This is a genomic window from Streptomyces sp. NPDC111507, assembly GCF_055638955.1.
This window is the reverse complement of the sequence record NZ_JBVKBU010000012.1, coordinates 225242-276767: the sequence shown is the minus strand read 5'-3', so window position 1 is coordinate 276767 and position 51526 is coordinate 225242. Positions and strand designations below refer to the sequence as shown.

The window sequence follows — 51526 nt, the reverse complement described above, 5'->3', positions numbered from 1 at the left end:
ACGAACCACCACCACCCTGATGGAGCGTCAGCTCACTAGACTCACAAAAGACCCTGTGACCAGGACAAATGGAGAAGTGCAACTGGAGTACTAGGCTTCGAAAGCAGCAGCGTTGCGGGTCAGGCCGAAGTACTGCACGCAGTTGCGATCCCCGCCCAGGTCTCTGAATGCCTCCTACTCCTTGTCGGTGACGGTGTCACGCAGTCGTGTCACTGCCTCGCCGACAGTCCAGCTCTTGAAGTCGGCAGAGTGGAGAGCCCCTTCAGCAGGCCTTCGGTGCTGAGCTCCTCCAGCTCTTGGTCCTCCTGCGGGTAGCCGTGCACGCCAGCGCGCGCGATAGCGCAGGCGTCGGCGTCAACTGATCAGCGAAGCCAGCACCGGCACGCTGAGCATCCCGCTACCTAATTTACTCGGGGTCCAGAGGGCTGCCGAATCGTTCATAGAGTGCAGAGAGCGCAGGTCGGATGCACTCCGACCTGCGCTCTTCCGTGGGGTCTGTGAGACGAGTGTGAGACGTCTTCCGTCAGGACGCGTCCTCTGTCGAGGGCTCCTGAGCATATTGTGCCTTGCGTCTGGGCGAGTGTGGTTTGCCCTTGCCGCTCGTGGACACGTGGCTGCCGCAGTTCCCGGCAACGCCGGATCCGCTGCCCGTGGGCGTCTGTGTCGGTGCGCCGACGTGGCTGGCGACGTGGCCGGCGACCTGGTGAGCTTCGCCGCTCACCTGCGGCAGCTCGCCCGCACCGTCAACCACGCCGCTCCCGTGGAGCGTGCGGCATGACGGCCACCATCCCCTGCAGCACGGCCAGTGCAGCACCCACAACCCCGTCGGCGACAACGACGAACTCACCCACATCAGCGAGACACTCACTGTCACCCTCGTCTACGGGGAAGAGGCATGCTCGACGCTGCCAAGGCCCCTTTCAACCCCATGGCGACGACCCTCGACCCCGGAGCGGTCCTGGCGGGGCTGGGGGCTGGGGGTCTCAGCAAGCCGTTCTCGCAGGTATCCGGTTGTCTATTCGATTTCGAGGGGGCACCCGTCCAGCGTACTGCGGAGCGCGAGTGCCGCGTGCGTGGCCCGTTCGCTCAAGATCCGGTCGTGCGCCTCGCGGTCCCCTACAGTCGCAGGGTGGGGGATGTCGAGAGCTTCCAGAACAGCCCGCACCAAGTCACGCACGGCGCTTGAGGGAACAGCCTCTTCGGGGGTGTTGTAGGAACCCTCCATACTGATCCACTGGCCCTTGCGTCTCACTCATGACTCTCACCGAATCGGTGGCGGGATGCGGAGTTTGGGCCTCTGACCTGGTCTTCCATGCTCTCTGTGGACCCTACGTACTGGGATGGTCATGTTACATACCCCACACGTCGAACCGTCTCTGTTGTGCAAACTCTCCTTGGCCGCAGCGGCTCGCATACGTCAGGATCGGATCTCATGGACCTGCTGAACACGCTGGTGGACAAGGGGCTTCGGCGCGAGCTGCCGACCCGTGACGAGGCGCTGGCCGTGCTGGCCACGTCCGACGACGACGTGCTCGACGTGGTGGCCGCGGCCGGAAAAGTCCGCCGGCACTGGTTCGGCCGTCGAGTGAAACTCAACTATTTGGTCAATCTGAAGTCCGGTCTGTGCCCCGAGGACTGCTCGTACTGCTCGCAGCGCCTCGGCTCCAAGGCCGACATCCTCAAGTACACCTGGCTCAAGCCGGACCAGGCCTCGCAGGCCGCGGCGGCCGGGCTCGCCGGGGGCGCCAAGCGGGTCTGCCTGGTGGCCAGCGGCCGCGGTCCGACGGACCGTGACGTGGACCGGGTCTCCGACACCATCAAGGCGATCAAGGACCGACACGAGAACGTCGAGGTGTGCGCCTGCCTGGGTCTGCTCTCCGACGGCCAGGCCGAGCGGTTGCGCGAGGCGGGAGCGGACGCCTACAACCACAACCTGAACACGTCCGAGGGGACGTACGGGGACATCACGACCACGCACACGTACGCCGACCGGGTGGACACGGTCCAGAAGGCACACGCGGCCGGTCTGTCGGCCTGCTCGGGTCTGATCGCGGGCATGGGCGAGTCGGACGAGGACCTCGTCGACGTCGTCTACTCGCTGCGCGCGCTCGACCCGGACTCCGTTCCGGTGAACTTCCTGATCCCCTTCGAGGGCACCCCGCTCGCCAAGGAGTGGAACCTCACCCCGCAGCGGTGCCTGCGCATCCTGGCCATGGTCCGTTTCGTCTGCCCGGACGTGGAGGTCCGTATCGCGGGCGGCCGCGAGGTCCACCTCCGGACGATGCAGCCGCTCGCCCTGAACCTGGCCAACTCGATCTTCCTCGGCGACTACCTCACGAGCGAGGGCCAGGCGGGCAAGGCCGACCTGGAGATGATCGCGGACGCCGGATTCGAGGTGGAGGGCGCGGGCGAGGTGACCCTGCCGGAGCACCGCGTGACGGCGGGCGCGGGCTGCGGTGCGCACGCCGAAGCCGGGTGCGGCTCGCACGCGGACGCCGGGTGCGGTGCGCACGAGGGCGGCGGCGTCTGCGGTTCCGTGACGGTGCAGGCCGAGCAGGAGCAGCCCGCCGAAGCGCGTACGGATCTTGTCGCCGTACGCCGCCGGGGTGCCGGAACGGACCTCGCCCCCAATGCCTGACCGGTCCGAGCCGTCCACGCTGCCCGTGCGGGAACTGCTGGAGTTGGACCGGCGGCACGTCTGGCACCCGTACGGCCCCATGCCCGGCCGCCAGGAACCGCTCGTCGTGGAGTCGGCGAGCGGGGTACGCCTGCGGCTGGCGGACGGCTCGGGCGAGCTGGTCGACGGCATGTCGTCCTGGTGGTCGGCCATCCACGGCTACAACCACCCGGTCCTCAACGACGCGGCGCGCGACCAGCTGGAGCGCATGAGCCATGTGATGTTCGGTGGGCTCACGCACGAGCCCGCCGTGCGGCTGGCGAAGCGACTTGTCGACATCACGCCCGAGGGTCTCGAGCACGTCTTCCTCGCCGACTCCGGATCGGTGTCGGTCGAGGTCGCCGTCAAGATGTGCCTCCAGCACTGGCGCTCGCTCGGCCGCCCGGGCAAGCAGCGGCTGCTGACCTGGCGCGGCGGCTACCACGGGGACACCTGGCAGCCGATGTCGGTGTGCGACCCCGAGGGCGGGATGCACGATCTGTGGCAGGGCGTGCTCCAGCGCCAGGTGTTCGCCGACGCCCCGCCGGTCGCGTACGAGGAGTCGTACGCCGACCAGCTGCGCGAGCTGATCGGGCGGCACGCCGACGAGCTCGCCGCGGTGATCGTGGAGCCGGTGGTACAGGGCGCGGGCGGGATGCGGTTCCACTCCCCCGCGTATCTGCGGGTGCTGCGGGAGGCGTGCGACGCGCACGACGTGCTTCTCGTCCTCGACGAGATCGCGACCGGCTTCGGCCGGACGGGTGCTCTGTTCGCGGCGGAGCACGCCGGTATCACGCCGGACGTGATGTGCGTCGGCAAGGCGCTGACCGGCGGCTATATGACGATGGCGGCCACGCTCTGCACGGCGCGGGTGGCCGAGGGCATCTCACGCGGTGAGGTCCCGGTGCTGGCTCACGGCCCGACCTTCATGGGCAATCCGCTGGCCGCCGCGGTGGCCTGCGCCTCGATCGACCTGCTCCTCGGACAGGACTGGCAGACCGAGGTCAAGCGGATCGAGGCGGGTCTGCGGGACGGCCTTGCGCAGGCGTCCTCGCTGCCGGGTGTCCGGGACGTACGTGTCCTGGGCGCGATCGGCGTCGTCCAGCTCGACCACGAGGTCGACATGAAGGCGGCCACGGCGGCGGCCGTGCGCGAGGGCGTGTGGCTGCGCCCGTTCCGCGACCTCGTCTACACGATGCCGCCGTACGTCACGGGTGACGCGGACGTGGCACGGATCGCGCGCGCGGTGTGCGCGGCGGCACGGGAGGGATGACATGGCGGTTCTGGTGATCACGGGGACGGGCACGGAGGTCGGCAAGACGGTCACGACGGCCGCCGTCGCCGCCACGGCCGTCGCGGCCGGACGCTCCGTGGCCGTACTCAAGCCGGCGCAGACGGGGGTACGCCCGGACGAGCGTGGGGACGCCGACGAGGTGGCCCGGCTCGCGGGCGCCGTGACCACGCTCGAACTCGCCCGCTATCCGGAGCCGTTGGCTCCGGCGACGGCCGCGCGGCGGGCCTCGCTGCCCCCGGTGAGCCCGGTCGCGGTGGCGAAGGCGGCGGCCGAACTGGCCAGCGAGCACGACCTCGTGCTGGTCGAGGGAGCGGGCGGTCTCCTCGTCCGCTTCGACGACGAGGGCGGCACGCTGGCGGACGCGGCGAGCCTGCTGGACGCGCCGGTGCTGGTGGTGGCGTCAGCGGGCCTCGGCACCCTGAACACCACCGAGCTGACGGCTCGTGAACTACGGCGCCGTGGGCTGGACCTGGCGGGAATCGTCATCGGCAGCTGGCCCGACGCCCCCGACCTGGCGTCGCGTTGCAACCTCGCGGATCTGCCCCTCGTGGCCGAAGCCCCGCTCCTGGGTGCGCTACCCGCGGGGGCCGGGTCCCACGACGTCACCGCCTTCCGCGCAGACGCGCCGAGCTGGCTGGCGCCGCGGCTCGGGGGGAGCTGGGATACGCGCACTTTCCATGCGACGCGGGCAGCAGGCGCCCCCTAGGGACGCGGGGCTGTGACACTGTGCGGCTCCGCCGCGTGGGCGCGCCCAGCCGCCACCGCCCCGCAGCCGACCAACGACACCGACCGCCCCTCACCCCTCCCCCAACAACCGCACCAACTCGATCCGCGACCGGATCCCCAACCGCGTGAACACCCCCCGCAGATGATGATCAATGGTCCGCGGACTGAGCAACAACCGCGCCGCGATCTCCCGGTTGGTCGCCCCGTCGGCCGCCATGCGCGCGACCATCAACTGCTGCGCGGTGAGGCGGGCGACGAGATCGTCGGCGCCCCGCACCGGCGAGACGGGCTCCCCCAGGACACGAAGTTCGGTACGCGCCGCCGCCGCACACTGCGGCGAACCGAAGTGCTCGAACGCCTCGAGGGCGCTGTGCAGCCGGTCACGGGCCTCCGTCCGGTGCCGCAGTCGCCGTAGCGCACCGCCGAACAGCAGCTCCGTGCGGGCGCGTTCGAAGTCACGGGTGCCCGAGGCGTGCAGGTCGAGGGCGGTGCGGTAGTGCTCGACGGCCTCCGCGCCGGAGGCGAGCAGGGCGCGGCAGCGGGCGCTGAGCGCCAGGTCGTCGGGGCTGCGCACGGTACGCGCCCAGTGGTCGTAGTCGGCGTGGGCGGCCCGGGCGACCCGGGTGTCGCCGGTGCGGACGGCGGCCTCGACGTAGTGCGGGGTGGCGATGTGACGGATGGCGCGGTGCCCGTGCCCGGGGCCGAATCCGGCGAGGGCGCGCAGCCGGGCCGCCGAGGCGGCGAAGCGTCCGGTGCTCAGGTCGAGGAAGGCGAGCGCGAACAGGGCCAGCGCGGCGGGCAGGCCGAGCCCGCGGGCGAGGGCGTAGGAGCGGGCGGCCTCGGCGCGCTCCCGGCAGACGTCCTCGTCGCCGGTGACCGCGGCGAACATCGCGAGGGCCGCCTGCAGATGGCAGGCCCCGTTGTCCTGGCCGGTGGTGTACGCCTGGCGGAGGGCCTCCAGGGTGGCGGCCTCGGCGGCCCGTGGCCGACCGGTCCAGAAGTCGGCGTACGCCCGGAATTCCATGGCCTGGGGAACGGTGACCCCGTCTCCCCCGGCCCGCGCGGAGGCGGCGGCCCGGACGGTGGCGGTGGCGGCCGCGGTGTGGTCGCCGAGCATGAGTGCGGCGATCCCGGAGTGGATGAGCAGGGTGGGATCGCCCCCGGGACCGCAGCGCCCGGCCGCCGCCTTCAGCAGGTCCCGCGCGTCGTCGTACCGGCCCTCGAACGCGGCGGCCAGCCCGCCCAGCGTGCCGGGCGGCACGATCCCGAGCCGGTCGGCGACGGCCGCCGCCTCCCGGCACCGGCGCAGGTCGCCGGTGTAGATCGCGGCTTCGGTGGCGCGGGCGAGGAGGTGGACGGCGGCGTCCTGCGGGTGGTCCGTACGGGCCGGCTCCGGGCCGTCGTCGGCGTAGCGCACCGCGGCCGTCAGCAGCGCGTCGAACGCGTCCGTCGCGTTGCCCGCGCGCAGCGCGAGCAGACCGCCCAGGGCGTCGTCGTCGGTGGCGGCGACGAGCCGGCGGGCACGGTCGGCGTCGCCCGACCGCCAGGCGTCGGCGGCGGCGCGAGCGAGCAGCCGGGCCCGCTCGCCCGGCTCGGGGGACAGCGCGGCGGCGCGTTCGACGAGGGCGCAGGCCAGGGCGTGGTCGCCCGCGGAGCGCGCGGTGTGGGCCGCAGCTCTGAGTTCGGCGGCGAGGCGTCGGCTGGGTCCGAGAGCGGCGGCGCCCCGGTGCCAGGACCGCCGGGGTGACTCCCCCTCGCCGCGCAGGACCCGGGCGAGCAGGAGGTGGACGGCGCGCCGGTCCGTCACGGAGGCGATCTCGTAGGCCGCTATCCGGGTCCATGGATCGCGGAAGACGATCCCGCCCGCCGTGGCGTGGGCGACTCCGGCCACCTCGGCGGTGACGAGGGGCCTGGTGTCGAGCCGGGCCGCGGTGACGGCCCGCAGGAAGGCATGGGTGTCGACCGGATACTGGTCGGCCGCCGCGAGGAGCAGGAGGCGCCGGGTGGTGTCGGGCAGGGCGCGCACCTCCTGACGGTACGCGCGCAGGAGTACGGGAGGCTGGGCCGGCAGCGGGTCGAGGCCGGTCAGCTGACGCTCGGTCAGTGCGGAGGCGAGTTCCGCGGCGGCGCGGCGGTCGCCGTGCGCGGTGCGCAGGATCCGTACCCGTACGCCTTCGGGAAGCGAGGGGCCGAGCTCGGGTTGTGCGGGGCCGCGTACGGGGTTCACCGAAGTCACCACCCGAATGACGTTACTGGTGAGTTAACTGGCAAGTAAAGACCGGCGATTTCACCGATGCGGCGCGCGTAGACCCCGGTTGACACTCCAGGCACCCCACCCTTGTCTGGAGGCACCATGCAACGCCGCTCGCGTCGCATCGCCACGTTCTTCTCCGCCATGGTCGCGGCGCTCCTCGCGTCGCTCTCCCTGTCCGCCGCGCCCGCCCAGGCCGCGACCCACAACCCCGTCATCTTCGTGCACGGCCTCAGCAGTTCGGCGAGCAGTTGGGACGACTGGATCGCCGACTTCAAGGCCGACGGCTACAGCGGCTCCGAGCTGTTCGCGTGGTCGTACGACTGGGGACAGTCGAACGTGACCACGGCCCAGCAGCTCTCCACCGAGGTCAAGAACGTCCTCGCGCAGACCGGCGCGTCGAAGGTGGACCTGGTCGTCCACTCCATGGGTGCGCTGAGTGCCCGCTACTACCTCAAGAACCTCGGCGGGACCTCGTACGTCGACGACTTCGTGTCCACCGCCGGGGTGAACCACGGAACCACGGTCGCGAGCTGGTGCAAGTGGCTCTACACCTCGTGCGCCGAGATGTACACCGGCAGTTCCTTCCTGACCGCGCTGAACTCCGGTGACGAGACGCCGGGCAGTGTCTCGTACGCCAGCTACTGGTCGAACTGCGACGAGCTGATCAACCCGGACACCAGTGCGATCCTGAGCGGTGCCACCAATGTGGAGGCCGGCTGCATCTCGCACACCGACATGAACAACGACTACGGCGTCTACGAGCAGGTGCGCGACTTCATCGCCTGACGCGTGGGCCGGCCCGCGTATGACGCAGGTCGAGCGTCGTAAAGCGTGTGGCGGACGTCCCGGGGGGACAATCCCGGTAAGACCCCGTCCTCCCGGGAGGTCCGTCATGCCCTTCAGGTCAGCCGGCTCCGCCAAGCTGTCGCACGACGCCGTGCACCATCCGCTGTTCGCCCGCTACTACGCCCGCATCAGCGTGACGGCCGAGACCAGGATGGGCATCGGCGCGGTACGCGACCGGCTGCTCACCGGTCTTTCGGGGCGGGTCATCGAGATCGGCGCGGGCAACGGGCTGAACTTCGCGCACTACCCGAGCGCCGTCTCCGAGGTGGTGGCGATCGAACCCGAGCGGCTGCTGCGGCAGTTGGCCGTGGAGGCCGCGCTGCGCTCCGAGGTGCCCGTGGACGTGGTGCCGGGCGCGGCGGAGGCGCTGCCGGTCAAGAGCGAGGCGTTCGACGGGGCGGTGCTCTCGCTGGTGCTGTGCAGTGTGCGCGATGTGCCGCGGGCCCTCGGTGAGGTGCGGCGCGTGCTGCGGCCCGGTGGCACGGTGTGGTTCTTCGAGCACGGCAAGGGCGACGGACGTGTGATGGCGTCCGTCCAGCGCGGACTGGACCGGACGGTGTGGCCGAGGCTGAACGGCGGTTGCCATCTGGCCCGCGACCCGATCGCCGCGCTGCGTGAGGCCGGGTTCGAACTGGGCCCCTACCGGCGGCTGTTCATTCCCGAGAAGGGGCCGCGGCTGCCCACGTCGTACTGCGTGCTGGGCAGCGCGAGGCGCCCGCTGGTCGGGGAGTAGTCACAGACTCCACTGCCGCAGCTCCTGTGCGATCTCGTGCACGGTCGCGTCGCCGCCCTTCACCAGGCGGGCGAGTTCGCGCACCTGCTCGGGCGAGGTGACGACCTTGAGGCCGCTGGCGACGAGATAGGCGTACGCGACGGCCGAGGCGAACATCGCGTTGGACCGTTCGAGCGCCGGGACGTGCAGCAGCAACTGGAGCAGCGCGGCGGCGCGGGCGTGCGGGCTGTCGTAGACGGGAATGCCGAATATCTCCGCCTCGTGCCGGCTGACGGCGGCGACGAGGGCTCCCCAGTCGGTGACCTGGGGATCTCCGGGCGTCTTCTGTTCGGCGATCATGAGGAGCCAGGCGAGGTCGACTCTGAGACTGCTCAAGGGATCAACGACGACCTTCGCGCGAGCCGTCCCGGAACGTGTCCCGTGAGCCCTCCCGGTCCGCGCCGAACTCCTCGGCGAAGACGTCTCCGTACTGCTTCATGAAGTCGGAGGCTGCGTCGACGAAAGTGTGTCCGACCTCCCCGGTGTCCTGTCTGACCAGTTCTTCGATGTAGCGGTTCACGCTCATGCCGCGCTCCAGGGCCCGCTCCCGGGCCGCCCGGGCCGTGCCCTCGTCCACCCGCACGTTCAGCTGAGTCTTCGCCATACCTCGAAGCTAGCGCCGAAGTGCTAGCACCCGCAAGGGCGCGACTCGCCGGAGCCGGTACTTCGGGGGGATACCGGCTGTGGGCGGGGTCACACTACGCTCGGCCGGGACCGGGAAGTCAGGACGTCCATCACGGAGGAGGCGGCCTTGTCCACACCTGCTGCGGAGCACGCCGTCGGACGACGGGACGCCGACGCGGTCGCCGCCCGCGCCCGCGGCCTGACGAAGGCGTACGGATCCGGCGAGACGACCGTCCTCGCCCTCGACTCGGTCGACGTGGACATCGCGCGCGGCCGCTTCACCGCGGTCATGGGCCCCTCGGGTTCCGGGAAGTCGACGCTGATGCACTGCCTCGCGGGACTCGACACCGTCTCGGCCGGACAGGTGTGGCTCGGCGACACCGAGATCACGGGGCTCAAGGACCGTGAGCTGACCCGGCTGCGCCGGGACCGGATCGGGTTCATGTTCCAGTCCTTCAATCTGATCCCCACGCTGAACGCGGCCGAGAACATCACGCTGCCGATGGACATCGCGGGCCAGAAACCCGACCAGAAGTGGCTGGACCAGGTCATCGACACGCTCGGGCTGCGGGACCGGCTGAAGCACCGGCCCGCGCAGCTCTCCGGCGGACAGCAGCAGCGCGTCGCCTGTGCGCGGGCGCTCGCCTCCCGGCCCGAGCTGATCTTCGCGGACGAGCCGACCGGCAACCTCGACTCCCGTGCGGGGCTCGAGGTCCTCGGCTTCCTGCGCGAGGCGGTCGACGACCTCGGCCAGAGCGTCGTCATGGTCACGCACGATCCGGGCGCGGCGGCCCACTCCGACGTGGTGCTGTTCCTCGGCGACGGGCGGATCGTGGACGAGATGGAACGGCCGACGGCGGAGGCGGTGCTGGAGCGCATGCGCCACTTCTCCACAGGCCGCCCGGCCGCCGGGGGCGCCTCCGACGACGTGGACGTGGACGTGGTCCTGGCCGCCGACTCGGACGACGCGTCTCTCGACACCTTCGACAAGGACTGAGGCGGCGGCCGTGCTCAAGGCGACTCTGCGGAGCTTCCTCGCCCACAAGGGACGACTGCTGCTCTCGGCGCTGGCCGTCGTGCTGTCCGTGGCGTTCGTGGCGGGCAGCCTGATCTTCTCGGACACGGTCACCCGGACGTTCGACCGCCTCTTCGCCTCCACCGCGGCCGATGTGACCGTGTCGCCGAAGAACGACCTCAAGTCGCGGGTGGCGACCGGCGCCACGCCGACGCTGCCCGCCTCGCTCGCGGACCGGCTCGCGAAGGTCGACGGCGTGGCGGCCACCCATGTGGACGTGAGCGTCGAGAACCTCACCATCGTCGACCGCGAGAACAAGTCGATCGGACCCACCTCGGGCGCGCCGACCATCGCCACCAACTGGCAGGTCACCAAGCGCAGCCCGGTGAAGCTGACCTCCGGCCACGCCCCGCACGGCGCCGACGAGGCACTGCTCGACGCGGACACCGCCGAGCGCAAGCATGTGGCGATCGGCGACACCCTGACGGTGCAGGCAGAGCGCACCTTCCCGGTGAGGATCGTCGGCATCGCCACCTTCACCACCACCAACCCCGGTGCCGCGCTGCTGTTCCTGGACACCCCCACCGCGCAGACGAACCTGCTCGGCAGCCCGGACGCCGCCACGAGCATCGCGGTGGACGCGGCGCCCGGGGTCGCCGACGCTCCGCTCAAGCAGCGGGTCGCGGCGCAGGTGGGCACCAGGACATACGAGGTGAAGACCGCCGACGAGCAGGCCAAGGACGCCGCCGCGCAGCTCGGCGGATTCCTGGACGTCATCAAGTACGTGATGCTCGGCTTCGCCGGCATCGCCGTACTGGTCGGCGTCTTCCTGATCGTCAACACCTTCTCGATGCTCATCGCCCAACGCACGCGTGAGCTGGGCCTGTTGCGCGCGCTCGGCGCCGACCGGCGGCAGGTGCGGCGGTCCGTGCTCACCGAGGCGCTGCTGCTCGGTCTGGTGGGCTCGACGCTCGGACTCGCCGCGGGGATCGGTCTCGCCCTCGGGCTGATCCGGCTCATGAGCGCGTTCGGGATGAACCTCAAGTCCACCGAGATGGTGATCGGGTGGCCGACCCCCGTCACGTCGTACGTCGTCGGGGTCGGCGTCACCTTCGTGGCGGCGTATCTCCCCGCCCGGCGCGCGGCCGGTGTCTCCCCTATGGCGGCCCTCTCGGACGCCGAGGTCGCCGGGGTGGGACGGCCGCTGCGGACGCGCGCCCTGGTCGGCTCGGTCGTGGGCGTGGCCGGAGCCGCCGCGCTGGCCGGCTGTGCCACGGCGTCGAAGACCGCGACGTCCGCCTCCCTGCTGGGTCTCGGTGTCGTACTCACCCTCATCGCGACGGTGATCGCGGGTCCGCTCCTTGTGCGGCCGGTGATCCGGGTCCTGGGCGGTGCCTTCCCCGCCCTGTTCGGCCCGGTCGGCCGGATGAGCCAGCGCAACGCGCTGCGCAATCCGCGGCGCACCGGCGCCACGGCGGCCGCGCTCATGGTGGGCCTCGCGCTGGTCGGCGGGATGTCCGTGGCGAGCGCGTCCATGAGCAAGTCCTTCGATCACCAGATCGACAAGACGCTCGGCTCCGACTTCGTGATCCAGAACAGCAACTTCGTGCCGTTCACCAGGGAGATCACGGACAAGGTGCGCGCCACCCAGGGTGCTGGGCTCGTCGTCCGCCAGCGGTTCACGCCGGTCGCGGTGCGGCTGCCGGACGGCAAGCGGGTCGAGACGACCGCGGCGGGCTACGATCCGCGGCTCGACGACGTCGCCCACGTCACGTACACCCAGGGGGACACGGCGGCGGCGCTCGGTGCCGGGCACCTGTCGATGGACGCGCAGTTCGCGCGGGAGCACGGCGTGCGCGTCGGCAGTGTGATCCCCGTCGAGTTCCCCGCCGGGCGGAAGACCGAGCTGACGGTGGGGGCGCTCACCGACCAGGGCGGCTCCGGGGGGTTCGGAATGCAGGGCGGGCTGGTCTTCGGCTTCGGCACGGTCGAGAAGTACGTGCCCGGCGGGCAGGACTCGGCCCTGTACGTGAACGCGGCTCCCGGCACGAGCCCCGACCGGCTGCGCGCGCAACTGGAGCGGACGCTCAAGCCGTATCCGCAGGTGCAGGTCCGTGACCAGGCCGACTACAAGAAACTCGTGCACGACCAGATCGCCGTGCTGCTCTACCTCGTGTACGCGCTGCTCGGACTCGCGATCGTGATCGCGGTGCTCGGCGTGGTCAACACCCTCGCCCTGTCGGTCGTCGAACGCACCCGTGAGATCGGGCTGCTGCGCGCCATCGGGCTCGCCCGGCGCCAACTGCGCCGGATGATCAGGCTGGAGTCGGTGGTGATCGCCGTGTTCGGCGCCGTCCTCGGCCTCGCGCTCGGGCTGGTCTGGGGCGTCTGTGTGCAGCGGGTCCTCGCGCTCCAGGGCATGAAGTCGCTCGCCATCCCCTGGACCACCATCGTCGCCGTGGTCGTGGGTTCGGCGGTCGTGGGCATCGTGGCGGCGCTGCTGCCGGCGCTGCGTGCCTCGCGCATGAACGTCCTGGCGGCCATCGCGCACGAATGACGTACGCGTCCTGTGGTGTACGCATCCTGTCGATGTGCGTGCCCTGTCCACCGATGTCCTCGCGTCCGGCCCACCCCGTTCGCCACGTGCGCACAAGTGGCTTGTGAATGAGGAGAGTTCATGTCGCGGTCCTTGGGCTCCTCCCGCCCGTTCCGGTTCGGCGTCAATCTGCTCGCCCCCGCGCCCCTCGACGAGTGGCGCGCCAAGTGCCGACGCGCCGAGGGTCTCGGTTACGACGTGATCCTGGTCCCCGACCACCTGGGCATGCCCGCGCCCTTCCCCTCGCTGGTGGCCGCGGCGGAGGTGACCGAGCGGCCCCGCCTCGGCACCTTCGTGCTCAACGCGGGCTTCTGGAACCCCACGCTGCTGGCCCGCGAGGTCGCCACCACGGACACGCTGACGGGCGGTCGCCTCGAACTCGGGCTCGGCACCGGCTACATCCGGGCGGAGCACGACACGGCGGGCCTCCCCTGGGGCTCACCGCGCGAGCGGGTCGACCATCTCCGGCGCACCGTCGAGGAGTTGGAGCGCCTCCTCGGTTCGGACGAGCACCAGCCGGGAGCGTTGCAGCGACCCCGCGTGCCGCTGCTGATCGGCGCCAACGGCGACCGGATGCTGCGGCTCACCGCCGAGCGCGCGGACATCGCGGCGTTCACCGGGGCGCGCACCAGCCCGGGCGGCACGCTGGAGCCGATCACGGCCGCCGCACTGGACGAACGCGTCGCCCTGTACCGGGAGGCGGCCGAGGGACGCAAGGAGCCCGCCGAGCTCAATCTGCTGATCCAGGTCCTCGCCGTCACCGAGGACCGCGGCGCCGCGATCCGGCCCTGGCTGCCCCGTCTCCCGAACCTGACCGCGGACGAGGTCCTGGAGCTGCCGATCGTGCTGGTGGGAACCCTGGAGCAGATCGTCGCGCAGGTGCGGGCGCAGCGGGAGCGGTACGGATTCTCGTATCTGACGGTCCTGGAGCCGAACATGGAGGCGTTCGCCCCCGTCGTCGAGGCGCTGCGGGGCGAGTGACCGTCCGGATCGCGGGCTTCGCCGGCTCGACCTGACATCGAACCCTCCTGTCTCATCGCCATCCTCCGTGGTCGCGCCCGTTCGGCACGGGTCTCGTTCACGGCGTTGCCTTCCGAATATCCGATCGTTGATCTCGTTGTGCAGTGAGCGATGCCAAAGAGGCATGGAGGCGTGGATCGACAGCGGTGCCCGGTGGCGGCCTCCGACGGGCAGGTGAACGGAGAGCCCCGTGCGAATGACCGACATCCAGCGTTGCGAGATCCGCCCCGGACGTCTGGTGGAGTGGACGCTGCATCCGATGGTCGTCGAGGCGGCGACGGGTCTGCCGGACGACTCCCGCCCTCCCGCGTACGTACAGGAGTCCCACATCAGGACGTCGCGATCGGTGCGCGAGGACGGTCTGTTCGTACCCACCTGGCTCGGCGCGGCATTCGACATGCCGGGACGGATCGATCTCGACGTCCTCCAGGGTGCCCTGCGAGCCTGGACACTACGGCACGAGACACTGCGCAGTGGCTTCCGCTGGGTCGGTGACGAGATGCGCCGCTTCACACTGGACGCCGAAGCCGTCGCACTGCACCGCGAGGACATCGGCGACTTTCCCGACGCGGCGGTGCTGACCAGGTATCTGCAGGACCGTTTCGATGTCACGGCGGACGCGCTCACCTGGCCGAACTTCATCTTCACCGCGGTCGTCAGAGACGACGGCACCAGCGTCTACATGGCGTTCGACCACAGTAATGTCGACGCGGTCTCGATCCAGCGCATCCCCGGCGAGATCCACGAGCTCTACGCGGCCGGTCTTCTGGGGCGCGCCGTGGACACGGCACCCGTCGCCAGCTACGTCGACTTCTGCGCGACCGAGCGCACGGACGCGGACCGGATCAACGCCACGCACACGATCGTGGCCCGTTGGCGGGAGTTCATCGCCCGGTGCGGCGGGCGGCTCCCGAACTTCCCCGTCGACCTCGGTCTCGTCCCCGAGGGGCCGCTGCCCACCCAGAGATTCATGCACGAGATGCTCGTGGACGACGCGGACGCGATGGCCTTCGAGGCGTACTGCCGGCCGTACGGCGGAAGCCTGGTGGGCGTTCTCGCGGCCATCGGTCTCATCGTCCGGGAGATCAACGGGCTGCAGGTGTATCGCACCGTCGTGCCGTTCCACACCCGGGTGAAGTCCCGGTGGACGAACTCGGTGGGCTGGTACGTGGGTGCCGCGCCGATCGAGATTCCCGTGGCGCAGGCGCAGGACTTCGACAGCGCACTGGGGATGGTCCGTGCCGCGCTGCGGGAGAACCGCCCGCTGGCCCAGATGCCCGTCGCCCGCGTGCTCCGACTGCTGGGATCCGACTTCCGGCCCACGTCCCCGGACCTGTACTCGATCGTCTCGTTCGTCGACGCGCGCGGCATTCCGGGGTCGGAGCGCTGGCAGGAGTTGAAGGCGCGCGGGCTGATCCGCGTGTCGTACGGCGACCAGGTGTGCGTATGGCTCACCAGGCTCCACGAGGGCGTGCAATTCGCCTGCCGCTATCCGGACACCGACATCGCTTACAAGAACATGCGCCTGTGCACCGAAGGACTGCGGGAACTCATCATCTCCGTGGTGCGACAGCCCTTGGCCGTGCCGAAGACGTGACGGAAACCGTTCGTCGAACGGATCGGCCTTCTGCTTGGCTCGCCCCATGAGTGATCTCCACATCCGCCACGCCACCCTCTCGGACATCGACACCGTGCTGCGGTTCTGGCGCGAAGCCGCGGAAGGAACGAGCATCAGCGACGACCACGACGGGGTGGCCCGGCTCATCACCACGGACCCCGAAGCCCTGCTCCTCGCGGAGCGCGACGGTCTCCTCACCGGAACCGTGATAGCCGGCTTCGACGGATGGCGATGCTCCGCCTACCGACTGGCCGTACACCCCGGCCACCGTCGGCAGGGCATCGCCACCGCCCTGCTGGAAGCCGCGGAACGACGCTTCGCCGCCCTGGGCGGCCGACGCGTCGACGCCATGGTCCTGGAAGCCAACGAACGGGCTCACCACACCTGGGCCGCGGGTGGCTACCATCGCGAGGACCACTGGCGACGCTGGGTCAAGCCTCTGTAGGCACGCGGGCGGATGCGGGATCGGCGTCCAGGACCCAAGAAGGCACTTTGCAGATCCTTTACCATGGGAGGATCATCCGGTCCTCCCATGAAAGGTGTGAGCGTCCGCCGATGGGCGAGCCTCCCCGTACCCGACATCGCGCGATCCCCCCGCCCCTGGCCGATCCTGGGACGGAGGTGACCCGATGACCGAAGTACTCCTCCTCCTGGTGGCGGTGCTGCTCTCGCTGGCCTGTGGCGCCTTCGTCGCGGCGGAGTTCTCACTGACGACGGTCGAGCGCAGCGAGCTGGAGCGGGCCGTCGAGCGCGGCGAGCGCGGCGCGTCGGGCGCCCTCAAGGCCGTACGGAATCTGACATTCCAGCTGTCCGGCGCCCAGCTCGGCATCACCGTCACCAACCTGGTCGTCGGCATGCTCTCCGAGTCGTCGATCGCCAAGCTGATCGCGGGTCCGCTGGAGTCGATCGGCGTCTCGTCCTCCGCGTCCCGTTCGGTGGCGCTGGTCATCGGTACGGCCCTGTCGACGGTCTTCCTGATGGTCGTCGGCGAGCTGGTCCCCAAGAACTGGGCGATCTCCTCGCCGCTCGCCGTGGCCAAGCGGGTGGCGACGCCGCAGCGCTGGTTCAGCGCCGCGTTCCGCCCGTTCATCACGCATCTCAACAACACGGCCAACCGTGTCGTACGGGTCTTCGGGCTCGAACCGGCCGAGGAGCTGGCCTCCGCGCGCGGACCTCAGGAGCTGGTCGCCCTGGCCCGGCACTCCGCCAAGGAGGGCGCCCTGGAGGCGGACACCGCCGAGCTGTTCGTGCGCACCCTGAACCTCGCCGACCTGACCGCGGAGAACGTGATGACCCCGCGCGTCCAGGTCATCGCGCTGGACGTCCAGGCGACCTGCGAGGACGTGGCGAACGCGACCCGGGCGACGGGTCTGTCCCGCTTCCCCGTCTACCGCGGCAACCTCGACTCGGTCGTGGGCGTGGCACATATCAAGGACGTGGTGGCGATATCCGCCGAGTCGCGGCCCCGCACCCCCGTCTCCCGGATCATGCGCGAACCCCTGTTCGTACCGGAGTCACTGACCGTCGACCGGCTGCTCGACCGGCTGTCCGGCGGACGCACCATGGCCGCCGTCATCGACGAGTACGGCGGCACGGCGGGCGTCGCCACCCTGGAGGACATCGTCGAGGAGGTCGTCGGCGAGGTCCGTGACGAGCACGACCCGCACGAGACGCCGGACCTGGCCCCGGCCGGCACGGACGAGGAGGGGCGGGCGCTGTACTCGGCCGACGGGTCCGCCCGCACCGACCAGCTGGCCCGCGTCGGACTGCGGGTGCCCGAGGGGCCCTACGAGACCCTGGCCGGTTTCCTCGCGACCGGGCTCGGCCGCATCCCCGCCGTCGGCGACGCCGTGGAGGTCGCCGGGTGGCGGCTCGACGTGGTGGACGCCTCCGGGCGGCGGGCCGCGCGGGTGCTGCTGCACGCGCCGCGCGACGGGGTGCAGCGGTCCGACGAGGGGAGGAGGCCGCGATGACCGTCGTACAACTTCTGATCGGGCTGGCGACGCTGGTCGTGAACGCCTTCTTCGTGGGCGGCGAGTTCGCGCTGATCTCGGTGCGCCGCAGCCAGATCGAGCCGCATGCCGAAGAGGGCGACCGGCGGGCACGCAGCGTTCTGTGGGGCCTGGAGCACGTGTCCGCGCTGCTGGCGGCAGCCCAGCTGGGCATCACCCTGTGCACGCTGGTCCTCGGCATCGTGGCCGAGCCCGCGATCGCGCACCTGCTGGAACCGGCGTTCCACGCGACGGGCGTCTCGCAGAGCGCGGGCCACGCGATCTCGTTCGTGATCGCGCTCACCCTGGCGACCTATCTGCACATGCTGCTCGGCGAGATGGTGCCGAAGAACATCGCGCTCGCGGAACCGGTGCGCACCGCGCTGCTGCTCGGACCGCCGCTGGTGGCGCTCTCCCGGACGCTGCGCCCGGTGATCTTCACGGTCAACGCCTTCGCGAACGGCCTGCTGAAGCTGCTGCGGGTGGAGACGAGGAACGAGGTCGTCGCCACCTTCTCCGACGACGAGCTGGCCAGGCTGGTCAAGGACTCCGGCGAGGCGGGGCTCATCGACGACCGCGCTCTGGAGCGGTTGCACGACGCGCTGGAGCTCGGCCGCCGGCCCGTACGGGACGTGGTGCTGCCACTGGAAGGTGTCGTCTACGCGCGCGTGGGCGTCACTCCGGACGAGCTGGAGCGGCTGTCCGCCGAGTCCGGCTTCTCTCGTTTCCCGGTCGTGGACGAGGGGCGCCGCATCGTGGGCTATCTGCACGTCAAGGACGCGCTGGACGCGATACCGCGCGAGGCGCCGTTCCGGGTGGAGGACATGCGGCCCATCGCGCGGGTACGGGAGAGCACCCCGCTGGACGACGTGCTCACGGCGATGCGTCGCAGTCGTACGCATCTCGCGGCCGTCATGGGCAGCGACGGACGGATGACGGGGCTGGTGACGATGGAGGACGTACTGAGGGAGCTGTTCGGACAGACGGTGTGAGCGCGGCCGGGCCGGGCCCGGAGGAGGCCCGACCGACCGGCGAGTATGCGTGCGGGTTAGCATCTTGTCCGCCATGCAGACGAATGCCACGTACACCAGTCTTGTCGCGGTCGGCGACTCCTTCACCGAGGGCATGTCGGACCGGCTGCCCGACGGCTCCTACCGCGGCTGGGCCGACCTCCTCGCCGGCCGGATGGCCACGCGGACGCCCGGCTTCCAATACGCCAACCTCGCGGTGCGCGGCAAGCTGATCGGACAGATCGTCGAGGAACAGGTGGACGTGGCGGTCGCGATGCGGCCCGACGTGATCACCCTCGTCGGCGGACTCAACGACACACTGCGCCCCAAGGTCGACATGGGACGCGTCCGCGCTCTCCTGGAGGAGGCCGTGGAGCGGCTCGCCCCCGCCTGCGAGCGGCTCGTCCTGATGCGCAGCCCGGGCCGCAACGGTCCGGTGCTCGAACGGTTCCGGCCGCGTATGGAGGAACTCTTCTCCGTCGTCGACGAGCTCGCAGACCGGCACGGCGCGCTGGTGGTCGACCTCTACGGGGCGCCCTCACTCGCCGACCCCCGGATGTGGGACGTGGACCGGCTGCATCTGACGGCCGAGGGACACCGCCGGGTCGCGGAGGCCGTCTGGCAGACGCTCGGGTACGAACCCGAGGACAAGGAGTGGCGTACGCCGATGCCGCCGTCGGCGCCGCCCGGCTGGGTCGCCCGCCGCGCCGCCGACGCCAGCTTCGCGAGGCAGCACCTGCTGCCGTGGATAGGACGACGGCTGACGGGACGCTCATCGGGTGACGGCCGGACAGGCGCCCAGTTTAGCGCTGAGCTGGGCAAAGCCTTCTGGGTCACCCCTGCGGACCACACAAACCCCGGCCCTGTGACGGACTGGCGACGGGTGGAGCCCTAACCCGGAGCACCGCCCGCCTGTCATGCACCGATGGAACGCGGGGCGCCGCCTCCCTCCCTGCCCTCGCCCGCTGTTGTTTGCCGATCCGCGGCCGGCGTCGCAGTGGTGGGGTCGAGCTGCGGGGTTTGTCGCCCGGCGGCTGGGGGCCGTGCACGGCACGGGGCCGCTCTTGTGTGCTATGTCCCGGCCACCCGGGCGGTCTTGGACCTGTGGTGCGCGGACGGGAGTGCGGCCGGCGGACAGCAGGGCTTGCGGCGGGCCGCACCCCCTCAGCGGTTACAGGGCCTTTGTGAGGCGCTCGGTGAGGAGCCGGGTGAAGCGGGCGGGGTCGGGCAGATCTCCGCCTTCGGCGAGCAGCGCGCCGCCGTAGACAAGTTCGGCGATCTCCGCGAGGGCCGGATCGTCCGCGTTCGCCTCGTGGGCCTGGCGCAGGACGGTGATGAGGGGATGGGTGGGGTTGAGTTCGAGGATCCGCTTCACGGTGGGCAGATCCTGGCCCATGGCCCGGTACATCTTCTCCAGGGTGGGGGTCAGGTCGTGGGCGTCGCCGACGAGGCACGCGGCGGATGTGGTGAGCCTGGTGGAGAGGCGGACCTGCTTGACCTGCTCGTCAAGGGTGGTCTGCAGCCATGCAAGGAGGGCGGCGTAGCCCTGTTCGCGCTGGGCCTTCTCCGCCTTCGCCTCGTCGCTGCTGTCGTCGTCGGCGTCGTTGTCGAGGTCGACCTGGCCCTTGGCGATGGACTGGAAGCGGTGGCCGTCGAACGCGGGGACCTGGTCGGTCCAGACCTCGTCGACGGGGTCAGTGAGGATGAGGACCTCGTAGCCCTTGGCGGTGAAGGCCTCCATGTGCGGGGAGTTCTCCACCATGGCGCGGTTCTCGCCGGTCAGGTAGTAGATGGTGGTCTGGCCGTCCTTCATCCGCGTGACGTACTCGCGCAGCGTGGTCGTCTTCTCCGGATCGTTGGTCGAGGCGGTGGACACCAGCTCCAGGATCGCGTCGGTGTTGTCGCGGTCCTCGAGCAGGCCTTCCTTGACCACCCGCCCGAACTGCTCCCACAGCTTGGCGAAGGCCTCCGTCCTGGTGGCCCGCATGCCCTTGATCGCCGCGAGGACCTTCTTGACGAGGCGTCGGCGCACGGCGGTGATCTGGCGGTCGTGCTGGAGGATCTCGCGGGAGACGTTGAGGGACAGGTCGTGGGCGTCGACGACGCCCTTGACGAAGCGCAGGTAGTTCGGCATCAGCGCGTCGCAGTCGTCCATGATGAACACGCGCTTGACGTACAGCTGCACACCGCGCTTGGTGTCGCGGGAGAACAGGTCAAACGGGGCGTGGGCGGGGAGGAACAGCAGCGCCTCGTACTCGAAGGTGCCCTCGGCGCGCATGTGTATGGTCTCGGCCGGGGGCTGCCAGTCGTGGCTGATCTGCTGGTAGAACTCGCTGTACTCGGCCTCGGTCACCTCGCTGCGCGGACGGGCCCACAGCGCCTTCATCGAGTTCAGTGTCTCCAGCTCGCCCGCGGTCTCACCCTCGGCGCCGGTGTCCGCGTCGGCGGTGTTCGTGGGTTCGGTGGCCATGCGGATGGGCCAGCGGATGAAGTCCGAGTACTGCTTGACGATCTGGCGGATCTTCCACCCGGCCAGGTAGTCACCGAGACCGTCCTCGCTGTCCTCGGCCTTGACGTGCAGCGTGACCGAGGTGCCGACCGGCAGACCGTCGACTCCCTGGATGGTGTAAGTGCCCTCGCCGCCGGACTCCCACAGCGTGCCCTGCTCGGTGCCGGCGCGACGGGTGTGCAGGGTGACCTTGTCGGCGACCATGAACGCCGAGTAGAAGCCGACGCCGAACTGCCCGATCAGGTGCTGCGCCGCGTCGGCGTCCTTGGCTTCCTTGATCTTGGCGAGCAGGCTCGCGGTGCCGGACTTGGCGATGGTACCGATCAGGTCGACGACGTCGTCGCGGGTCATGCCGATGCCGTTGTCCCGCACGGTCAGGGTACGGGCGCCCTTGTCGGCTTCCAGGGTGATGTGCAGGTCGGAGGCATCGAGGTCGGTGTGGGTGAGAGATTCCAGGCGGAGCTTGTCGAGGGCGTCGGAGGCGTTGGAGATCAACTCGCGCAGGAAGATGTCCTTGTTCGAGTAGATCGAGTGGACCACCAGCTGCAGCAGCTGGCGGGTCTCCGCCTGGAACTCCAGCGTCTCGGTCGGGCTGGCCACGGGACGTGTCTCCTTCAGGTAGTGGAAAGGATGCGGTCGGATCAAGTTGCCGAGGCCGGGCGGCGTGCTGCATGGCGGCCCCGAGGTGTTCAGATGTGGCTGAGGGGCTGATACGGCGGGTCCGGCCGGGGCGGGCGGGACCGTAGCAGGACAGGAAGAGCTTCCAGCCGTCGCGGCATTCCAGCGTGACGCCGTAGCGGACCGCGGGCGGGGTGAACCGCCGCTGTGCCGCAGCAGCCGAAGGCGCTGCACCGCTGACGAGCACAGCGTGAACACCGGTGCGCCTGGGCCCCGTTGCCTTGTTACCGAATGCGGACAGACCCGACTGAACGACGCCCACCCGAGCGTCATCTCATGGGGTGCAGCGAAACAGCCGATGAGGCCGGTCGCCCCGCGGGAGCAGGGGGAGGTGCCGCGTCCTGGCAAACCATGGGGGAGCTTTCATCATGACCACACACCATGCCCGCCGTACCGCCCGTTCCGCCACCCTGGCCACCGTCACCGCCGCGCTGGCACTGGGCCTGACCGCCTGCGGCGGCACCGACGACGGCTCGAAGGCGGCGGGCGGCGACCACGCCGCCAGTACTGCGCAGAGCCGGTCCGCGTCCGACGGGGACGGCAAGGGCAGCCCGGGGCAGGCCAACAGCAGTGGTGACACCAAGGAGGGGGCGCGCCCGGCGACCGCCTCGGGCGGGACGGACAAGGTCGCGAGCAAGGGCACAACGGCCGGCGCGCAGCAGTGCCGGGGAGACGAGATGCTGGTCACCGCGGTGCACCGGTTCGCCGGTCAGCAGGGCGACCACCTGCTGGTCACCGCATCGAACGAGGGCACCAGGCCATGCTGGGTCACCTCGTACCCGGCCGTGAAGCTCGGCGGGGACGTCGACGGCGCCGCACTACCGCACTCGAAGAAGGACAACCCGGGCGGCGACGAGCACGTCACGCTCCTGCCCGGAGGCAAGGCATACAGCGCGGTGAACCTCTTCGACTACGGCTCGAAGAACCACACGGCGCACGCGTTCGCCATCGCGCTGCGCGGCGCGGACGGTCACAACGGCCCCTTCTACTCCGTCGACACCAAGGGCCAGAAGCCACAGTTCAGCTGGAACGAGGCCGACGTGCTGAACTGGAGCACCAAGAAGCCGTACGACTTCTGACGTGCCGTCAGCCAGTGACGCGTCACCGCCTTCCAGCACGTCTGCGATCAGCAACTCGCAAGGCTCCCCGACGACCGGCGACTCGGCGAGATCACCGGAGACCGCCCTTCGGACCCCGCTCGCCCTACCCTGCATGCGGATCTTGTTCGCCGACTGTGTTCCTGTGCTTTGAAGAAGGTCACCAAGCGGGGCGGAGAAGTAGTCCTGATCGTGGCACTACCGTCCCCTCGGACGCCGATGCCACCAGCCCGCCCCGAGCTCCGCCGACGCGGTCGGATCGGGCAGGGTCCGCCGCTCGAATTCGTCATCCAACCGCGCGACGATCTCTCTCAGCTCACGCCGAGCACGCAAAGGCAGAGCGCTCAGCATCGCCTCGACGGTTTCTCGACCATAGACCGGATCGTGGCACGGACAGTCCGCCAAGGGGACGTGGAGCAAACACCCTGGGTTTCGAAGGAACTGCTCGAACTCGTCGAGGCCAGCGCTCACGTATCCCGGATGGAACCGGTCGGCCTCCAGCCGCCGGACAGCAGCCTGAGCACTACGCCCAAGCCCCGAACCCTGACTGAACCGCCGGGAACCACCCCGGCTCAACCGCTTCTGGGCGCGCACCGCGCTGGGCGACCTACGCGGCATCACCCGCTGATGTCGTTGCGGGACGTCATGGTTGCGTCCAAGGAAGGGGCGTATGGGTTCAACCTGATCCGGGGGTTTGCTCCGGCGTCGAGGCGAGGACCGCATAGACGAACGGCCACCGGCTGATCTTCGGCCTGCGGGCCTGGTGAGCTCGCATGTTCAGGTGTCGCGTATTCGCGGCCGAGCCCAGATGGGGCTCGCGCTGAGTGATCTGCGCGAGCTCGGCGGCACCTGGCAGTCTGCTGGTCGGCGATTGACATGATGGGCGGCGGCAAGTCTCAGACGTCTCGAGAGGAGCGACTATGGCGTTCAAGACCGGAGTCGCCGAACGGGACGAGTGGTCCTATTCGCCGGCTGTCGGCGTTGGACCGCTCCGGTTCGGCATGACCGTCGACGAAGTGGTTGAGGCGGCTGGGATTCTCGGCCAGACGAAGGTCAGCGATTGTGCACGGGACCACGCGATCTTCTCGCCGACTTGGAAGGTCGAAGTCCACCGTCACGGGGTGGCTCTTTCACCGCCTGCCGTCACGGCCTATGTGAGCCAAGTCGTGGGGCTCTTCTGCATCGCTGCCGACGCCGGGCACGGTCCCCAGGTCGCGTACGACGGACTCCCGCTGGTCGGGAGGGACCTGTCGGAACTGGAGAGCGACGCAATCGCGTATGCCGAGGCAATGGACGCGCACTTTCGCTACACGCCCGAGGGCTACGCAGGACCGGATGATTCCGGGGTCGTGATCCGCGGGCAACTAGTCGGGCAGGTCCTCCTATCGCGTCCGTTGTTCATGGTGACGCGCGATGGCGCGAATACTGAATGGGACTCGATGCCCTCCGATGAGTACCGCGTCAACGGCCAGTCCACGGCCTGACGTGGTGTGACTCATGAGTTCCTTGATCACATCCGTTGCTGCGTCGTCCGCTACGTGGAGACGGGCGCAACCGGCAACCTGTAGTGATCACCGGCTGTGGTCGCCGGGGGCGTATCGGCTCCAGGTTCCGCCGGCCTCCGTGACGAGGTGGGTGGTGGTCTTGTCGTGGTAGCCGAGGGCCCGGGCGACCACAGGTGCGGGGGCCTGGAGGACCAGTTGGCGGATCCCTGAGGCCCGGCCGCGCTGGGCGGGAACTCCGGCGGCTCGGAGCTGGTCGAGCAAGCTGCTCGGGTCCATCGGATGCCCGGGCTGCCGGCCGGGGAACAGCCAGGCCGTGCTGCGGCTGCTGGCGCGGGCGAGCCGGGGCTGTTCCGCCAGGTAGGCGCGCACGAGACTGGCGACGGGGCCGGGCAGCGGCGACGGAGGGTCTCAGAGCCGGACCATGAGGGCAGCACCGTCGTCGATGACGTCCTCTGTGGTCAACCGGACGACGCGACTGATGGGTTGGGCATAGAGCAGGACGAGCGAGGCCGCGGTTCGGACTCGCAGCGGCAGGGTCTCGTCGTGCAGGACGCGACGGAGGACGGCGAGGCGGCGGTGCTGGCGCATCGGGGCCTGGTCCTGCTTGATCACGTGGGGCGGCGGGGCGAGTCGGGGCATGGCGCCGTTGCCCATGCACCAGCGCAGGAAGGGCTGGGCGGGTGGCGTAGTGGTCCGCGTGCCATGCGTCGAGGTCGGCCTGTCGGCACTGGTCGAGGGTCCGGTTGCGGGCTGCGAGCCAGGTGAGGAAGGCGTCGGCCTGGGTGATCTGCTGCCGGGCCTCGTGGGAGGGGAGCGTCCGAGCGGCCCTACGTTCCGGCTCACGCCAGTTGATTTCCTGTCCGATGACCAGGCCGTTTCCCGTTACGGCCGGTTCGCCTCCGAGCCCAGTCCTGGCGAACTGGAGCAGTTCTTCCGCCTCGACTCGCGTGCTCGGGAGCCCGCGTCGGCCAAGCGCCGGGACGTGACGAGGTTGGGCTGGGCGGTGCAGTGGGGGACGGTGCGGATGCTCGGCACGTTCCTGCTGGACGACCCGGCCGCGGTGCCGGCGTCGGTGGTGGCGTTCGTCGCCGAACAGCTCGCGGCCGACGGCTTCCCCATGACCGACGACCTGCTCGCACGCCTGTCGCCGCTCCAGTTCGACCACATCGTCCTGGGCCGCTACGCGTTCTTCCGCCCCCGCGCAGGCGGGGTACCGCCCGCTGCGCGAGCCGTCGGCGGACGGGGAGGACGGGAAGGCGTAGCGCCCGCCCGCCGCACGCGGTCACGACCTGCCATCGACACTCGCCGGCAGAGCTGCTCCATCCCAGGCTCAGGCCATCTGGCGCCCTCCCGCGCTCACGGGTATCCGAGCAAGCCCCTCGCACACCCGTCTGTGTGCGTTCCACCGTCCGACGCCGTCAGGCCTGGAGGATTTCATCGCGGAAAAGGGCCCGCTTGAGCAGACCCTGCAGGGCGTCCTGCTCGTCCTGCGTCAGGCCGGCGAACAGGGGTTCCTCGGTCAGGACCTTCAGCAGCCGTTCCCGCAACTCGGCGCCGTCCGGGGTCAGGACAAGCTGCTTGGCCCGGCGGTCGGTGGGGTGGGGACGGCGCTCTATCAGCCGCAGGTTCTCCAGCTTGTCGATCACAACGGTGGCATTGGACGGTTCGCAGCTCATCCGCCCGGCAAGCTCGCGCATGGTCATCGGACCGGTCATCTCGCGCAGGGCCGAGGCCTGCGCGACGGTCAGACCGAGCCCGGCCACCCATTCACGCATGCGCGCATTGCTCTGCATGTCCAGGTCGTGCACCAGCTTGCCCAGCTCCCACTGCGCTTCCGCCTGCGCCTCCGTCATCGCCATGGCTCCAGACTAGCAAACTACTTCAAGCCATGATAGATATGACTTGAAGCATTAAAGTCATATGCATCGGAGGAGCCTCATGAACCTCAACCTCGCGGGCAAGACCGCCGTCGTCACCGGCGCCAGCCGGGGCATCGGACTGGCCACCGTCCGGACACTGATCGACGAAGGCGTCCAGGTCATGGGCGCCGCGCGCACCGTCACGCCCGAGCTGAAGGAAACCGGCGCGCACGCCGTGTCGGCGGACCTGAGCACAGCGGAAGGCGTCACCGCCCTCATCGATGGCGCGCTGGCCGAACTGGGCGGCATCGACCTGCTGGTGAACAACGTGGGCGGCGGGGACGAGGCTGCCCTTGGCTTCCTCGACGCCGACGACACCCAGTGGACCCGCATGTTCGACATCAACGTCCTGGCCACCGTCCGCGCCACGCGCGCGGCCATGCCCAGCCTGATCGAGCGCAGCGGAGCGATCGTCAACATCTCCTCCACCGTCGCCCGGATGCCCCGAGGGGTCCCGGCCAGCTACAGCGCCGTCAAGGCGGCGGTCACCGCGCTCGGCAAGTCCCTGGCCGAGGAGTTCGGCCCCCAGGGCGTGCGCGTGAACACCGTTTCCCCCGGCCTGGTCCGCACCACCGTCTACGAGGACCCCAACGGCCCGGTCGCCCAGCTGGCCGCCGCAGCAGGTGCCACTCTCGCCGAATTCGTCCAGCAGATCGCGAAGTCCCAGAACATCACGACCGGCCGCATGAGCGAAGCCGAGGAGGTCGCGGCCCTGGTCGCATTCCTGCTGTCCGACGTGGCCGGCAACATCACCGGCGCCGACTACGTCATCGACGGCGGCACCATCAAGACGGTCTGAACCAGCCGTCAAACCCGCCGCGGCAGCGCGCGGAATCCAGCACTTCAACCCACAAACATGGAGCCCAGACCCATGGCTCACGTCGTCGTCGCGTCCGCCGAGCGCACCATTGACGCTCCTGCGGACGAGGTCTACCAGTACCTGGCAGACATGCAACTTCATTCTCGGTTCCTGCCGCCCCCCTTCTACGACTTCCAAGTCGAGGAGAGCGGCGTGGGCACGGGCAGCGTCGTCCGGTTCAAGATCAACTTCGCTGGGGGTGTCCGGGAACTGCGGATGCAGGTCACCGAGCCGGAGCCGGGCCGAACCCTGGTCCAGACCGACACCAACGGCTCCGGCCTCGTCACGACGTTCACCGTGACCCCGCAAGGCGAGCAGGCGCTGGTGAACATCACCTCCAGCTTCGATGGCGAGACCGGCGTCGCCGGCTTCGTCGAGCGGATCATCGCGCCGCGCAGGTTGCACCGCGTCTACGGCAAGGAACTCGCCCAACTCGACGCCTATGCCCGCGAGCAGCGCGTCGGTTAGCAGCGGCACGTCGGCTGGAACGGGGCCCGGGGCCTCACGGCTTGGGACGGTCTGCACCAGTCATCAGTTAACAAGGAACAGGAGTTCAACCATGAAAATTCTCACCTTCAAGACCACGACCCACAAGGCGACCCCTGCCCGTATCGGCGCGCCGATCAGCGCGGCGGCCATGGAGTCCGTGATCGACGAGCCAGGGCCGGTCGAGGTCAAGACGATCGGCGCGGACTGGGAGGCCCCCATCACGGGGCTGCTCAACATCAAGCACCCGAAGGCCGTAGCGGCGGGGATCACCGACCACAAGGAGCCGATCAAGATCTACGCCCACGTCGTGCGGCACCCCACACACGGCTTCTTCCTGGTCGACACCGGTGTTTCACGGCGACTGGTGGAGGACCCCGTCGGCGTGGGGGTCGGCATGATGCTGAGAAAATACGGGGGCATCGAGAAGATGCACCCTCAGCAGAGCACCGCGGAGATCATCGAAGCGGAGGGAGTCCCCCTGAACGGGGTCTTCATGACCCACCTCCACCTCGATCACGTCTCCGGACTCCCGGACGTTCCCAAGGACGTCCCCATCTACACCGGCGCCAATGAGGCGGAGGCGTCGCTCTTCCTGAACCTGTTCGCCCAGGGAACGAACAACCACCTCCTCGCCGGACGGCCGCCGCTCGAGGAACTCCAGTTCACGAAGGACCCGGGCGGAAGGCTCGAAGGCGTCAACGACGTGTTCGGCGACGGCTCGTTCTTCGCGATCCTCACCCCGGGGCACACCACCGGCCACGTCTCCTACCTCGCCCGCACCGCGGCGGGTCCGGTGCTCATGACCGGAGACGTCAGCCACACACGCTGGGGCTGGGACAACGGCGTCGAGCCCGGAACCTACATGCAGGAGCGCGAACCCAGCATCAAGAGCCTGCTCGCCCTGAAGGCGCTCAGCGAGCGCCACCCGAACATGATCGTGAGACTGGGTCACCAGGAGTAGACAGCGCGGCCCAGGCGGCCGACAGCAGCCGATGCCGAGCCCCCGACGAGCTGATCAGCAGGCCCGCCGCGACGTCCCGGTCACCGATGTTCGCGGCGGTGACGCAGGCGACGCGGCGCAGACGGAGGGTGTCGGTCACGATGTGCGTTTGCGGCCCGGCACCTTGGCCAGGCTGTAGTCGTCGATCGCCTGCGCGCGGCCGGGATGCCGGAGAACCTTCTACCAGACGACGACGCCCCGCTCCGCTCCGAAGCTCCTTGCCTTCGAGGGCTCCGGCTTGGTCGCGCCGCGGTCCGGTGACGGCCGGACAGGCGCCCAGTTTAGCGCTGAGCTGGGCAAAGCCTTCTGGGTCACCCCTGCGGACCACACAAACCCCGGCCCTGTGACGGACTGGCAACAGGTGGGGCCCTAACCCGGAGCCCCGGCCGGCTGCCAGGCGCCGATCAAACGCGGGGCTCAGGTGTCGCGGGACGTCATGCGTGAGCCCAGCCCACTGACACGAAACCCGTAACGGAACGGCCCCCGCCTCGCCAACGGTCGTTCTTTAACGCAGCGTTGCACGACACCTCGAAGCCTGAAGAACGGCCGTCCTGCTGTCTCGGGAACGAACCAAGATCAGCAGTTCAGGGAATCGGCGAGGTTCAACAACAAGCTGATGTCCGGCGCCTGTGCGCGGGCGAGGCCTGGGCCCGGTCGTTTGGGTGGTGTGATCGCCGTCGCTGTGCATATTCGTGTGGCCCTTTAGAGTCGGTTCGCCTTTCTTCGATGGCGCTGGCGCGCCCTTGACTGTGTGCGCCGTCGGGCGCCCGATGTGACACAAGCGGGCTCCGCCGCGTGGCGATGGAGCCGTGCCTCAAGGAGGAACGTTCATGCAGGCCCGGAGGATCGGCGCCGTCGCCGCAACAGCAGTGGCGCTGGTGGCAGCCCGCGACCTTGTCCAGAAGCGGCACGCGCTGCTGCGGAACTTCCCGGTGATCGGGCACGCCCGGTACCTGCTGGAGACGATCGGGCCGGAGCTGCGGCAGTACATCGTGACCTCCAACGAGGAGGAGCGCCCATTCAGCCGTGACCAGCGCACCTGGATCTACGCGTCGGCGAAGGAGGAGAACAACTACTTCGGGTTCGGCACCGAGGTCGACGTCGAGCACGTCCAGGGCCACGCCTACCTGAAGCAGCGCACCTTCGCCGACGCTCTGCCCGACGCGCACGACCCGCAGGCCCCGCTGCCCTCGGCCAAGGTGCTGGGCGGTCCGCGCGGGCGCGCCAAGGCCTTCCGGCCGGCGAGCGTCGTGAACATCTCGGCGATGAGCTTCGGCTCGCTCTCCGGCGCGGCCATCACGGCGCTCAACAAGGGAGCGGCGCTGGCGGGCACGATGCACAACACCGGCGAGGGCGGCCTGTCGCCGTACCACCGCAACGGCGGCGACCTGGTGCTGCAGATCGGCACCTCGTACTTCGGCTGCCGCAACGAGGACGGCAGCTTCAACCTCGACAAGCTCAAGGACGTGGTCGCGAGGGCCCCCGTCAAAGCAATCGAGATCAAGCTCTCCCAGGGTGCCAAGCCGGGGCTGGGCGGGATGCTGCCGGGCGCCAAGGTGACCCCGGAGATCGCCGAAATCCGCGGCATCCCCGTCGGCAATGACTGCGCCTCCCCGTCGCGGCACACCGCGTTCAACGACGTCGACTCGATGCTCGACTTCGTCGAGCTGCTCGCCACCGAGACCGGTCTGCCGGTCGGGGTCAAGAGCGCGGTGGGCGAGCTGAGCTTCTGGCAGGAGCTGGCCGCGCTGATGGCACGTGGTGACCGTGGTGTCGACTTCGTGACCGTCGACGGCAGCGAGGGCGGCACCGGGGCGGCGCCGCGGATCTTCGCCGACTCGGTGTCGTTGCCGTTCCGGATGGGCTTCTCCCGGGTCTACGGCACTTTCGCCGAGCTCGGGCTCACCGACGAACTGACCTTCATCGGCTCCGGCAAGCTCGGCCTGCCCGAGAACGCCACGGTCGCCTTCGCCCTGGGCGCCGACATGATCAACGTGGCCCGTGAGGCGATGCTGTCGATCGGCTGCATCCAGTCGCAGAAGTGCCACACCGACAAGTGCCCCACCGGCATCGCCACCCAGAACCAGTGGCTGGCCCGCGGCCTGGACCCGGCCTCGAAGGCCACCCGGGCCGCTGTCTACCTGCGCACCCTGCGCAGGGAGCTGATGAAGGTCTCGTCAGCTGTCGGCGTCGCCCACCCGGGACTCATCACTGCCGACGACATCGAGATCATGAACGGCGACTACGAGGCCCGCACCCTGGCCGGCGTCTACGGCTACAAGGACGGCTGGGGCGAGCTCGGCCCGCACCTTGCCAAGGAGATCACCGAGCTGCTCGTCGGCACGCCGACCTCCACGAACAGCCGGTCGGAGTGATCGCAGCGTGTCCGAAGAAGTGAGATTCAAGAGCGTCGTCGGCCCCGAGCTGGCCGGGTCGATCGACCTGCCGGAGGGCGAGGTCCGGGCTGGGGGATCTTCGTCCACGGATTCACGCTCGGCAAGGACTCGCCGGCCGCGTCGCGGGTCAGCAAGCAGTTGGCCCGCGAGGGGATCGGCATGCTGGGCTACGACAACCTCGGGATCGGCGATTCCGACGGCGACTGGGGTGACGGTTCCTTCACCGTCAAGGTCCAGGACAGCGTCCGCGCGGCAAACCTGATGGCAGAGCGGGGGACTCCGGCGGATCTGCTGGTGGGTCACTCGTGGGGAGGCGCCGCCGCCATCGCCGCGGCGGCCGAGGCGACCGGCGTCCGCGCGGTCGCCACGATCGGGGCGCCCGCCGACCCCAGCCACGTGGAGCACCGGTACGACGCGGTCGTGGATCGCGTGCTCAGTGAGGGGCAGCACGCGTGGTTCGTCGGCGGGCGGGTCCAGGTCCTCAAGCGCGCCTTCGTCGAGGACGTCCGCCGTGCCCGTCTGCACGACCGGGTCCGCGAGTTGGACTGCCGCTGCTTGTGATGCACTCGCCCACCGACGACATCGTCGACATCGCCAACGCCGGGGAGACCTTCCGCAAGGCGCGGCACCCGCGAAGCTTCATCTCACTCGAAGGAGCAGACCACCTCATGACCGCACGCCGATGCCCACCATCAGCAGGGGGACGAGCGCGGCTGTGCGGGCGAGCCGCCGCACCACGTGCGGGGGCCAGGCCACGTTCTTCCGGGACCCGGGCGCCATCAGCGGCCCTCGAACTGGCGCAGCCCGACCCGCCGGGACAGCCAGACCAGCAGCTCGAAGAGCACCAGTACCACCGGCAGGGCCCACGCGGCGATGTCGATCCCGCTGTAGTCCGTCTCGGCCAGTTCCGGCGCCGTCCAGCCGTGCGGGTCGACGAGCACGTCCTCGGTCTGCCCGACTTCCATCGGCCCGTCGCAGGAGTCGTTGCCCAGCTCGGCGTGCTTGAGCGGCTTGCCGTCCACCCGCCCCAGAAGACAGGTGTACTCCGGCCCGTTCCTGCCCTGGTACGTCTTCACCGAGGTGACCCGCACTTCCACCCGCTGCCCTTGGTACGCCATCACCTCCGCCTGCAGCACCGGCCCCGCCCCGGACAGCGCCGCGATCCCCACGATCACCCCGCCGACGATCAACCACCCGTTCGGCGCTGCGATGATCATCAGCGAGAGAGTCGCGATCAGCGCGAAGGTCCCGAGCACCAGTCCGAGCCCGCTCCAGTCCGGATTGGCGGCCAGCAATGACAGCCCGACGATCACCGGCGGACCGAAAAACGCCATCGTGGTGAGGCGGCGGACCTGCCGGGACGAGGTGACGGTGGCTGTTCGAGGCACGGCGTCAGTGTGACGAGCGGGGTCGTCAGGCTGAAGAGCGGGGTCCGTTACTACAGGCGCGCTCTCGATGAGTGGCCCGGCGAGCGTGCGACGGTCTACTTCTGCTCCTGCGGTGAGCGGTTCTGGCCCCTCACGAAGGAGGCGCCGTACCCCGACTGGCGCGACAACCCGGTCCGCAGGGGGCGAGCCGAATGACCAGAACCGGTGGAGCGCCCGTATTCGGAGGTGACGTATTCCTCTGGGGCGGTGGAGCTTTACTCGCACTGGAGTGCTTGAGCGCGTGCTTCGAGGTAGGCGCTCAAGTTGCGGCCGGCCAGGTGTGTCCAGCACTCGGCGATGTTGATGTGGACGCCGAGGATCGCCGCGGACGTCGATGCCGTGGGCGACCAGGCGGCTGGAGAGGTGGTGGCCTGCGTAGTGGCGGCCGGGCAGGTGGCTGGGGAACAGCCAGCGGTGCCGAGCTTGGCCGGGTTGGCTCTCCTGGAGGCGTTGCACGGCTTCGGCTTGTTGCTCGACCAGCCGGTCCATCGCTGGGGGTAGGAGGGTGCGGTGGCGTCCGAGGGCGATAGTGCTGCTGCCCTTCGCGGTGCGGTGGACGTCGTCCGTCTTGAGGGTGGAGATGCAGGTGATCCTGGCGCCGTAGAGCAGGACGAGAACTCCGACTGCCCGGACGTCGACGAGCAGGTCGGTGTCGCTGACGCATCGGGTGAGCACGGCGACCTGCTCGTCCTGGTCGACGAAGTTCGCCGGTTCGCTGTCGCGCCATCGGGTGACGGACGCCCGGCCAAGCGGCCGGAGCTGCTGCCGTACGAGGGGTCCATGGGGTAGACACCGGTGGGTAGGCGGACGGCCGAAGGGAATCCTATGCCCACCACCGTGATCAACCTCAAGGGTCATATCCACGAGTTCGGCCCCCGGCTCGAACACGCCCCCGCGGATCTCGTCTACATCGGCCGCCGCTGGACCATGGGCCACTGGGACCTCCCGCAGCACCCGCTCTACAACCCCTTCGCCTTCGACACCCCCACCAAGAAGCGCGACGGCACCCGCGCCGAGATCATGGAGAAGTACCGGGCGTATCTCCTCGAACGCCCCGACCTTCTCGACCAGGTGCCCGCCCTGCGGGGCAAGACGCTGGCCTGCTGGTGCGTGCCCGAGCTGTGCCACGGCGAGATCCTGGCGGAGCTGGCCGACGCCTCGTAGCGCGGTCGACTCCCTCAACCGGCCTCCGACTGAGCGGGGCATCACCCCCACGGGTGTCCCCGGTGGCGTGGGCGCACCGGTGCCTGCTTGCTGGACCGAGAGGGGAACGGGGGGCTTCGGGTAGGGAGCGAGCGCCGATGGAGCCGAGGGAAGCGCGGCTGCGGACGCCGCGCGCCGCCGGGCTGGCGGGGACGGTGTTCGCTCTCCTGCTGGCGGCGGCGATCGTGCTGGTGCGGATCGCGATCCCGGCGGGGAACGCCGCCGACGCGACCGTCGCGCCGAACGAACGGTGGGCGGTGCGTACGGCTTTGGAGATCCTCCCGTTCGCGGGGATCTTCTTCCTGTGGTTCATGGGCGCGGTGCGCGCACGGGTCGGCGATGCCGAGGACAGATTCATCGCCACCGTCTTCATGGGCAGCGGACTGGTCTACGTGGCCACCATGTTCGCGGCCGGCGCCGCGGCGGGCAGTGTACTGAGCCAACCCTCCGGCTTCGGCCGCCACTTCGCCTACACCCTGATGACGACGTACGCGCTCCGGATGGCCGCCGTGTTCGTCTTCACGACCTCGACCATCGGTCACCGTCTCGGCGTCCTCCCCCGTCCGCTCGCTCTCCTCGGCTATCTCGCGGGGCTTGTCCTGCTCGTCGCGGGATCCTCGCTGCCCTGGTCGGAGCTGGTCTTCCCGGCCTGGGCGCTGGTCGTCAGCCTGCACATCCTCCGTGTCGGCCTGCGCGCCCCGGCGAGCGGCTGAGCACCCTCTCGCGCATGCTGTGGAGGAGGGGGCGAGCACGGGCCACGGAAAGGCTGATCCTCGGTGAGGCTTGTCGTCGATCTCAACCGCTGCCAGGGATACGCGCAGTGTGCGTTCCTGGCTCCCGATGTTTTCGCCATGCACGGGGACGAGTCGCTGCTCTACAACCCCGAGGTCGAGGAGGACCGGCGCGAGGACATGGCGCGAGCCGTGGCCGCGTGTCCCGTCCAGGCCATCATGGTGGACGCGAACTCCCCCGGCGGGAACGCCGGAACCGACCGGGAGGCCGGCCGGTGAGCGCCGACGGATCGCTGGACCGGCTCATGCGTGACGGCCGCATCGTCGTCGTCGGCGCCTCGCTGGCGGGACTTCGGGCCGCGGAGACCCTGCGGGAGAAGGGGTTCGCCGGTTCCCTCACGATGATCGGGGACGAGCCCTACGAGCCGTACGACCGACCGCCGTTGTCCAAGCAGGTCCTGCTGGGCAGGGCGACGGCGGACCGCACCGGCCTTCCCCGGCACCGCGCCATCGACGCGCGGTGGCGCCTCGGGGTTGCGGCCACCGGCCTCGACATCGCGGCCCGGCGGGTACGGCTGGCCGACGGCGACGAGGTGGAGTACGACCGGCTGCTCATCGCCACCGGTGTACGCGCCAGACCCTGGCCCCAGGAGGACGAGGCGGAGCTCGACGGGGTGTTCGTGCTGCGGACCCGCGACGACGCCGAAGCGCTGGAGCGCTCGCTCGCGCAGGGCCCCCGCCGCGTGCTCGTCATCGGCGCCGGGTTCACCGGCTCCGAGATCGCCTCCGCCTGCCGGGAACGCGGGATCGCGGTCACCGTGGCCGAGCGGGCCGACGCGCCGCTGGTCGGAGCGCTCGGCGGAGTCGTCGGCGAGGTCGCGGCCGAACTGCACCGCGAACACGGCGTCGACCTGCGCTGCGGCGTCATGGTGACCCGCCTGGAAGGCGACTCCGCGGGACACGTCCGCGCCGCGCACTTCTCCGACGGGAACGCCGTCCAGGCCGACGTGGTGGTCGTCTCCCTCGGCGCCCAGCGCAACACCGAATGGCTCGCCGGGTCCGGACTCGGCGCGGGTCCCCGGGGCATCGCCTGTGACGCCGGGTGCCGGGCCTTCGACATCCGGGGCATCGTCACCGACGACATCTATGTGGCCGGTGACGTCGCACGGTCCCCGCACCCACTGTTCGGATACCAGTTCCTGTCCCTGGAACACTGGGGCAACGCCGTCGCCCAGGCCGAGACCGCCGCACACAACATGCTGAGCGAGAGCGCGGACCGCCGCCCCCACATCTGGGTGCCCGCCTTCTGGTCCTCCCAGTTCGGCGTGAACATCAAGTCCGTCGGGGTGCCGTCGATGGGGACGGAGATCCTCATCGCCCAGGGCTCCCGCAGCGAGCACCGGTTCACCGGCGTCTACGGGTACCAGGGGCGCGTCATCGGCGCCGTCACCTTCGACCAGACGAAGTGGCTGCAGTTCTACGAGCAGCTCATCGAGACCACGGCGCCCTTCCCGCCGGCCTTCCCCACGGTGGACCGCCGCCCCGAGGGGCAGCAGCCGATGCCCGCCGACTTCCCCGACCCGTCCGTGCCCACCCACGGCCCGACCGTCACCCTCAGCGGATACGCGCCGGACGACCGACGGCTGACGTTCACCCCCGCTCGGCACTGATCCGACGTTCCCTAGGACGCACCCATGACCGAAGCCATCCTGCGGCAGATCATCGACTACGCCCACCGCGCCGATCCGTATCCGCTGTACGAGGAGCTGCGCAAGACGCCGGTGTACCACGACGCGGACGGACCGTTCGTCCTCAGCAGGTACTACGACATCCAGAGCCTGCTCCACGATCCGCGCATCAGCTCCGACGCCCGCAATCTGAAGACGCCGGCGACCGCGAACCCGCTGGCCGCCGAAGCGGACGACGAGACGGCTCTTCCGCCGAGCTTCCTGCGCCTCGACCCGCCGGAGCACGACCGGCTGCGGCGCATGACGAACCGGCCGTTCGGGCCGCCGCACTCCCCGCGGCGTGTCCACGAGATGCACGGCGAGCTGAAGGACATCGTCTCCGGGCTCATCGACGGCATCGACAACCCGGACCGGATCGATCTGGTCGACCAGTTCTCCTATCCCTTCCCCGTGACCGTGATCTGCCGGCTGCTGGGGGTACCGCGCGAGGACGAGGCGCGCTTCCACTCCTGGGCGGAGACGATCGCCGCCAGTCTGGACCCCGACCCGGGCGCCGACACCGACGAGCGCGCCAAGGTCTCCCACAACGCCCGCACCGAGCTGGGCATGTATCTGGCCGGGCTCATCGAAGAACGCCGCAAGAAGCCCGGTGACGACATGCTGTCCCAGCTGTCCACGGCGGGAGGGCCGGACGGTGTCATGACGACGATGGAGGTCCTGAGCACCGCGGCGCTCCTGCTGATCGCCGGCCACGAGACGACGGTCAACCTCATCACCAACGGCATGCTGACCCTGCTGCGCAACCCCGACGTGCTCGAGCGGCTGCGCAAGGACCCGAACCTGGCCGTCCCCGTCGTCGAGGAGCTGCTGCGGTTCGAGCCACCGGTGCAGCTGGTGCCGCAGCGCACCACCCTCACCGACATCGAGGTCCGCGGGGTCACCATCCCCAAGGGCGCGTCGGTGTGGCTGGTGCTGGCGGCGGGCAACCGCGACCCCGACCGCTTCAAGGATCCGGACCGCTTCGACCCGGACCGCGGGGACATCCAGCACCTCGGCTTCGGCAGCGGCATCCACAGCTGCTTCGGCGCCCCGCTCGCCCGTCTGGAGGCACAGCTCGCGCTGAGCGAGCTGGCCCGCAGACTGGAGAACCCCAGGCTGCTGGAGGACCCGCCGCCCTACCGGCAGAACGCGGTCCTGCGCGGCCCGCGCCATCTGCCGATCGCCTGCGACGGCATCCGCCCCTAGGGGCCTGGCCACGGGCACTACCGCTGACCTGGGCTCCGGAGCGTGCGGACGTTCCGGAGCGCCTCCGGACGGCGGGTAAACTCCGTCCACGTGACTGCCGCGCCTGCAAAGCCCCGTATCCCCAACGTCCTCGCCGGACGCTACGCCTCCGCCGAGCTCGCCACGCTCTGGTCCCCCGAGCAGAAGGTGAAGTTGGAGCGTCAGCTCTGGCTCGCCGTGCTGCGGGCGCAGAAGGACCTCGGGATCGAGGTCCCGGACGCCGCGATCGCCGACTACGAGCGCGTCCTCGACCAGGTCGACCTGGCCTCGATCGCCGAGCGCGAGAAGGTCACGCGGCACGACGTGAAGGCGCGGATCGAGGAGTTCAACCACCTCGCCGGGCATGAGCACGTGCACAAGGGCATGACGTCCCGGGACCTCACCGAGAACGTCGAGCAGCTGCAGATCCGGCTCTCGCTGGAGCTGATGCGCGACCGCACGGTGGCCGTCCTGGCGCGGCTCGGCAAGCTGGCGGGCGAGTACGCCGAGCTGGTCATCGCGGGCCGCTCGCACAACGTGGCCGCCCAGGCCACCACCCTCGGCAAGCGCTTCGCGACCGCGGCCGACGAGCTGCTCGTCGCGTACGGCCGCGTCGAGGAGCTGCTCGGCCGCTACCCGCTGCGCGGCATCAAGGGCCCGGTCGGCACCGCGCAGGACATGCTCGACCTGCTGGGCGGGGACGCGGCGAAGCTCGCCGAGCTGGAGCAGCGGATCGCCGGGCACCTCGGCTTCTCGCAGGCCTTCACCTCCGTCGGCCAGGTCTACCCGCGCTCGCTGGACTACGAGGTCGTGACCGCGTTGGTGCAGCTGGCGGCCGCGCCGTCCTCGACGGCCAAGACGATCCGGCTGATGGCCGGGCACGAGCTGGTGACCGAGGGCTTCAAGCCGGGCCAGGTCGGCTCCTCGGCGATGCCGCACAAGATGAACACCCGCTCCTGCGAGCGTGTCAACGGCCTCATGGTCATCCTGCGCGGCTACGCCTCGATGACCGGCGAGCTGGCGGGCGACCAGTGGAACGAGGGCGACGTGTCCTGCTCGGTGGTCCGCCGGGTCGCACTGCCCGACGCGTTCTTCGCGCTGGACGGCCTGCTGGAGACCTTCCTGACCGTCCTCGACGAGTTCGGCGCCTTCCCGGCCGTCGTCGCGCGCGAGCTGGACCGCTACCTGCCGTTCCTCGCGACGACCAAGGTCCTGATGGGCGCGGTGCGCGCGGGCGTCGGCCGTGAGGTCGCGCACGAGGCGATCAAGGAGAACGCCGTCGCCTCCGCGCTCGCCATGCGCGAACAGGGCGCCGAGCGCAACGAACTCCTCGACAAGCTCGCCGCCGACGAGCGCATTCCGCTCGACCGCGCGCAGTTGGACGAGCTGATGGCCGACAAGCTGTCGTTCACCGGTGCCGCCGCCGACCAGGTCGCCGCCGTCGTCGGCCGCATCGAGGAGATCGTGAAGCAGCACCCGGAGGCCGCGGGCTACACGCCGGGGGCGATCCTCTGACGCGGCTGACTCCCGCGGACCTCGAGGCCGCCCGCGACCGGCTGGTGCCGGATGTCGTCGGGGACGGCCTCAAGGTGCTTTTCTGCGGCATCAATCCGGGGTTGACGACCGCCGCCACGGGCCACCACTTCGCCCGTCCCGGCAACCGCTTCTGGCCCGTGCTGCATCTGTCGGGGTTCACGCCCCGGCTGATGAAGCCGTCGGAGCAGGGCGAGTTGCCGTCGTACGGGCTCGGCATCACGAACGTGGTGGCGCGCGCGACCGCCCGGGCCGACGAGCTGTCCGCGCAGGAGTACCGCGAGGGCGGACGGCTGCTGAGCGCCAAGGTGGAGCGACTGCGGCCGAGGTGGCTGGCGGTGGTGGGGGTGACCGCCTACCGGGCGGCCTTCGAAGACCGGAAGGCCGCGATCGGCCCGCAGGAGCGGACGATCGGGGACACCCGGGTCTGGGTGCTGCCCAATCCGAGTGGGCTCAACGCGCACTGGACGGCGGCGACGATGGCCGAGGAGTTCGGACGGCTGCGGGTGGCCGCCGCCGAGGGGTAGCGGATCAGGTCACGGCGGGTCGATCTCGGTGACCAGGGCGAGCAGGCTGAACTCCGGGTCGGCGCCCAGCCGGGAGATGCCGAGGGCGACCCAGCGGCCATGACCGCGCGCCTGCCACACGTACACGTTCCGCACGTGCGCACCGAGGGAGGCCCACGGCTCCGGTATGTGCTCGTCGCCCTGCTGAGCGCGCAGGAAGACGCCGTCCAGGCTCATGTGCCCCCGCTCCCCCCACCGGTCGGCGAGCCGCTGTGCGAGGCCCTCCCGCCACGCCTCGATCTGCTCCTCTCGCTCCCCGTCGTCGCCCTCCCCGGAGCCGGCGCTCCGCTCTAACTCGACGAGGTGGAAACCGGGCCCCCCGGGACTGCCGGTCGGCCCGCCGTGCTCCAGGGGGAAGTCCTGGGAGCACAGCCGGTCGATCGTGGCCAGATGCCGTGCGATGGTCATGAGATCCAGTAAAGCCGCTGCCACTGACAATTGGTGTGCCGTCAGGCGTCCCTGCGCCGTACGCTCCACGCGCCCGCCGCGAGGGCCGCCGCCGTCCAGGCCGCGGTCACCATGAGCCCGCTCCAGGGGCCGAGGGCGCCGTCCCACGTCTCGTGGAGCACCACCTGGCCCGCCCGGTCGGGCAGGAAGTCGGCCGCGCCGCCCGACATTCCGCCGATCACGAAGGAGACGATCAGGAGGAACGGGACCAGGATGCCCAACGTGGCGACCGCGCTGCGCAGTACGGCCGTGAGCCCGGCGGCGAACAGGGCCATGAGCGCCAGGTAGAGGGCGCAGCCCACGGCCCCGCGTACCCCTTCGCCCCACGTCAGCCCGCTCGCCCTGGTTCCGAGGACCGCCTTGCCCACGAGCAGGCTCACGAGCCCTGTCAGCAGGCCGACGGCCAGCGCGGGAACCCCGATCGCCACCACCTTGGCCGCGAACCACCGTCCCCGCCGGGGCACCGCGGCCAGCGACACCCGCAGCGCGCCGTCCCGGAACTCGGCCGCGACGGCCTGCGCGCCGAAGGTGATCGCCGCGATCTGCCCGAAGCTCACGCCGAAGAACACCGAGAACAGCGGGTCGAAGTCCTGGCCACCGGAGTTGTCGAGGCCGGCGAGCGCGGAGAACGCCGCCGTCGCCAGGAGCACGGCGAGCAGTCCCGCGACGAGGGACCGCAGGGTACGGATTTTGATCCACTCCGCGTGGAGTACGGGTGCGAAGGTCATGATCGGGCCTCCTGGGGCCGGGTGGGCGTCGGTGCGGCGGTGAACTCGGCCTCGGCGGCCGTCAGGTCGAGGTACGCCTGCTCCAACGTGCCCTCCTCCGCCGCGAGTTCGAGGATCGGCAGGCCCGCGCCGGAGGCGAGGAGCCCGATGTCCTCCACACGTGCGTGCGGGACGGTCCACCGTCCGTCCGCACCCTCGACGGCCTCGTGACCGTGGCGCGCGAGCAGCGCGCCGAGAGCGGCGCCGTCCGTGGTGCGCACCCGTACCCGGGGCCGCACGCGCGCGTGGATGAACTCCCGCAAGGGGGTGTCGGCGAGGAGCCTGCCCCGGCCGAGGACGACGAGGTGGTCGGCGAAGGACGCGGTCTCGTTCATGAGATGGCTGGAGACGAGCACCGTGCGGCCTTCACGGGCCAGTCGGCGCAGCACCTCGCGGATCCAGATGATCCCTTCGGGGTCGAGCCCGTTCGACGGTTCGTCGAGCAGCACCACGGGCGGGTCGCCGAGGAGCGCGGCCGCGATGCCCAGGCGCTGTCGCATGCCCAGGGAGTACGTCTTCACCCTGCGCCGCGCCACGGACGCGAGCCCCGACTCCTCCAGCACGGCGTCCACCCGGCGTTCGGAGATGCGGTTGCTCGCGGCGAGGGCCCGCAGATGGTCGCGCGCGGTGCGCGAGCCGTGCGCGGCCCCCGCGTCGAGCAGTGCTCCGACCCGGCGCAGGGGTTCGTCGAACGAGGCGTAGGGCCGGCCGCCGACGGTGGCGGTGCCGGACGTGGGCCGGTCCAGGCCCAGGACGAGCCGCATGGTGGTGGACTTTCCGGCGCCGTTGGGTCCGAGGAAGCCGGTGACGCGGCCGGGAAGCACGCTGAAGGTGAGGTCGTCCACGGCGTGCAGACTGCCGTACTCCTTGGTCAGGTTCTGGACGTCGATGCTGGTCATGGCCCCAGCCTGGCGGCCTTTGCGCGGTCGGTACTCCCCCGCCGGTGGAGATCGTCTCCCCCGCTCGGGGGAAGCCGGTTGCCGGGGCCGGCTGGGACGATGGCGCGATGGCCCGCTTTCTGCGCCCGTTGTTCCTGGGGACCACCTACACGCGCCTGCTGCATCTGTGGGTGCCGATGCTGTTCGTCAGTGTGTGGCTGTTCATCGACATGTCGAGACCGTGGGTGCCCGCGGTGCTGTCGATCCCGCTGGGGCTGGTCCCGGCCGTGCGGCGGGGCGAGGGCGTGCAGGCGCGGTACATGCTGGCGCCGGACGAGCCGCGGGAGCGGGGCGACCGGGACGCGGTGATCTCGGTCGCGCCGTCGGCGACCTGGCGGGACCGGCTGCGGACCGTGCTGTGGCTCGAAGTGCGGATGGGTCTCGGGGCGGTGACGACAGGGGTCACCGTCTGGATGCCGGTGACCGCCATCGAACTGGCCGGGGCCGCCTGGGGCCGCCCCGTCGACATCACGCTGCTGCCCCTGTCGCCCCCGCCGTGGGCCTGCGCCCTGCTCGTACCCGTGCCGCTGCTCGCTCTGTACGGCGCGGTCGTCGGCCTCGGCGAGCTGGTCACGGTCATCGCACGTCGGCTGCTGGGCCCCTCCCCCGCCGAGCGCCTCGCCGCTCTGGAGGAACGCACCGAACAGCTCCTGGAACGCACGCGCATCGCCCGTGAGCTGCACGACTCGATCGGGCACGCGCTGACCGTGGCGGTGGTGCAGGCGGGCGCGGCACGGGCGGCCGGCGACCCCGCGTTCACCGATCGGGCGCTGCTCGCGATCGAGGACACCGGCCGGGCCGCCCTGGAGGACCTGGAGCGCGTGCTCGGCGTGCTGCGCGAGGCGGGGCGCCCCGCGAGCGGCCGACCCACGCTGAGCGAGGCCGACCGGCTCCTGGAGTCGGCGCGCGGCTCGGGTGCGAAGGTCGACGCCGAGGTGACGGGTGCGTTGGAGACCGTGCCGGGACCGGTCTCCCGCGAGGGCTATCGCATCCTCCAGGAGTCCTTGACCAACGTGCTGCGGCACGCGGGGGGCGTGCCGGTGCGGGTCCGTATCGCGGTCGACGACGGCACTCTGGGCCTGGAGGTCCGCAATCCGCTGACGGCCGGGATGCCGGGGCCGGGCCGCGGCAGTGGCCTGCGGGGCATACGGGAGCGGGCGGCGCTGCTCGGCGGGCGGGCGCGGACCGGGCCGGACAGGGGTGACTGGCAGGTGCGGGTCGAGCTGCCGTTGCGCTGATCTACGCTGGCCGGATGCCGGTCACCGTTCTCCTCGTCGACGACGAACCGCTCGTCCGCGCGGGTCTGCGGGCCGTCCTGGAGGCGCAGCCCGACATCGAGGTCGTCGGAGAGGCGGCCGACGGCGCCGCGGTGATCCCGCTCGTGCGGCGGCTGCGGCCGGACGTCGTCGCCATGGACGTCCGCATGCCGCTCATGGACGGCATCGAGGCCACGCGCGCGGTCCTGCGGACCGTGAGCGATCCCCCGAAGATCCTCGTCGTCACCACGTTCGAGAACGACGAGTACGTCTACGAGGCGCTGCGCGCGGGTGCCGACGGTTTTCTGCTGAAGCGGGCCAGGCCCGCCGAGATCGTGCACGCCGTGCGGCTCGTCGCGGAGGGCGAGTCGCTGCTGTTCCCGGCGTCCGTACGGCAGTTGGCGGCCGAGTACGGGGACGGCGGCGGGAATCCGGCGGCGCGGGCGGCCATGGAGCGGGCAGCGCTGACCGAGCGGGAGGCGGAGGTGCTGCGGCTGATGGCCCGGGGGCTGTCGAACGCGGAGATCGCCGGGCGGCTGATCGTCGGGACCGAGACGGTCAAGTCGCACGTCAGCGCCGTACTGGCGAAGCTGGGAGCCCGGGACCGTACGCAGGCGGTCATCGCGGCGTACGAGTCGGGGTTCGTGGCTCCCGGCTGAAACGGCGGTCCGCCGGTGGCCGAAGCGACCGGTCGGTAGCAAAGGAGGTCCCCGGCTCTCGCCGGGGCGCGCCGCGCCGAGTACGATCCGGCCAACACGCGCACGAGCTGGGAGGACGGACGTTGGGGCGGTTGACCGGCGGGGACCCCTCTCTGCTGCGAAGGATCAATTCCGCGGTGGTGCTGCACGCGTTGCGTGCCACGGACTGCGCGACGCTGACCGAGATCACCCGGGTGACCGGATTGTCCCGGCCCACCGTCGAAGGTGTCGTGGAAGGGCTGATCGAGGCCGGGCTCGTGGTCGAGAAGGCGGCCGAGGAGGGCGCGGCACGGCGTCAGGGCCGTCCCGCGCGGAGGTTTCGGTTCCGGGCCGAGGCGGGCCATCTGCTGGGCCTGGAGATCGGTCCCCATCGCGTCGCCGGGCTCCTCGCCGATCTGGACGGCCGGGTGCTGGGCGCCATGTCCAAAGAAGTGGACGAGACCGCGTCGGCGGACGAGCGGCTGGAACGGCTGCGCACGGCGGTCGCCGACCTGCTGCGCCGCGCGGGTGTCGCGCGTAGTTCCCTGCGTGCGGTGGGCGTGGGCAGCCCGGGGATCGTCGAGGCGGACGGCACCGTGCGCCTGGGCACGGCGCTGCCCGAGTGGACGGGGCTACGCCTGGGCGACCGGCTGAACCGTTCCTTCAAGTGCCCGGTGCTCGTCGAGAACGACGCCAACGCGGCGGCGGTCGCCGAGCACTGGAAGGGCTCGGCGACGGAGTCGGACGATGTGGTGTTCGTGCTGGCCGGGCTGAGTCCGGGGGCCGGTTCGCTGATCGGCGGGCGGCTGCACCGGGGATACGGCGGCGCCGCCGGGGAGATCGGGGCGCTCCACCTGCTCGGCCGCGGAGCCACTCCCGAGACGCTGCTGTCGACCACGGACGAGCCACTGCACCCGCTCGACGAGCAGGCCGTCGCCGAGGTCTTCGCGCTGGCCAAGGGCGGTGACCAGCGGGCTCGCGCGGCGGTCGACCGCTTCATCCAGCGCCTCGTGCACGACGTGGCGGCCCTCGTCCTCGCCCTCGACCCGGAGCTGGTCGTCATCGGCGGCTGGGCGGCCGGTCTGGACGGCGTACTGGAACCGCTGCGGCGCGAGCTGGCGCGCTACTGTCTGCGCCCGCCGAAGGTGGCGCTCTCCCTGCTGGGCGAGGCGGCCATCGCGACGGGCGCACTGCGGCTGGCCCTCGATCACGTGGAAGAGCAGTTGTTCGCGGTGGAGGGGACCGTGACCGCACGCCGCTGACCAGCGGTCTCACGGGTACGGGAAAGCCGTCACACCCCGGAGTGTCGCGGGGCGTGACGGCTTGAGACCTCGGCCGCGGCTCAGGAGGCCCGGCGCTCGGGGTCGTGGTGGATCTCCACGCCGCCGGAGTCGCCGAAGGTCAGCCGGCAGGTGTCGGCGCGGTACGTGGCCACGGAGACCGCGGCGGTGCGCCCCTCGGCGAAGTAGCGGGTCGTGACGACGAGAACGGGCGCCCCGGGCAGCCGGTCCAGCTCCTTGGCGTCGTCCGCGCGGGCCGAGCCGAGCTCCACGGCGCGGTCCTGGCCCTCCAGGTCGAGGTGCTGCAGTTCGCGCAGCACGGCACGGGCGAGGGTCGCCCCCGACGGGGCGTCGATCGCGGAGAGGCCGGGCACCGAGGACGCCGGGATGTAGAGCAGCTCGGCGGCGACCGGCTGGCCGTGCGTCACACGGGAGCGGCGGATCGTGTGCACCTGGTCGTCGGGGCCCGTCTCCAGGACCTCGGCCACCGCGGCGGGCGGGATCGCCACCGCGCAGTCCACGGGCCGCCAGGCGTCGCCGACCGCGCCCGGCCACACATGCTGCTCGGTTCCGACGGCCACGCCCACGCGCGGCGGCGCGACGGTCGTGCCCACCCCACGGCGGCGCTGCAGTCGCCCTTCGAGTTCCAGCTGCTCCAGCGCCTGGCGCAGCGTGGCGCGAGCGACGCCGAACCTGGCCGCGAGGTCACGTTCGTTGGGCAGGACCTCGCCCACGGAGAACTCCGAGTCCAATGCCTCGGTGAGCACCGTCTTGAGATGCCAGTACTTCGGCTCCGGCACCGTTTCCAGCTGCGTGGTCCCCACCCTGTCCTCCGCAATCGCCGTGGCCCGGCGGCGTTTTAGCGCCCTTGTTTATTAAAGGTTCTTGCACTATCTCTGCGACCATAGGGCCGCCCCCACCCTTGGTCAAGACCAATCCTCGATCCCTTACGGATTGCGGAGGCACCTGGCCGCGCAGCGTTCACAGGGCGTTCGCGCGGGGTGATGTCCGTGACACGACGTCGAAAGCCCCCGTCCAGAAAACGGGGGCTTTCGAGGGGCAAGAGGGGACCGCAGGGGCTACTGGTTGCCCAGGGACACCAGCTTTTCGGGGTTGCGCACGATGTAGACGCACTGGATCCGGCCGTCCACGACATCCAGCTGGACGGTGCTGTCGGGTTTGCCGCCGGAGAGGACGAGGAGCGCGGCGCCTGCGTTGAGCTCCAGGGAGCGGTACGACGGATCGGGAACACCCTGCTGGGCGACGGCGTACAGGAAACGGCCCACCTTGTCGGCGGTCTCGATGACCCGCAGCGGCGCCTTGGACAGCCCGCCGCTGTCGCCGATCAGACGGACGTCCGGGGCCAGCAGGGACATGAGCCCCTCCAGGTCTCCTCCGGCCGCCGCCGCGAGGAACCGCTCGGTCAGGTCGCGGCGTTCGGCCGGGTCGACCTCGTAGCGCGGGCGTCGTTCCTCGACGTGCTTGCGCGCCCGTCCGGCGAGTTGGCGCACGGCGGGCTCGCCCCGGTCGAGGACGGCGGCGATGTCCGCGTACGGGTAACCGAACGCCTCTCTGAGGACGAACACCGCGCGTTCCAGGGGCGAGAGGGATTCCAGGACGACGAGGACGGCGAGCGAGACGGAGTCGGCGAGCACGGCCCGCTCGGCGGTGTCGGGGGCGGTGTCCCCGAAGTCGGTGAGGTACGGCTCGGGAAGCCACGGTCCCACGTACGCCTCGTTGCGCGACTGCACCTGGCGCAGCCGGTCGACGGCGAGCCGGGTGGCGATGCGCACCAGGTAGGCGCGTGGTTCGCGCACCTCGGCGCGGTCGGCGCCTGACCAGCGCAGCCAGGCTTCCTGGACGACGTCCTCGGCGTCGGCCACCCGCCCCAGCATGCGGTAGGCGACGCCCATCAGGACGGGGCGGTGCTCTTCGAAGACCTCGGTCGCGGTGTCGATGGTCACGGCTCCATCCCATCCCGGCACATCCCGCTGTGTCCAGACGGCGCCGGTGAACGCGTCGGTCTCGTGGCGACCGGGGGCTACCCGTCGGTAGCAGTTGCTGACAAGCTGTCTACGAAGACGGTTCGTCAACGTGCCTCAACGTGCCACCAGAAGAGGAGCAGCATCATGTCCGCCACGGTCTCCTTCAGCCTTCCCTCCGCGCACGGTCCGCGGACCGTGACCATGTCCTACGCGCGCGTGGGCACCGGCGAACCGTTGCTCCTGCTGCACGGCATCGGCCACCACCGGCAGGCCTGGGACCCGGTCGTGCACATCCTGGCCGCCGAACGCGAGGTGATAGCCGTCGACCTGCCCGGGTTCGGCGAGTCCCCGGCGCTGCCCGACGGGCTCAGGCACGACCTCGGGACGGTGGTGCCCACGCTCGGCGCGCTGTGCGAGGCGCTGGAGATCGAGCGTCCGCACGTGGCGGGCAACTCCCTGGGCGGCCTGCTGGCCCTGGAGTTGGCCCGCGAGAAGCTCGTACGGTCCGTCACCGCGATCTCGCCCGCCGGGTTCTGGTCGCCGGTCGAGCGGCGCTACGCGTTCGGTGTGCTGCTCGCGATGCGGCAGGGCGCGCGGCGCCTGCCGCTCCCGGTGATCGAGCGGCTCTCCCGCTCGGCGGCCGGGCGGGCCGCCCTGACCAGCACCATCTACGCCCGGCCCGGCCGCCGTTCACCTGAGGCCGTGGTCGCCGAGACCCTCGCGCTGGCCCGCGCCGAGGGCTTCGCTGACACCCTCCGGGCCGGCACCACCGTCCAGTTCACGGACGACATCCCGGGGCTGCCCGTCACCGTGGCCTGGGGCACCCGGGACCGGCTGCTGGTGCGCCGCCAGGGGATCCGGGCCAAGCACATCATTCCCCGGGCCCGGCTGGTGCGGCTGCCGGGCTGCGGTCACGTCCCGATGAACGACGACCCGGCGCTCGTCGCCCGTGTGATCCTCGACGGCAGCCGCTGACCGACGCCGGGTGAGGCGCCACGCGCCGGAGCCCAGGACGACGCCCGCGCCGACCAGGGCGCTGCCCGCGGCCTGCGCGGCGCCGTACGCGCCCGTGCCGACCAGCGGCGCCGTGCCGGCCGCGGCGACGGGGATGAGCCCGGAGAAGAGCGTGGCGCGCTCCGCGCCGATGCGCTGCATGCCCATGTACCAGCACACGAAGCCGACGACCGTGACGACCGCCGCCTGCCACAACAGCGCGGCGGCCTCGGTGGTGTCCGGCATCCGCAGCCACGCGCCGCCGGTGAGGCGCGCGGTGAGGATCCCGGCCACCGCCGACTCGACCGCGGCGATCCCGCAGACGGTGGCCGACAGCAGCCGGGGCCCGAGCGGGCGCAGCACCGGTACGGCGAGCACCGCGAAGCCCACCTCGCCCGCGAGCGCGCACACGGAGTACGCGATCCCCGTGCCGTCGGTGCGCCCCCAGCCCTGGACGGTGAAGGCGCCCACCGCGACGAGCGACGCCCCGTACAGGACCGGACGTTGGGGCCGACGGCCCTCAAGAAGGGGGACGACCACGGCCACGACCACCGGGGCGCAGCCCACGAAAACGCCCGGAACGGCTGGTTCCGCGGTGCGTTCGGCGGCGATCACGGCGAGGTTGAAGCCGACCATGCCGACGGCCGCGAGCAGCACGAGGCGCCCCCACCGGCGTACCGCCAGCCGCCGCAGCGGTGCCGTGCCACCCCGTCCGACCAGCGGCAGGAGCAGCACGCAGGCGAGACCGTAGCGAAGGAACTGACCCCCCGCGTACGGGTAGTGGCCCAGGACGCTGTTGGCGGTGAAGGAGCCTCCGACGAGGACGCAGGCGAGGGCGGCGAGCAGCGACCCGCGGAGGGTGGTGATGTTCATGACGGTGACGCTACGAAGGGCGGCGGTCCGGTTTAAGGTCCACTTTCATGACGCCATCGGGGACCACATGACGCCGTCGGGGGCCGCCGGGGAGTTGACGCCGTCGGGGGCCGCATGGGAGCTGCTCGTGCCGGCCGCCGCGGCACCGGCACGCGCGCGTGGGCGCGCTTTGCAGGCCGCGCTGCGCGAGGCGGTCCGCACGGGGCGGCTCGCGCCGGGTACCCGGCTGCCGTCCAGCCGCGAGCTCGCCGCCGACCTCGGGGTGTCGCGGGGGCTGGTCACCGAGGCGTACGAGCAGTTGACCGCGGAGGGGTACCTGCGCAGCGACCGGGGCGCGGGGACCTGGGTCGGCGGCGCCGCCCGGGCAGCCCACCCGCGCGCGCGTGACCTCGCACCGCGCCCCGCCGGGGCCCGCGCCGACTTCCTTCCCGGGACACCGGATCTGTCCCTGTTCCCGCGCGCCGCCTGGGCGGCGGCCCAGCGCGGGGTCCTCGCCGAACTGCCCCACCAAGCGCTCGGCTACCCGGATCCGCGCGGTCTGCCCCGGCTGCGCACCGCCCTCGCCGAACTGCTCGCACGGCGCCGCGGCGTGGTCGCGGACCCCGAGCGCGTCATCGTGGTCTCCGGGGTCGCGCAGGCGACGACCCTGCTCGGATTCGTGCTCCACGCGCGCGGGGTGCGCGCGATCGGCGTCGAGGACCCCGGAAGCCCGGAGCACGGCACCCTCTACGCCTCGGCCGGCCTCGACGCCGTACCGCTGCCGCTGGACGACGAAGGGCTGGCCACCGGGCCGCTGAAGGAGTCGGGCGTACGGGCGGTGGTGACCACGCCCGCCCACCAGTTCCCGTCGGGGATCGCCTACTCGGCGCGGCGCCGCACGGAACTCCTCGACTGGGCGCGCTCGGTGGACGGTCTGGTGGTCGAGGACGACTACGACGGGGACTTCCGCTACGACCGTGCTCCCGTGGGGGCGCTTCAAGGGCTCGATCCCGAGCACGTCGCCTACACGGGGTCGGTCAGCAAGTCGCTCGCGCCCGGGCTGCGGCTCGGCTGGCTGCTCGTACCGGCGGCGCTCGCCGAGGAGGTCGTCGAGCGCAAGCGCACCATGGATCTGGGGAACCCCGTCGTGGACCAGGCGCTCCTGGCCCGGTTCGTGGAACGGGGCGACTACGACCGGCAGCTGCGCCGCTGCCAGCGCGCCTACCGGGAACGGCGCGACGCCCTCGTATCCGCACTGGAGGAGCACTTTCCCGGTACCGAGGTGTCCGGGATCGCGGCGGGTCTGCATGTCATCGCCGCGCTGCCCGGGCGGTACGGGCCGCCGGAGTACTTCCTGGAGCGCACCGCGGCGGCGGGGGTGGCCGTGCGTCCGCTGGCCCACTACGGGCGGGCGGTCGAGCGCGCCGACGTACGGCTGGTGCTCGGTTACGCCCACCAGTCCCCCGCGCGGATCCGCGCCGGCGTACGTCTGATGGCGCAGGCGCTGCGCGCCTGACCGCTGAGGGGGCGTCCGTGTGCGTGGCAAGGCCGGCGCATCCGTGGGAGTGCGCGGTCGGAGGCGGACGTCGGTGCCCTTGCCTGCGGGGCCAGTTGTTCACTTGTGGTTTCCGTGCGCGCTGCGGCGCACCCGTAGTTGTGGCTAGGCACATCGGCCGACTCCGTCCCTGGAGGCGCATTCATGTCACACCGCCCGCAAAGCCCTCTTCCCCTCCCCGGTCGCCGCGGCGTCCTGCGCGGATCCCTCGCCGCTTCCGCGGCCCTGGCCCTGCCCACCGCACTGGGCTCGGCCCCGGCGTTCGCGCTGTCCGGGCGGCCCGAGGCGGGGTGGGGCGTCCAGGCCGGAGACGTGAGCGCGCACTCCGGCCTGGTGTGGGTCCGCTCGGACCGCCCGGCCCGGATGATCGTCGAGACGTCCGCGACCGAGTCGTTCCGCAACCCCCGCAGATGGCACGGTCCGCTGCTCGGTGCGGACTCCGACTTCACCGGTACGACACGGCTGCGCGAACTGCCCTCCGGCGAGCAGATCCACTACCGCGTACTGCTGGCCGACCCCGACGACCCGCGCCGTACGGGCGAGCCGGTGACCGGCACCTTCCGCACCGCGCCCGCGAAGCGGCGGCAGGACGTCCGGTTCGTCTGGTCCGGCGACCTGGCCGGACAGGGCTGGGGCATCAACGAGTCCATCGGCGGTTACCGGATCTTCGACGCCATGGCGAAGCTGGACCCGGACTTCTTCCTGTGCAGCGGCGACAACATCTACGCGGACGGCCCGATCTCCGCCACGGCGCCGCTTCCGGACGGCAGCCTGTACCGGAGCATCACCACCGAGGAGAAGTCGCACGTCGCGGTCACCCTGGCCGACTACCGGGGCAACTTCCGCTACAACCTGCTGGACTCGGCGCTGCGCCGGTTCAACGCCCGGGTTGCGAACATCGTCCAGTGGGACGACCACGAGGTCCGCAACAACTGGTACCCGGGCGAGGTCATCGGGGCCGGCACCCCCTACCCGGCCGGCACGAAACTCGACGACCTGGCCTTCCGTGCCCGGCGGGCGTTCTCGGAGTACTTCCCGATCTCCACCATCAGCGGACGCCCGGACGGACGGATCTACCGGACCGTCCACCACGGCCCGCTCCTGGACGTGTTCGTCCTGGACATGCGGACCTACCGGAACGCCAACTCGCCCGACGACCAGACGACCGACCCGCAGGGCATCCTCGGCCGCGTGCAGCTGGAGTGGCTCAAGCGCGAGCTGGCCGCGTCGCGCGCGATGTGGAAGGTCATCGCCGCCGACATGCCGCTGGGCCTGGTCGTGCCCGACCCGGTCGAGGGCAAGCCGAACATCGAGGCCGTCGCCCAGGGCGACCCGGGCGCGCCGCTCGGCCGCGAGCTGCAGATCGCCGAGCTGCTGCGGTTCATCAAGCACCGGCGGATCACCGGGACCGTGTGGCTGACGGCCGACGTCCACCACACCTCGGCACAGCACTACGACCCCTCGCGGGCCGCTTTCAAGGACTTCGAGCCG

Annotated in this window: 48 protein-coding genes and 1 pseudogene (1 of these 49 only partly in view); 35 read left to right on the top strand and 14 right to left on the bottom strand. The window is 70.8% G+C overall.

What is annotated here, in order from left to right; genetic code table 11:
- Nucleotides 1–1432: 1432 nt before the first annotated feature.
- Genes bioB through bioD form a run of 3 tightly spaced genes read left to right on the top strand, consistent with a single transcriptional unit; the run spans nucleotide 1433 to nucleotide 4656 of the window.
- Nucleotides 1433–2638, top strand: coding sequence for a biotin synthase BioB (gene bioB, locus ACZ7M2_RS37195; protein ID WP_471599037.1), 1206 nt, complete (start codon nucleotides 1433–1435; stop codon nucleotides 2636–2638).
- Nucleotides 2631–3929: an adenosylmethionine--8-amino-7-oxononanoate transaminase gene (locus ACZ7M2_RS37190; RefSeq protein ID WP_471599036.1), complete on the top strand. Its 1299-nt coding sequence runs from the start codon at nucleotides 2631–2633 to the stop codon at nucleotides 3927–3929. The genes bioB and ACZ7M2_RS37190 overlap by 8 nt, the downstream gene beginning before the upstream one ends.
- A gap of 1 nt (nucleotide 3930) precedes the next feature.
- Nucleotides 3931–4656, top strand: a complete 726-nt coding sequence (bioD, locus tag ACZ7M2_RS37185; protein WP_471599035.1) for a dethiobiotin synthase — start codon at nucleotides 3931–3933, stop codon at nucleotides 4654–4656.
- Between the two features lie 90 nt (nucleotides 4657–4746).
- On the opposite strand, the gene ACZ7M2_RS37180 is transcribed toward bioD, so the two are convergent.
- Entirely contained in the window at nucleotides 4747–6915 is a 2169-nt protein-coding gene (locus ACZ7M2_RS37180) for a helix-turn-helix transcriptional regulator (protein ID WP_471599034.1), read from the bottom strand.
- 114 nt (nucleotides 6916–7029) lie between these two features.
- Between ACZ7M2_RS37180 and ACZ7M2_RS37175 the strand changes: the two genes are divergently transcribed.
- Both ACZ7M2_RS37175 and ACZ7M2_RS37170 read left to right on the top strand, forming a co-directional pair.
- The gene (locus tag ACZ7M2_RS37175) at nucleotides 7030–7716 is read left to right on the top strand and encodes an esterase/lipase family protein (RefSeq protein ID WP_471599033.1); all 687 of its coding nucleotides are present in this window, start codon (nucleotides 7030–7032) and stop codon (nucleotides 7714–7716) included.
- A gap of 106 nt (nucleotides 7717–7822) precedes the next feature.
- Complete coding sequence (locus ACZ7M2_RS37170; RefSeq protein ID WP_403686097.1) at nucleotides 7823–8509, top strand: class I SAM-dependent methyltransferase; 687 nt, start codon at nucleotides 7823–7825, stop codon at nucleotides 8507–8509.
- Here the strand turns inward: ACZ7M2_RS37170 and ACZ7M2_RS37165 are convergent, their stop codons facing one another.
- Together ACZ7M2_RS37165 and ACZ7M2_RS37160 are read right to left on the bottom strand one after the other, a co-directional pair.
- Nucleotides 8510–8884, bottom strand: a complete 375-nt coding sequence (locus ACZ7M2_RS37165) for a hypothetical protein (protein ID WP_054228993.1) — start codon at nucleotides 8882–8884, stop codon at nucleotides 8510–8512. It lies immediately after the preceding gene.
- 4 nt (nucleotides 8885–8888) lie between these two features.
- Nucleotides 8889–9152, bottom strand: a complete 264-nt coding sequence (locus ACZ7M2_RS37160) for a toxin-antitoxin system HicB family antitoxin (RefSeq protein ID WP_352046687.1) — start codon at nucleotides 9150–9152, stop codon at nucleotides 8889–8891.
- A 147-nt stretch (nucleotides 9153–9299) separates the two neighbouring features.
- Between ACZ7M2_RS37160 and ACZ7M2_RS37155 the strand changes: the two genes are divergently transcribed.
- The 8 genes from ACZ7M2_RS37155 to ACZ7M2_RS37120 all read left to right on the top strand — a co-directional run bounded on the left by ACZ7M2_RS37155 (nucleotide 9300) and on the right by ACZ7M2_RS37120 (nucleotide 19317).
- Nucleotides 9300–10169, top strand: coding sequence for an ABC transporter ATP-binding protein (locus ACZ7M2_RS37155; RefSeq protein ID WP_471599032.1), 870 nt, complete (start codon nucleotides 9300–9302; stop codon nucleotides 10167–10169).
- A 10-nt stretch (nucleotides 10170–10179) separates the two neighbouring features.
- Nucleotides 10180–12744, top strand: a complete 2565-nt coding sequence (locus ACZ7M2_RS37150) for an FtsX-like permease family protein (RefSeq protein WP_471599031.1) — start codon at nucleotides 10180–10182, stop codon at nucleotides 12742–12744.
- Between the two features lie 120 nt (nucleotides 12745–12864).
- The gene (locus tag ACZ7M2_RS37145; RefSeq protein ID WP_471599030.1) at nucleotides 12865–13764 is read left to right on the top strand and encodes an LLM class F420-dependent oxidoreductase; all 900 of its coding nucleotides are present in this window, start codon (nucleotides 12865–12867) and stop codon (nucleotides 13762–13764) included.
- Between the two features lie 235 nt (nucleotides 13765–13999).
- The gene (locus tag ACZ7M2_RS37140) at nucleotides 14000–15400 is read left to right on the top strand and encodes a condensation domain-containing protein (RefSeq protein WP_471599042.1); all 1401 of its coding nucleotides are present in this window, start codon (nucleotides 14000–14002) and stop codon (nucleotides 15398–15400) included.
- A gap of 46 nt (nucleotides 15401–15446) precedes the next feature.
- Nucleotides 15447–15866: a GNAT family N-acetyltransferase gene (locus tag ACZ7M2_RS37135; RefSeq protein WP_471599029.1), complete on the top strand. Its 420-nt coding sequence runs from the start codon at nucleotides 15447–15449 to the stop codon at nucleotides 15864–15866.
- Nucleotides 15867–16050: 184 nt separating this feature from the next.
- The gene (locus tag ACZ7M2_RS37130) at nucleotides 16051–17394 is read left to right on the top strand and encodes a hemolysin family protein (protein ID WP_471599028.1); all 1344 of its coding nucleotides are present in this window, start codon (nucleotides 16051–16053) and stop codon (nucleotides 17392–17394) included.
- Nucleotides 17391–18404 carry a hemolysin family protein gene (locus ACZ7M2_RS37125; RefSeq protein WP_471599027.1) on the top strand — a complete coding sequence of 338 codons (1014 nt, stop codon included), beginning with the start codon at nucleotides 17391–17393 and terminating at the stop codon, nucleotides 18402–18404. The genes ACZ7M2_RS37130 and ACZ7M2_RS37125 overlap by 4 nt, the downstream gene beginning before the upstream one ends.
- A 73-nt stretch (nucleotides 18405–18477) precedes the next feature.
- Nucleotides 18478–19317, top strand: a complete 840-nt coding sequence (locus ACZ7M2_RS37120) for an SGNH/GDSL hydrolase family protein (protein WP_471599026.1) — start codon at nucleotides 18478–18480, stop codon at nucleotides 19315–19317.
- A gap of 276 nt (nucleotides 19318–19593) precedes the next feature.
- Here ACZ7M2_RS37120 and htpG read toward each other — a convergent pair whose 3' ends face one another.
- Nucleotides 19594–21531: a molecular chaperone HtpG gene (gene htpG, locus ACZ7M2_RS37115; protein WP_471599025.1), complete on the bottom strand. Its 1938-nt coding sequence runs from the start codon at nucleotides 21529–21531 to the stop codon at nucleotides 19594–19596.
- 446 nt (nucleotides 21532–21977) lie between these two features.
- On the opposite strand from htpG, the gene ACZ7M2_RS37110 reads away from it, so the two are divergent.
- Nucleotides 21978–22688, top strand: a complete 711-nt coding sequence (locus tag ACZ7M2_RS37110) for a DUF4232 domain-containing protein (protein WP_471599024.1) — start codon at nucleotides 21978–21980, stop codon at nucleotides 22686–22688.
- 938 nt (nucleotides 22689–23626) lie between these two features.
- Nucleotides 23627–24190 carry a hypothetical protein gene (locus ACZ7M2_RS37105; RefSeq protein WP_471599023.1) on the top strand — a complete coding sequence of 188 codons (564 nt, stop codon included), beginning with the start codon at nucleotides 23627–23629 and terminating at the stop codon, nucleotides 24188–24190.
- 87 nt (nucleotides 24191–24277) lie between these two features.
- Here the strand turns inward: ACZ7M2_RS37105 and ACZ7M2_RS37100 are convergent, their stop codons facing one another.
- Nucleotides 24278–24580 carry a hypothetical protein gene (locus ACZ7M2_RS37100; RefSeq protein WP_471599022.1) on the bottom strand — a complete coding sequence of 101 codons (303 nt, stop codon included), beginning with the start codon at nucleotides 24578–24580 and terminating at the stop codon, nucleotides 24278–24280.
- 39 nt (nucleotides 24581–24619) lie between these two features.
- The gene (locus tag ACZ7M2_RS37095) at nucleotides 24620–24850 is read right to left on the bottom strand and encodes a hypothetical protein (RefSeq protein ID WP_471599021.1); all 231 of its coding nucleotides are present in this window, start codon (nucleotides 24848–24850) and stop codon (nucleotides 24620–24622) included.
- Nucleotides 24851–24863: 13 nt separating this feature from the next.
- Here ACZ7M2_RS37095 and ACZ7M2_RS37090 point away from each other — a divergent pair, with 13 nt between their 5' ends.
- Entirely contained in the window at nucleotides 24864–25670 is an 807-nt protein-coding gene (locus ACZ7M2_RS37090; protein ID WP_471599020.1) for a DUF4158 domain-containing protein, read from the top strand.
- On the opposite strand, the gene ACZ7M2_RS37085 is transcribed toward ACZ7M2_RS37090, so the two are convergent.
- Nucleotides 25630–26070, bottom strand: coding sequence for a MarR family winged helix-turn-helix transcriptional regulator (locus ACZ7M2_RS37085; RefSeq protein WP_471599019.1), 441 nt, complete (start codon nucleotides 26068–26070; stop codon nucleotides 25630–25632). The two genes, ACZ7M2_RS37090 and ACZ7M2_RS37085, sit on opposite strands and share 41 nt — an antisense overlap.
- 79 nt (nucleotides 26071–26149) lie before the next feature.
- On the opposite strand from ACZ7M2_RS37085, the gene ACZ7M2_RS37080 reads away from it, so the two are divergent.
- From ACZ7M2_RS37080 to ACZ7M2_RS37060, 5 genes are all read left to right on the top strand, one after another.
- Nucleotides 26150–26929 carry an oxidoreductase gene (locus tag ACZ7M2_RS37080; protein WP_471599018.1) on the top strand — a complete coding sequence of 260 codons (780 nt, stop codon included), beginning with the start codon at nucleotides 26150–26152 and terminating at the stop codon, nucleotides 26927–26929.
- A 72-nt stretch (nucleotides 26930–27001) separates the two neighbouring features.
- Complete coding sequence (locus tag ACZ7M2_RS37075) at nucleotides 27002–27457, top strand: SRPBCC family protein (protein ID WP_471599017.1); 456 nt, start codon at nucleotides 27002–27004, stop codon at nucleotides 27455–27457.
- A gap of 91 nt (nucleotides 27458–27548) precedes the next feature.
- Nucleotides 27549–28439, top strand: coding sequence for an MBL fold metallo-hydrolase (locus ACZ7M2_RS37070; protein WP_471599016.1), 891 nt, complete (start codon nucleotides 27549–27551; stop codon nucleotides 28437–28439).
- Between the two features lie 869 nt (nucleotides 28440–29308).
- Nucleotides 29309–30853 (top strand): FMN-binding glutamate synthase family protein, encoded by a 1545-nt coding sequence (locus ACZ7M2_RS37065; RefSeq protein ID WP_471599015.1) that lies wholly within the window; start codon nucleotides 29309–29311, stop codon nucleotides 30851–30853.
- A gap of 24 nt (nucleotides 30854–30877) precedes the next feature.
- Nucleotides 30878–31435, top strand: a complete 558-nt coding sequence (locus tag ACZ7M2_RS37060) for an alpha/beta fold hydrolase (protein ID WP_471599041.1) — start codon at nucleotides 30878–30880, stop codon at nucleotides 31433–31435.
- A 218-nt stretch (nucleotides 31436–31653) separates the two neighbouring features.
- Here ACZ7M2_RS37060 and ACZ7M2_RS37055 read toward each other — a convergent pair whose 3' ends face one another.
- On the bottom strand, nucleotides 31654–32262 hold the full coding sequence (locus tag ACZ7M2_RS37055; protein ID WP_471599014.1) for a hypothetical protein: 609 nt from the start codon (nucleotides 32260–32262) through the stop codon (nucleotides 31654–31656).
- A gap of 591 nt (nucleotides 32263–32853) precedes the next feature.
- Here ACZ7M2_RS37055 and ACZ7M2_RS37050 point away from each other — a divergent pair.
- The 8 genes from ACZ7M2_RS37050 (at nucleotide 32854) to mug (ending at nucleotide 39246) form a co-directional block, all read left to right on the top strand.
- Nucleotides 32854–33090 (top strand): hypothetical protein, encoded by a 237-nt coding sequence (locus ACZ7M2_RS37050; RefSeq protein ID WP_471599013.1) that lies wholly within the window; start codon nucleotides 32854–32856, stop codon nucleotides 33088–33090.
- Between the two features lie 36 nt (nucleotides 33091–33126).
- Entirely contained in the window at nucleotides 33127–33465 is a 339-nt protein-coding gene (locus ACZ7M2_RS37045) for a DUF4326 domain-containing protein (RefSeq protein ID WP_471599012.1), read from the top strand.
- A gap of 137 nt (nucleotides 33466–33602) precedes the next feature.
- Nucleotides 33603–34217, top strand: coding sequence for a hypothetical protein (locus tag ACZ7M2_RS37040; protein ID WP_471599011.1), 615 nt, complete (start codon nucleotides 33603–33605; stop codon nucleotides 34215–34217).
- A gap of 63 nt (nucleotides 34218–34280) precedes the next feature.
- Nucleotides 34281–34514, top strand: a complete 234-nt coding sequence (locus ACZ7M2_RS37035; RefSeq protein ID WP_471599010.1) for a ferredoxin — start codon at nucleotides 34281–34283, stop codon at nucleotides 34512–34514.
- A gap of 26 nt (nucleotides 34515–34540) precedes the next feature.
- Complete coding sequence (locus ACZ7M2_RS37030) at nucleotides 34541–35905, top strand: NAD(P)/FAD-dependent oxidoreductase (RefSeq protein ID WP_471599040.1); 1365 nt, start codon at nucleotides 34541–34543, stop codon at nucleotides 35903–35905.
- Nucleotides 35906–35929: 24 nt separating this feature from the next.
- On the top strand, nucleotides 35930–37168 hold the full coding sequence (locus ACZ7M2_RS37025) for a cytochrome P450 (RefSeq protein WP_471599009.1): 1239 nt from the start codon (nucleotides 35930–35932) through the stop codon (nucleotides 37166–37168).
- A 90-nt stretch (nucleotides 37169–37258) separates the two neighbouring features.
- Nucleotides 37259–38701, top strand: a complete 1443-nt coding sequence (purB, locus tag ACZ7M2_RS37020; protein ID WP_471599008.1) for an adenylosuccinate lyase — start codon at nucleotides 37259–37261, stop codon at nucleotides 38699–38701.
- A gap of 44 nt (nucleotides 38702–38745) precedes the next feature.
- On the top strand, nucleotides 38746–39246 hold the full coding sequence (gene mug, locus ACZ7M2_RS37015) for a G/U mismatch-specific DNA glycosylase (RefSeq protein ID WP_471599007.1): 501 nt from the start codon (nucleotides 38746–38748) through the stop codon (nucleotides 39244–39246).
- Between the two features lie 9 nt (nucleotides 39247–39255).
- Here the strand turns inward: mug and ACZ7M2_RS37010 are convergent, their stop codons facing one another.
- From ACZ7M2_RS37010 to ACZ7M2_RS37000, 3 genes are read right to left on the bottom strand one after another with little or no spacing between them, the layout of a single operon-like run.
- Nucleotides 39256–39693 (bottom strand): hypothetical protein, encoded by a 438-nt coding sequence (locus tag ACZ7M2_RS37010; protein WP_471599006.1) that lies wholly within the window; start codon nucleotides 39691–39693, stop codon nucleotides 39256–39258.
- A 41-nt stretch (nucleotides 39694–39734) separates the two neighbouring features.
- A complete protein-coding gene (locus tag ACZ7M2_RS37005; RefSeq protein WP_471599005.1) occupies nucleotides 39735–40460 on the bottom strand; it encodes an ABC transporter permease in 726 nt (241 codons plus the stop codon).
- The gene (locus ACZ7M2_RS37000; RefSeq protein WP_471599004.1) at nucleotides 40457–41398 is read right to left on the bottom strand and encodes an ABC transporter ATP-binding protein; all 942 of its coding nucleotides are present in this window, start codon (nucleotides 41396–41398) and stop codon (nucleotides 40457–40459) included. Before ACZ7M2_RS37000 ends, ACZ7M2_RS37005 begins: the two co-directional genes overlap by 4 nt.
- Nucleotides 41399–41505: 107 nt before the next feature.
- On the opposite strand from ACZ7M2_RS37000, the gene ACZ7M2_RS36995 reads away from it, so the two are divergent.
- The 3 genes from ACZ7M2_RS36995 to ACZ7M2_RS36985 all read left to right on the top strand — a co-directional run bounded on the left by ACZ7M2_RS36995 (nucleotide 41506) and on the right by ACZ7M2_RS36985 (nucleotide 44632).
- On the top strand, nucleotides 41506–42675 hold the full coding sequence (locus ACZ7M2_RS36995; protein ID WP_471599003.1) for a sensor histidine kinase: 1170 nt from the start codon (nucleotides 41506–41508) through the stop codon (nucleotides 42673–42675).
- 14 nt (nucleotides 42676–42689) lie between these two features.
- The gene (locus ACZ7M2_RS36990; protein ID WP_261685463.1) at nucleotides 42690–43352 is read left to right on the top strand and encodes a response regulator transcription factor; all 663 of its coding nucleotides are present in this window, start codon (nucleotides 42690–42692) and stop codon (nucleotides 43350–43352) included.
- A gap of 122 nt (nucleotides 43353–43474) precedes the next feature.
- Nucleotides 43475–44632 (top strand): ROK family transcriptional regulator, encoded by a 1158-nt coding sequence (locus tag ACZ7M2_RS36985; RefSeq protein WP_403686071.1) that lies wholly within the window; start codon nucleotides 43475–43477, stop codon nucleotides 44630–44632.
- Nucleotides 44633–44712: 80 nt separating this feature from the next.
- Here the strand turns inward: ACZ7M2_RS36985 and ACZ7M2_RS36980 are convergent, their stop codons facing one another.
- Entirely contained in the window at nucleotides 44713–45474 is a 762-nt protein-coding gene (locus tag ACZ7M2_RS36980) for a GntR family transcriptional regulator (RefSeq protein ID WP_352046665.1), read from the bottom strand.
- 255 nt (nucleotides 45475–45729) lie between these two features.
- Nucleotides 45730–46614 carry an RNA polymerase sigma-70 factor gene (locus ACZ7M2_RS36975; RefSeq protein WP_352046664.1) on the bottom strand — a complete coding sequence of 295 codons (885 nt, stop codon included), beginning with the start codon at nucleotides 46612–46614 and terminating at the stop codon, nucleotides 45730–45732.
- A gap of 165 nt (nucleotides 46615–46779) precedes the next feature.
- Between ACZ7M2_RS36975 and ACZ7M2_RS36970 the strand changes: the two genes are divergently transcribed.
- The gene (locus ACZ7M2_RS36970; protein ID WP_471599002.1) at nucleotides 46780–47610 is read left to right on the top strand and encodes an alpha/beta fold hydrolase; all 831 of its coding nucleotides are present in this window, start codon (nucleotides 46780–46782) and stop codon (nucleotides 47608–47610) included.
- A 534-nt stretch (nucleotides 47611–48144) separates the two neighbouring features.
- Here ACZ7M2_RS36970 and ACZ7M2_RS36965 read toward each other — a convergent pair.
- Nucleotides 48145–48501: pseudogene (locus ACZ7M2_RS36965) on the bottom strand (EamA family transporter); the annotation flags it as partial.
- A 67-nt stretch (nucleotides 48502–48568) separates the two neighbouring features.
- On the opposite strand from ACZ7M2_RS36965, the gene pdxR reads away from it, so the two are divergent.
- Together pdxR and ACZ7M2_RS36955 are read left to right on the top strand one after the other, a co-directional pair.
- Nucleotides 48569–49996 carry a MocR-like pyridoxine biosynthesis transcription factor PdxR gene (pdxR, locus tag ACZ7M2_RS36960; RefSeq protein WP_471599001.1) on the top strand — a complete coding sequence of 476 codons (1428 nt, stop codon included), beginning with the start codon at nucleotides 48569–48571 and terminating at the stop codon, nucleotides 49994–49996.
- Between the two features lie 183 nt (nucleotides 49997–50179).
- On the top strand, nucleotides 50180–51526 hold the 5' portion of the coding sequence (locus tag ACZ7M2_RS36955; protein ID WP_471599000.1) for an alkaline phosphatase D family protein. The gene runs 252 nt beyond the window's last position; 1347 of the gene's 1599 nt are visible here — the first part of the coding sequence; it begins with the start codon at nucleotides 50180–50182; its stop codon lies off the right edge, out of view.

What these genes read in the sequence shown, in the direction of transcription:
- bioB (WP_471599037.1), top strand. Translation starts at nt 1,433, where the DNA reads ATGGACCTGCTGAACACGCTGGTGGACAAGGGGCTTCGGCGCGAGCTG.
- ACZ7M2_RS37190 (WP_471599036.1), top strand. Translation starts at nt 2,631, where the DNA reads ATGCCTGACCGGTCCGAGCCGTCCACGCTGCCCGTGCGGGAACTGCTG.
- bioD (WP_471599035.1), top strand. Translation starts at nt 3,931, where the DNA reads ATGGCGGTTCTGGTGATCACGGGGACGGGCACGGAGGTCGGCAAGACG.
- ACZ7M2_RS37175 (WP_471599033.1), top strand. Translation starts at nt 7,030, where the DNA reads ATGCAACGCCGCTCGCGTCGCATCGCCACGTTCTTCTCCGCCATGGTC.
- ACZ7M2_RS37170 (WP_403686097.1), top strand. Translation starts at nt 7,823, where the DNA reads ATGCCCTTCAGGTCAGCCGGCTCCGCCAAGCTGTCGCACGACGCCGTG.
- ACZ7M2_RS37160 (WP_352046687.1), bottom strand. Translation starts at nt 9,152, where the DNA reads ATGGCGAAGACTCAGCTGAACGTGCGGGTGGACGAGGGCACGGCCCGG.
- ACZ7M2_RS37145 (WP_471599030.1), top strand. Translation starts at nt 12,865, where the DNA reads ATGTCGCGGTCCTTGGGCTCCTCCCGCCCGTTCCGGTTCGGCGTCAAT.
- ACZ7M2_RS37140 (WP_471599042.1), top strand. Translation starts at nt 14,000, where the DNA reads ATGACCGACATCCAGCGTTGCGAGATCCGCCCCGGACGTCTGGTGGAG.
- ACZ7M2_RS37135 (WP_471599029.1), top strand. Translation starts at nt 15,447, where the DNA reads ATGAGTGATCTCCACATCCGCCACGCCACCCTCTCGGACATCGACACC.
- ACZ7M2_RS37130 (WP_471599028.1), top strand. Translation starts at nt 16,051, where the DNA reads ATGACCGAAGTACTCCTCCTCCTGGTGGCGGTGCTGCTCTCGCTGGCC.
- ACZ7M2_RS37125 (WP_471599027.1), top strand. Translation starts at nt 17,391, where the DNA reads ATGACCGTCGTACAACTTCTGATCGGGCTGGCGACGCTGGTCGTGAAC.
- ACZ7M2_RS37120 (WP_471599026.1), top strand. Translation starts at nt 18,478, where the DNA reads ATGCAGACGAATGCCACGTACACCAGTCTTGTCGCGGTCGGCGACTCC.
- ACZ7M2_RS37110 (WP_471599024.1), top strand. Translation starts at nt 21,978, where the DNA reads ATGACCACACACCATGCCCGCCGTACCGCCCGTTCCGCCACCCTGGCC.
- ACZ7M2_RS37105 (WP_471599023.1), top strand. Translation starts at nt 23,627, where the DNA reads ATGGCGTTCAAGACCGGAGTCGCCGAACGGGACGAGTGGTCCTATTCG.
- ACZ7M2_RS37095 (WP_471599021.1), bottom strand. Translation starts at nt 24,850, where the DNA reads ATGCCCCGACTCGCCCCGCCGCCCCACGTGATCAAGCAGGACCAGGCC.
- ACZ7M2_RS37090 (WP_471599020.1), top strand. Translation starts at nt 24,864, where the DNA reads ATGCACCAGCGCAGGAAGGGCTGGGCGGGTGGCGTAGTGGTCCGCGTG.
- ACZ7M2_RS37085 (WP_471599019.1), bottom strand. Translation starts at nt 26,070, where the DNA reads ATGGCGATGACGGAGGCGCAGGCGGAAGCGCAGTGGGAGCTGGGCAAG.
- ACZ7M2_RS37080 (WP_471599018.1), top strand. Translation starts at nt 26,150, where the DNA reads ATGAACCTCAACCTCGCGGGCAAGACCGCCGTCGTCACCGGCGCCAGC.
- ACZ7M2_RS37075 (WP_471599017.1), top strand. Translation starts at nt 27,002, where the DNA reads ATGGCTCACGTCGTCGTCGCGTCCGCCGAGCGCACCATTGACGCTCCT.
- ACZ7M2_RS37070 (WP_471599016.1), top strand. Translation starts at nt 27,549, where the DNA reads ATGAAAATTCTCACCTTCAAGACCACGACCCACAAGGCGACCCCTGCC.
- ACZ7M2_RS37065 (WP_471599015.1), top strand. Translation starts at nt 29,309, where the DNA reads ATGCAGGCCCGGAGGATCGGCGCCGTCGCCGCAACAGCAGTGGCGCTG.
- ACZ7M2_RS37045 (WP_471599012.1), top strand. Translation starts at nt 33,127, where the DNA reads ATGCCCACCACCGTGATCAACCTCAAGGGTCATATCCACGAGTTCGGC.
- ACZ7M2_RS37040 (WP_471599011.1), top strand. Translation starts at nt 33,603, where the DNA reads ATGGAGCCGAGGGAAGCGCGGCTGCGGACGCCGCGCGCCGCCGGGCTG.
- ACZ7M2_RS37030 (WP_471599040.1), top strand. Translation starts at nt 34,541, where the DNA reads ATGCGTGACGGCCGCATCGTCGTCGTCGGCGCCTCGCTGGCGGGACTT.
- ACZ7M2_RS37025 (WP_471599009.1), top strand. Translation starts at nt 35,930, where the DNA reads ATGACCGAAGCCATCCTGCGGCAGATCATCGACTACGCCCACCGCGCC.
- ACZ7M2_RS37010 (WP_471599006.1), bottom strand. Translation starts at nt 39,693, where the DNA reads ATGACCATCGCACGGCATCTGGCCACGATCGACCGGCTGTGCTCCCAG.
- ACZ7M2_RS37005 (WP_471599005.1), bottom strand. Translation starts at nt 40,460, where the DNA reads ATGACCTTCGCACCCGTACTCCACGCGGAGTGGATCAAAATCCGTACC.
- ACZ7M2_RS37000 (WP_471599004.1), bottom strand. Translation starts at nt 41,398, where the DNA reads ATGACCAGCATCGACGTCCAGAACCTGACCAAGGAGTACGGCAGTCTG.
- ACZ7M2_RS36995 (WP_471599003.1), top strand. Translation starts at nt 41,506, where the DNA reads ATGGCCCGCTTTCTGCGCCCGTTGTTCCTGGGGACCACCTACACGCGC.
- ACZ7M2_RS36990 (WP_261685463.1), top strand. Translation starts at nt 42,690, where the DNA reads ATGCCGGTCACCGTTCTCCTCGTCGACGACGAACCGCTCGTCCGCGCG.
- ACZ7M2_RS36970 (WP_471599002.1), top strand. Translation starts at nt 46,780, where the DNA reads ATGTCCGCCACGGTCTCCTTCAGCCTTCCCTCCGCGCACGGTCCGCGG.
- pdxR (WP_471599001.1), top strand. Translation starts at nt 48,569, where the DNA reads ATGACGCCGTCGGGGGCCGCCGGGGAGTTGACGCCGTCGGGGGCCGCA.